This is a genomic window from Myxococcus qinghaiensis (genome assembly GCF_024198215.1).
GTDB lineage: Bacteria > Myxococcota > Myxococcia > Myxococcales > Myxococcaceae > Myxococcus > Myxococcus qinghaiensis.
Genome location: NZ_JAKCFA010000027.1, coordinates 1 through 57,671, shown reverse-complemented (window position 1 = coordinate 57,671; position 57,671 = coordinate 1). Strand labels below are relative to the sequence as shown.

General features: G+C 69.3%; 42 protein-coding genes. 24 read left to right on the top strand and 18 right to left on the bottom strand.

Translation table 11 applies throughout. The features are described 5' to 3' along the window. Nucleotides 1-393 precede the first annotated feature (393 nt). Together LZ199_RS37880 and LZ199_RS46535 are read right to left on the bottom strand one after the other, a co-directional pair. Entirely contained in the window at nt 394-2,328 is a 1,935-nt protein-coding gene (locus tag LZ199_RS37880; protein ID WP_253998666.1) for an FG-GAP-like repeat-containing protein, read from the bottom strand. Between the two features lie 93 nt (nt 2,329-2,421). Further along, entirely contained in the window at nt 2,422-3,714 is a 1,293-nt protein-coding gene (locus LZ199_RS46535) for an adenylate/guanylate cyclase domain-containing protein (protein WP_267145175.1), read from the bottom strand. Between the two features lie 636 nt (nt 3,715-4,350). Here LZ199_RS46535 and LZ199_RS37870 point away from each other — a divergent pair. From LZ199_RS37870 to LZ199_RS37860, 3 genes are read left to right on the top strand one after another with little or no spacing between them, the layout of a single operon-like run. After that, nucleotides 4,351-4,800: a hypothetical protein gene (locus LZ199_RS37870; protein ID WP_253998665.1), complete on the top strand. Its 450-nt coding sequence runs from the start codon at nt 4,351-4,353 to the stop codon at nt 4,798-4,800. Continuing rightward, a complete protein-coding gene (locus LZ199_RS37865) occupies nt 4,797-6,962 on the top strand; it encodes an ATPase domain-containing protein (RefSeq protein WP_253998664.1) in 2,166 nt (721 codons plus the stop codon). The genes LZ199_RS37870 and LZ199_RS37865 overlap by 4 nt, the downstream gene beginning before the upstream one ends. Beyond that, nucleotides 6,962-8,443, top strand: a complete 1,482-nt coding sequence (locus LZ199_RS37860; RefSeq protein WP_253998663.1) for a GAF domain-containing sensor histidine kinase — start codon at nt 6,962-6,964, stop codon at nt 8,441-8,443. Before LZ199_RS37865 ends, LZ199_RS37860 begins: the two co-directional genes overlap by 1 nt. Nucleotides 8,444-8,685: 242 nt before the next feature. Here the strand turns inward: LZ199_RS37860 and LZ199_RS37855 are convergent, their stop codons facing one another. Further along, nucleotides 8,686-10,218 carry a hypothetical protein gene (locus LZ199_RS37855; RefSeq protein WP_253998662.1) on the bottom strand — a complete coding sequence of 511 codons (1,533 nt, stop codon included), beginning with the start codon at nt 10,216-10,218 and terminating at the stop codon, nt 8,686-8,688. 1,179 nt (nt 10,219-11,397) lie between these two features. On the opposite strand from LZ199_RS37855, the gene LZ199_RS37850 reads away from it, so the two are divergent. Together LZ199_RS37850 and LZ199_RS37845 are read left to right on the top strand one after the other, a co-directional pair. Then, on the top strand, nt 11,398-12,105 hold the full coding sequence (locus LZ199_RS37850; protein WP_253998661.1) for a hypothetical protein: 708 nt from the start codon (nt 11,398-11,400) through the stop codon (nt 12,103-12,105). Between the two features lie 226 nt (nt 12,106-12,331). After that, a complete protein-coding gene (locus tag LZ199_RS37845) occupies nt 12,332-12,643 on the top strand; it encodes a DUF4215 domain-containing protein (RefSeq protein ID WP_253998660.1) in 312 nt (103 codons plus the stop codon). Between the two features lie 81 nt (nt 12,644-12,724). Here LZ199_RS37845 and LZ199_RS37840 read toward each other — a convergent pair whose 3' ends face one another. After that, nucleotides 12,725-14,038, bottom strand: coding sequence for a hypothetical protein (locus LZ199_RS37840; protein WP_253998659.1), 1,314 nt, complete (start codon nt 14,036-14,038; stop codon nt 12,725-12,727). A gap of 321 nt (nt 14,039-14,359) precedes the next feature. Between LZ199_RS37840 and LZ199_RS37835 the strand changes: the two genes are divergently transcribed. Both LZ199_RS37835 and LZ199_RS37830 read left to right on the top strand, forming a co-directional pair. Further along, complete coding sequence (locus LZ199_RS37835) at nt 14,360-15,142, top strand: zinc metalloprotease (RefSeq protein ID WP_253998658.1); 783 nt, start codon at nt 14,360-14,362, stop codon at nt 15,140-15,142. Nucleotides 15,143-15,585: 443 nt separating this feature from the next. Continuing rightward, on the top strand, nt 15,586-16,191 hold the full coding sequence (locus LZ199_RS37830; protein ID WP_253998657.1) for a hypothetical protein: 606 nt from the start codon (nt 15,586-15,588) through the stop codon (nt 16,189-16,191). 113 nt (nt 16,192-16,304) lie between these two features. On the opposite strand, the gene LZ199_RS46530 is transcribed toward LZ199_RS37830, so the two are convergent. Further along, the gene (locus tag LZ199_RS46530) at nt 16,305-17,354 is read right to left on the bottom strand and encodes a hypothetical protein (protein ID WP_267145174.1); all 1,050 of its coding nucleotides are present in this window, start codon (nt 17,352-17,354) and stop codon (nt 16,305-16,307) included. Between the two features lie 258 nt (nt 17,355-17,612). On the opposite strand from LZ199_RS46530, the gene LZ199_RS37820 reads away from it, so the two are divergent. From LZ199_RS37820 to LZ199_RS37805, 4 genes are all read left to right on the top strand, one after another. Further along, on the top strand, nt 17,613-18,542 hold the full coding sequence (locus tag LZ199_RS37820; protein ID WP_253998656.1) for an arginase family protein: 930 nt from the start codon (nt 17,613-17,615) through the stop codon (nt 18,540-18,542). Nucleotides 18,543-18,551: 9 nt separating this feature from the next. After that, nucleotides 18,552-19,106 (top strand): CGNR zinc finger domain-containing protein, encoded by a 555-nt coding sequence (locus LZ199_RS37815; RefSeq protein ID WP_253998655.1) that lies wholly within the window; start codon nt 18,552-18,554, stop codon nt 19,104-19,106. 197 nt (nt 19,107-19,303) lie between these two features. After that, a complete protein-coding gene (locus tag LZ199_RS37810; RefSeq protein WP_253998654.1) occupies nt 19,304-21,256 on the top strand; it encodes a hypothetical protein in 1,953 nt (650 codons plus the stop codon). Between the two features lie 162 nt (nt 21,257-21,418). Beyond that, a complete protein-coding gene (locus LZ199_RS37805) occupies nt 21,419-22,324 on the top strand; it encodes a Vgb family protein (protein WP_253998653.1) in 906 nt (301 codons plus the stop codon). 114 nt (nt 22,325-22,438) lie between these two features. Here LZ199_RS37805 and dusA read toward each other — a convergent pair whose 3' ends face one another. Next, nucleotides 22,439-23,434, bottom strand: a complete 996-nt coding sequence (gene dusA, locus LZ199_RS37800; RefSeq protein ID WP_253998652.1) for a tRNA dihydrouridine(20/20a) synthase DusA — start codon at nt 23,432-23,434, stop codon at nt 22,439-22,441. Between the two features lie 133 nt (nt 23,435-23,567). On the opposite strand from dusA, the gene LZ199_RS37795 reads away from it, so the two are divergent. From LZ199_RS37795 to thrA, 6 genes are all read left to right on the top strand, one after another. Beyond that, the gene (locus LZ199_RS37795; protein ID WP_253998651.1) at nt 23,568-24,473 is read left to right on the top strand and encodes a LysR family transcriptional regulator; all 906 of its coding nucleotides are present in this window, start codon (nt 23,568-23,570) and stop codon (nt 24,471-24,473) included. A 125-nt stretch (nt 24,474-24,598) separates the two neighbouring features. Beyond that, a complete protein-coding gene (gene trxA / locus LZ199_RS37790; protein ID WP_253998650.1) occupies nt 24,599-24,925 on the top strand; it encodes a thioredoxin in 327 nt (108 codons plus the stop codon). 257 nt (nt 24,926-25,182) lie between these two features. Beyond that, on the top strand, nt 25,183-25,809 hold the full coding sequence (locus LZ199_RS37785; protein WP_253998649.1) for a DUF47 domain-containing protein: 627 nt from the start codon (nt 25,183-25,185) through the stop codon (nt 25,807-25,809). 1 nt (nt 25,810) lies between these two features. Beyond that, nucleotides 25,811-26,836 carry an inorganic phosphate transporter gene (locus LZ199_RS37780; RefSeq protein WP_141643834.1) on the top strand — a complete coding sequence of 342 codons (1,026 nt, stop codon included), beginning with the start codon at nt 25,811-25,813 and terminating at the stop codon, nt 26,834-26,836. Nucleotides 26,837-26,914: 78 nt separating this feature from the next. Next, a complete protein-coding gene (locus LZ199_RS37775) occupies nt 26,915-28,489 on the top strand; it encodes an adenylate/guanylate cyclase domain-containing protein (protein ID WP_253998648.1) in 1,575 nt (524 codons plus the stop codon). 362 nt (nt 28,490-28,851) lie between these two features. Next, on the top strand, nt 28,852-31,305 hold the full coding sequence (gene thrA / locus LZ199_RS37770) for a bifunctional aspartate kinase/homoserine dehydrogenase I (RefSeq protein ID WP_253998647.1): 2,454 nt from the start codon (nt 28,852-28,854) through the stop codon (nt 31,303-31,305). Here the strand turns inward: thrA and LZ199_RS37765 are convergent. Beyond that, complete coding sequence (locus LZ199_RS37765; RefSeq protein ID WP_253998646.1) at nt 31,227-33,743, bottom strand: sensor histidine kinase; 2,517 nt, start codon at nt 33,741-33,743, stop codon at nt 31,227-31,229. The genes thrA and LZ199_RS37765 overlap by 79 nt on opposite strands. A gap of 297 nt (nt 33,744-34,040) precedes the next feature. On the opposite strand from LZ199_RS37765, the gene LZ199_RS37760 reads away from it, so the two are divergent. Together LZ199_RS37760 and LZ199_RS37755 are read left to right on the top strand one after the other, a co-directional pair. Further along, nucleotides 34,041-35,693 (top strand): hypothetical protein, encoded by a 1,653-nt coding sequence (locus LZ199_RS37760; protein ID WP_253998645.1) that lies wholly within the window; start codon nt 34,041-34,043, stop codon nt 35,691-35,693. 38 nt (nt 35,694-35,731) lie between these two features. Beyond that, nucleotides 35,732-36,262, top strand: a complete 531-nt coding sequence (locus LZ199_RS37755; protein ID WP_253998644.1) for a hypothetical protein — start codon at nt 35,732-35,734, stop codon at nt 36,260-36,262. Nucleotides 36,263-36,668: 406 nt separating this feature from the next. Here the strand turns inward: LZ199_RS37755 and rsgA are convergent, their stop codons facing one another. Then, the gene (gene rsgA / locus LZ199_RS37750; RefSeq protein ID WP_253998643.1) at nt 36,669-37,760 is read right to left on the bottom strand and encodes a ribosome small subunit-dependent GTPase A; all 1,092 of its coding nucleotides are present in this window, start codon (nt 37,758-37,760) and stop codon (nt 36,669-36,671) included. Nucleotides 37,761-38,095: 335 nt separating this feature from the next. Between rsgA and LZ199_RS37745 the strand changes: the two genes are divergently transcribed. Next, nucleotides 38,096-41,719, top strand: coding sequence for a serine/threonine-protein kinase (locus tag LZ199_RS37745; RefSeq protein ID WP_253998642.1), 3,624 nt, complete (start codon nt 38,096-38,098; stop codon nt 41,717-41,719). A 12-nt stretch (nt 41,720-41,731) separates the two neighbouring features. Here the strand turns inward: LZ199_RS37745 and LZ199_RS37740 are convergent, their stop codons facing one another. Both LZ199_RS37740 and LZ199_RS37735 read right to left on the bottom strand, forming a co-directional pair. Then, entirely contained in the window at nt 41,732-42,226 is a 495-nt protein-coding gene (locus LZ199_RS37740; RefSeq protein WP_253998641.1) for a hypothetical protein, read from the bottom strand. A gap of 126 nt (nt 42,227-42,352) precedes the next feature. After that, on the bottom strand, nt 42,353-43,933 hold the full coding sequence (locus tag LZ199_RS37735; protein ID WP_253998640.1) for a sigma-54-dependent transcriptional regulator: 1,581 nt from the start codon (nt 43,931-43,933) through the stop codon (nt 42,353-42,355). A 245-nt stretch (nt 43,934-44,178) separates the two neighbouring features. Here LZ199_RS37735 and LZ199_RS37730 point away from each other — a divergent pair, with 245 nt between their 5' ends. Then, complete coding sequence (locus LZ199_RS37730; RefSeq protein ID WP_253998639.1) at nt 44,179-44,850, top strand: RNA polymerase sigma factor; 672 nt, start codon at nt 44,179-44,181, stop codon at nt 44,848-44,850. Here the strand turns inward: LZ199_RS37730 and LZ199_RS37725 are convergent. Further along, nucleotides 44,786-46,147, bottom strand: a complete 1,362-nt coding sequence (locus LZ199_RS37725; protein WP_253998638.1) for a TAXI family TRAP transporter solute-binding subunit — start codon at nt 46,145-46,147, stop codon at nt 44,786-44,788. The genes LZ199_RS37730 and LZ199_RS37725 overlap by 65 nt on opposite strands. 63 nt (nt 46,148-46,210) lie before the next feature. Further along, the gene (locus tag LZ199_RS37720) at nt 46,211-47,713 is read right to left on the bottom strand and encodes a hypothetical protein (RefSeq protein WP_253998637.1); all 1,503 of its coding nucleotides are present in this window, start codon (nt 47,711-47,713) and stop codon (nt 46,211-46,213) included. A gap of 437 nt (nt 47,714-48,150) precedes the next feature. Here LZ199_RS37720 and LZ199_RS37715 point away from each other — a divergent pair, with 437 nt between their 5' ends. Next, nucleotides 48,151-48,918, top strand: coding sequence for a hypothetical protein (locus tag LZ199_RS37715; protein WP_253998636.1), 768 nt, complete (start codon nt 48,151-48,153; stop codon nt 48,916-48,918). Nucleotides 48,919-48,981: 63 nt separating this feature from the next. On the opposite strand, the gene LZ199_RS37710 is transcribed toward LZ199_RS37715, so the two are convergent. From LZ199_RS37710 to LZ199_RS37695, 4 genes are all read right to left on the bottom strand, one after another. Further along, the gene (locus LZ199_RS37710; protein ID WP_253998635.1) at nt 48,982-49,911 is read right to left on the bottom strand and encodes a TolB family protein; all 930 of its coding nucleotides are present in this window, start codon (nt 49,909-49,911) and stop codon (nt 48,982-48,984) included. Between the two features lie 146 nt (nt 49,912-50,057). Beyond that, nucleotides 50,058-50,876, bottom strand: coding sequence for a LytR/AlgR family response regulator transcription factor (locus LZ199_RS37705; RefSeq protein WP_253998634.1), 819 nt, complete (start codon nt 50,874-50,876; stop codon nt 50,058-50,060). Further along, nucleotides 50,873-52,003, bottom strand: coding sequence for a sensor histidine kinase (locus tag LZ199_RS37700; RefSeq protein ID WP_253998737.1), 1,131 nt, complete (start codon nt 52,001-52,003; stop codon nt 50,873-50,875). The genes LZ199_RS37705 and LZ199_RS37700 overlap by 4 nt, the downstream gene beginning before the upstream one ends. Before the next feature lie 96 nt (nt 52,004-52,099). Next, entirely contained in the window at nt 52,100-53,494 is a 1,395-nt protein-coding gene (locus LZ199_RS37695) for a HEAT repeat domain-containing protein (RefSeq protein WP_253998633.1), read from the bottom strand. Between the two features lie 163 nt (nt 53,495-53,657). Here LZ199_RS37695 and LZ199_RS37690 point away from each other — a divergent pair, with 163 nt between their 5' ends. Continuing rightward, complete coding sequence (locus LZ199_RS37690; protein WP_253998632.1) at nt 53,658-54,107, top strand: hypothetical protein; 450 nt, start codon at nt 53,658-53,660, stop codon at nt 54,105-54,107. A gap of 25 nt (nt 54,108-54,132) precedes the next feature. Here LZ199_RS37690 and LZ199_RS37685 read toward each other — a convergent pair whose 3' ends face one another. Beyond that, the gene (locus LZ199_RS37685; RefSeq protein WP_253998631.1) at nt 54,133-55,791 is read right to left on the bottom strand and encodes a M14 family metallopeptidase; all 1,659 of its coding nucleotides are present in this window, start codon (nt 55,789-55,791) and stop codon (nt 54,133-54,135) included. Between the two features lie 169 nt (nt 55,792-55,960). On the opposite strand from LZ199_RS37685, the gene LZ199_RS37680 reads away from it, so the two are divergent. Next, nucleotides 55,961-56,419, top strand: a complete 459-nt coding sequence (locus LZ199_RS37680; protein ID WP_253998630.1) for a YaiI/YqxD family protein — start codon at nt 55,961-55,963, stop codon at nt 56,417-56,419. Nucleotides 56,420-56,601: 182 nt separating this feature from the next. Here the strand turns inward: LZ199_RS37680 and LZ199_RS47035 are convergent, their stop codons facing one another. Then, a complete protein-coding gene (locus LZ199_RS47035) occupies nt 56,602-57,204 on the bottom strand; it encodes an MT-A70 family methyltransferase (RefSeq protein WP_407667295.1) in 603 nt (200 codons plus the stop codon). Nucleotides 57,205-57,671 lie beyond the last annotated feature (467 nt).

Here is a 57,671-nt window from a genome sequence, read left to right as displayed (position 1 = left end):
TTACACTCGTGACCGCGCACTCACGCGCGCTCCACCAGGAACGGCAGAATGAAACGAGCAGGCATGTGGTTGGCCGCAGTGACGGCGCTCGGTCTGATGGTTGGATGTGGAGCACCGCTGCCCGAGGAGTCGCAAGCCCCTGTGAGCGAACAACCCGCGGAGGCCGACTCGAACGTGAGCGCCCAGGCTTGCGAGGACAATCCGAGCTGCCTCTGCAATCGAATCTGTCGTCAGCGGTGCGGCACCAACAACCCGCCCTGTATGACCGAGTGCCTCGCGGACTGTCTGTAGGAGGTCTCCTTTCAACCAGACCGCGCAACACACGGAAGCAGTCCCAGGAGAGCGCATGCGGCCCGGAGTCGAACGACCTCCGGGCCGTGCTTCACACGTCCCTCAGTAGGGGGCGATGGCCGAGTCCGGGTAGAAGGCGCTGAACTGCCCGCTGGAGAGTGACTGCACCTGCCGGAAGTTGTCCGTGCGGTACAGATAGAGGTCGTCGCGGTCGTCGTTGTCGTGGTCGAGGACAACGACCTTGTCCTGGTGCTTGGAGACGTCGTAGGCCCACGTCCCCCCGATGCCCATTCCGCCGTAGGCGACGGAGAAGCCACCCGCGCCATTGCCCTGCAGGACGTACGAGGCATACATGCCGGGCCGGTAGAAGAAGAGGTCGTCGTAGCTGTCGTTGTTGAAGTCGAGCTTCACCGCCGTGTCCCAGCGCTCCAGGATGTCGTAGCCACCAATGCCCGTGGTGGCGGTGGTGAGCAGGAGGCCGGTGCTGGTCCCCCTCGCCAGGTACGCGGCCCCGGTGCCCGGGCGATACATCAGCAGGTCGTCACGGGTGTCACCGTTGTAGTCGAGCACCAACACCTCATCGAGGGGGTCCCCGAAGTCGTAGCCCAGGAAGCCAGAGCTCGGGGTGCCACCCACGAAGCCCGTCGTGGTGTTGTGAACCAGCCCCGTCCAGCCGCCGCCCGGACGGAAGAAGAAGAGGTCGTCGCGACCGTCACCGTCGTAGTCGAGCACGCGCACCTGGTCGCGGATGCTGTTGGGGAAATAGCCGCCGATTCCAATGGCGCCGTAGGCCTGGGAGAACGTCCCATCGCCGTTGCTGCGCGCCACCCAGGCCACGCTGCTGATGGGCCGGTAGAAGAAGAGGTCCTTGTTGCCGTCGTTGTCGTAGTCGAAGGCGAAGGCCCGGTCCTGCGGCTCGCCGAAGTCGAAGCCCGCGAAGTTGGACGCCGCCATGGTGGTGGTGAAGGTCCGGTTCGCGTTGCCCTGCATGGCGTACGCGGGGCCGCCCCCCGGGCGGTAGACGAACAGGTCATCCCGTCCGTCGTTGTTGAAGTCGAGCACCACCACGCGGTCATTGGGTGACCAGAAGTCGAAGCCCGCGCTCATGATGCTGGTGGAGCGCGTCCAGCTCCCGTACGAGTTGGAGTAGCCGACCCAGGCCTGACCGCTGCCAGGCCGGTAGGTGAGCACGTCATCCAGGTCGTTGCCGTCGAAGTCGCCCGCCACCGTCACCGGCCCGCGCTTGTACGTATCCGTCACGCCCCAGGCATCCCAGTTGCTGAGAATGAGCCCCGGCCCCGTGTAACCCGGGCAGATGTCGTAATGCATGATGGAGGTGGTGTCGTAGGGCGTGATGGCCCTCCAGTTGCTGTCCTCGTAACAGGTCCCGGAGACTCGGGTGTGCTCGTGTCGGAAGCCCAGCACGTGTCCCAGCTCGTGAGCGAGCACCCTGCCCAGCGCATGGGCGTCCAGGGCGGGGACCTGGTTCGGTTTGATGTAGAGGTTGCGACTGGCGCGAGCATCGTTCGGAAAGAAGGCCCGGGCGGCGTAGGGGGCATTGCTGGGGCCCGGGCGCACGTCGAAGAGGACGTTGGTGTTGGTGTTGGTGCAGTTGTTGTCCTGGGAGCCGTCGTGGATGAAGGCGACGTGGGCCTCCTTCTCCCAGACGAGGGCGGCGCGCTGCATGGCCTCGACCACCTTCGCGTGGTCGCTGAAGAGCGTGCTCACGCAGTAGGTGAGGTTGAGGGCCTGCGAGGCGCTCCACGCGGTGTCCGCGCCACCGCTCCGGTTGATGAGGAGCGCGCCCGCCTGGATGTTCTGGGCATAGAACTCCCGCAGCTTGTCTTCACCCACGACGGGGATGTCTCCGTCGACGATATAGATGCCGGTGTCCGGCTCCTGGTAGACAGACGCCTTGTACTGCTCGAAGGAAAGGCCCGAGGACAGCGCCTCCTCCGGAGCGGACATGGAAGGGCTCGACGAGCCCCCGCAGCCCGCCAGGAGCAGACCACCCAGTAGATAGGAACAGGTACGCATTGAGGTCTCCATGAAGTCCCGTCAGCGCACGAGATACGTGGAGACCTTCGAATCCTGGTCGTGGCGGGGCGTGGATTCCTGGGCGGAGGGAGCTCACCCGCGCGGGATGACGACTCGCGCACCGGGAAGCCCCGCTGGCGGCGCGAGGCCCGCGCCGGGCACGAAGGTGGCCACCGGCTCGCTCTTGCCCTTCACCGCCACTGGAGCCGCTGGGGACCAGGTGAAGGTCTCCCCCGCGTTGGCGCGCGTGGCCGCGGAGACGAGCAGCGGCGTCCCCACCTGCTTGGTGAGCCCTTCGATGCGGCTGGCCAGGTTCACCGCGTCGCCAATCACCGTGTACTCGCGCCGCTGCGCGCTGCCCACGTCCCCCACGACGACGCGGCCGGTGTGGATGCCAATGCCGATGCGCAGCGCCTCCTCGCCCCGCGCCACGCGCTCCGTGTTGAGCGTCGTCAGCGCGTCGAGCATCTCCAGCCCGCACGCCACCGCCGCGCGCGCATGGTCCGGGTGGTCCAGCGGCGCGCCGAAGTACGCGAGGATGCCGTCGCCGATGAACTTGTCGAGCGTCCCGCCATGGCGGAACACCACCTCCACCATGCGCGACAGGTACTCATTGAGCAGCGCCACCACCCGGGGACTGTCCATCCGCTCGGACATGGAGGTGAAGTCGCGGATGTCCGAGAACAGCAGCGTCACCTCGCGATGCTGGCCATTCGCCAGGCCCGTGCCCCGGTCGGCGATGTGGCGGGCCACCTCCGGGGAGAAGTAGCGCCCCAGCCGCTCCAGCCGGGACTGCTCGCGGGAGATGCCGTGCAGCAGACGCTGGATGCGGTGCGTGGCGTAGCCGAGCGCCAGGGCCGTGACGCCCAGGATGACGACGAGCGTTGGAGCGAGGTTCCACGCGCCGGGCGGGCCCACCTGCATCAGGGTGATGGTGAAGCCCATGCTCATCACCGCGCAGAGCGCCACGATGCCCACGTCCAGCGACAGCACCGACAGTGCGAGCAGCACGCAGTACACCCCGCAGGACAGGGGCCCCACCAGGTCGGTGGGCACTCCGGCCTGGAGGGTGAAGTATTGCTGGAGGAACACCATGGGCGCGTCCACCAGCGCCACGGCCATGCCCGCATACCGGCACCAGCGGACGACGCCCCCCGCCACCGCCCAGAGCGCGCCCGCGAGCACCAGGTAGCCGCCCAGCGCCACCGGGGACGCGGGCCACTCCAGGCTCACGCTCAGACAGAGCCAGGCGAGCACCCCCACGAAACGCAGCGCCCCCAGGCGCCGCGCCACGCGAATCTGTTCGTTGAGGAGGTTGCGCTCGAAGGCGATGGACAGGTCCGGCTCAGCCGGTTCGGGAAGAGGAGTCACGAGCTTCGATACCATGTGTTTTCACGTTATCAGAGGCCGCCCTGGGCTGTCCGGCCCGCCCTCACCAATCACAGACATGAAGTCTTCCGACATCAGCCTGGAGAGAGGGACAGTCAGGAGGTCCGCCCCTGCTCCGCACCTGGGGGAGCGCGGCCCGGGCAGGCTTGCTCCCTCCGAAGCCGCCGCGCGGCCTGCCGCCCACCGGCCGGCAGCATCGCCCGGCCGGCCCCTTCAGCGGCCCTCCCCTCCGCCCTCTCGCGCACGGCGCGGCGCTCAGCAGCGGAATATTCCTGAGGGGGGTCAGGCAGTGGAGCCCTCGTGACCCACCATGTCTTATCAACTGGCGCACGGATGGACGCACATTCCGCCTGTCAACCATTCATCAAAAGATAGTTGCCCCTATATTGCCCTGACGTATCAGCCATGCGCCTGAGTCGGTCTGACGCATTCTGTTCATCCACCAGGGCCGTAGCCGCTACAGCCCGGGCCATCGCGGCGGGACATCCAGAACAATGAGAGCGGGAAAGCATGCGATGGGCAGTCAGCGCACTTCGGCCCCCTCCTCCGCCACGCTGAGCACCTTGCCCCTTCAGGGCGGGGCCGACGCCCTTCCAGCACGGGTGCTGGTCGCTCAGTCGGATGGGGGAAGCCGTGCTTGACGAAGGTCAGCACGAGGCCTGCGTCGACGCCTGGCTCGACCGGGCCGCCAGGAATTTGTCGGCGGAGGCCTTTCTCCAGCTCTTCGAGATGGCACTCACGACGCTTTGGAAACAGACGCTGACCACGCTGGGAGAAGTGACTCTGACCGCCATCGCTGGACGCGTTCTGCACAATGCCTCCGAGCGGTTCCCGCTCTTCTCGTCCCTCAAGGTCGAACGGCTGAAGGGGCTCCAGTTCGCGGAGCTCCGGGAGCACGTCCGCGCAGGGCGCGACTCCGAACTGAGGGAAGGAAGTCGCTTCGTGCTCGTGGAGTTCCTCACCGTGCTCGGCAACCTGACCGCTGAAATCCTCACCCCGGAGCTGCATGCGGAGCTCTCCAAGGTCGCACTTCCGGAGGCGGTTCCTCCACGCGTCACCGCGAGAGAGGACACAACGTCATGACGAAGAGAATCGAAATCCCGCGCCTCCAGACTGGCATCCCCAACCTCGATGAGCTCTTCAAGGGCGGCCTGCCCAAGGGCTCCGTCACCGCCGTGTGCGGCCCGCCCGGCTCGGGCAAGACGACGCTCACCCAGCAGATCTGCTTCCACAACGCCTCGGCCGCCCGCCGCGTCCTCGCCTTCAACACCCTCTCGGAGCCGACCGCGAAGACGCTGCGGCACCTCCAGCAGTTCTCGTTCTTCGACCCGAAGAAGTTCGAGCAGGGCGTCCAGTTCGTGGACCTCGGCGCCATGCTGCGGCTGAGGAGCTTCGATGCGGCCCTCGCGCTCATCATGGACAACCTCAAGCAGGTCCAGCCCGACATCGTCGTCATCGACAGCTTCAAGGCCTTTGACGACCTGGCGACCTCCAAGGAGGAGCTCCGGATGTTCGGCTATGAGATAGCCGTGAACCTGATGGCCTGGGAGACCACCTCCCTGCTCCTCGGCGAGTACGGACCCGCCGACTACGAGAACAATCCCCTCTTCTCCATCGTCGACGGCCTCCTCGTCCTCTCTCAGCGCGTGTCCCAGGGCGAGCACCAGCGCTTCTTCCGAATCGTCAAGATGCGGGGGACGAACCACAGCCGGGACGAGCACCCCTTCCTCATCACCTCCAGCGGCCTGGAGATGTTCGCCCCGCGCGAGGCCATCAAACGCGAGTCGGTTCCGGAGGGGTCGCAGGAGCGCTGCGAGACGCACATCGCCAAGCTCGACGAACTTCTCGGGCCCGGCATCCCCTGGGGTTCGAGCCTCCTGCTCAGCGGCGTCGCGGGCACCGGAAAGACGGTCCTCTCCCTCGAGTTCATCTACCGGGGCGCCCTCGCGGGCGAGAAGGGCATCCTCTTCTCTTTCGAGGAGACCGCGGAGCGCCTCCGCGCCGCCGCGAAGGGCCTGGGCTGGGAGCTAGACCGGGAGATTGAGCGCGGCATGGTGGAAATCGTCTTCATCGCCCAGCCCGACATCATGGTGGAGGCCCACCTCCTGATGATTCGCGAGCGCATCAAGGCCATGAAGGCCCGGCGCGTGGTCATCGACTCCATCTCGGTGTTCCTGGACAAGGTGACGGACCCGCAGCTCAGCCGCGAGAAGGTCTTCCACCTCTGCAGCATCGTCCAGAACGCCCAGGCCGTCGGCTTCTTTCCCACCGACATCCCCTATGGCTCCCATCAGGTCAGCCGCAGGGGCGTCGAGGAGACCGTGGTGGACGGCGTCATCATCCTCAGCTCCACGGAGGAGGGCCTGGAGCGCGAGCGCTACATCGAGGTGTACAAGCTCCGCAACACCGCGCACCTCAAGGGCCGACACGCCATGGCCATTGGCGCCGGGGGTGTCTCCATCTTCCCGCGCTACGGGGAAGAGCTCCGCGTGGAGGCCCCTCCCCCCGCGCTGGAGGCGTCCTCCCGGCTGGGCTCTGGCATTCCCGGGCTCGACGGGTTGATGGGCGGTGGGTTGCTCAGGCGAAGCGCCACCCTCGTCTCTGGCAGCGCGGGCGTCGGCAAGAGCACCTTCGGAATCCAGTTCCTCCTGGAGGGCGCCAGGGCCGGGGAGCCGGGCCTCTATGTCTCGATGGAAGAGGGGCCCGAGCAGCTGCTCGCCAGCGCCGATGCCCTGGGCTTGCCGCTGCGCGCACAGCTCGACGCGGGCCGAATCCAGGTGCTCTACGTCTCCCGGGAGCACCTGCGCGCGGGGCAGTTCCTGACCGTGCTGTCGGACCGTATCAAGGCGCTGAAGGCCTCACGCGTCGTGCTCGACGCCGCGACGCAGCTGCTGACGGCCCACACGCCCATCGACGAGTTCCGTCACGTGCTCTACAAGCTGGTGGTCCGCTTCAAGACCCTCGGCATCACCAGCGTCCTCACGCTCGAGTCGTCCTCGCTCTTCTCCATGGAGCGAGTCACCGACCAGGGGCTCTCCCCCATCGCCGACAACCTGCTCATGCTGCGCTACGAGGAAGCAGCCGGCCGCCTGGCGCCTACGCTGACGGTCGTGAAGACTCGTGGCAGTGAGCATGACAGACGCACCTATTTCCTGACGGTCTCGCAAGGAGGGCTGCGAATCGGCTCGTCCGTGAGCGAGCTCCCGACGCCCCCCTGGGCCCTCCCCGAAGACACGAGGCGCTGATGAACTCTGGTCGGCGAAAGAAGGGCTCCCCCCCTGATTCACGAGAAGAGACCGGCGGGCAGCGCCCGCGGGACCCGCCCCCAACCGACCCCGCGTTCGAGAGCCTGGAGCAGGCCTACCGGCGGCTCGACCATCTGTATGAAATCAGCAAGCTCTTCGCGAGCTTCGAGAGCGTCACCGAGTCCTTCGACCCGGCGCTCGGCATCGTCGCGAAGTCGCTGCCCCTGCGCAGCGCGATCCTCATCCAGACGGAGAACGGACAATCACGGATGATCGTCTGGCCGTCCGAGCTTCAGGACTCCGAACGGCTGCGAGCGGTCAAGGAACACGCGGAGGCCTCCTACGCCTACCTCGTCGGGGCGAAGTCGACCGAGTCCCTCGGACTCAGTGAGCAGCCGGGCAAGACCCTGCTGCCCCCGCAGGAGCAGCTTGAGGGGGACGAGGAGAAGCGGTTCATCGTCATCCCGCTCGTGGTGGCCCAGCACTCGCTCTTCGGTGCCCTTCAGCTCGAAGGGGCCTTCTCCCTTGAAAAGAAGGACCTGGTCTTCGTCAACGCCATCGCCAATCAGCTCGCGATCGCGCTCGAACGCGACCGCGCGTGGCGCAAGGACATCACCCGACGCGAGGACGCCGAAGAGGAGCGTGCCCGGGCGGAGGCGCGAGGCGCCGTGGCTGACCGAGGGCGCCTTGTCGCCGAGAGTTCGAGCGAGAAATACGAGGCGCTCGCCAGGGAGAACGCCCAACTGTACAAACAGGCGCAGGTCGCGGTGAAAGAGCGTGAGCAGATCCTCCGGGTGGTGTCTCACGACCTGAAGAGTCCCCTCTCGACCATCCTCATGACCACCGGCGCGCTCGCACCGCCGGGAGCCGGCGGGAGGCGGCGGACCGAGCTTCCTGTTCCCAAGGGAATCGAGCGAATCCAACGCGCGGCCGAGCGCATGATGCGGCTCATCGAAGACCTGCTCGACTTCGCGAGCATCGAGCGCGGGCACCTCTCCATCAAGCGTCAGCCGAATGACGCGGCCTCGCTGGTCAACGAGACGCTGGCGAGCTTCGAGCGCGTCGCCCAGGAACAACGACTGAAGATGACCGCAGAGGTCGAGCCGAGCCTGCCGCCCATTTATTGCGACAAGGACCGCATCCTCCAGGTCCTCTCCAACCTGGTCGGCAACGCCACCAAAATCACCGCGGAGGGCGGGAGCATCACTCTCACGGTCGAAGCCCGCGCGCGCGAGTGCGTGTTCACCGTCACGGACACGGGGCCCGGGATTCGGAGGGAGGACCTCAAGCACCTGTTCGACCGGTACTGGCGCAGCGACGAGGCGCGGTACGAGGGGCTGGGCCTGGGGCTCGCCATCTCGAGCGGAATCATCGACGAACATGGTGGCCGCATCTGGGTGGAGAGCGAGCGGGGGCACGGCGCGACGTTCCGCTTCACCGTTCCCCTGGTCGGGGACGCCGGCACGGTCGCCACGCCGTGACGTCGCTCCCTGGCACGCCCCGGAGAGCAATCCTCGCGAAGCGCATCTCCTGAGCCCCGTCACGAGAGAGCAGCGTCATCCCCACAGGGCCTCCGCGTGGGCGCGCGCCATACCGGGCGATTCGAAATGCCCAGACAGGGTGCGGCCTGACTCGCGGCGGGCTTCCGCTGACACATGTCTCACGGCTGTGCACGCGGGTGCGCAATTGGCGCACGACAGGCCCCACCCGGCCCCATTCCTTCTCAACTCGCGCGTGAATTGACACACAGCCCGCGCTGAACACAGGGCGGCGCGTCTGGAATCACGAGAGAGGATTTGATAGCTCCAGCGTCGCTGAGCCACTGCAATCCATTGCGAGCGAGGAGCTGCCCATGGTGCGAAGGTCTCGTGAAGCCTGGAGGCTCGTGACGGGAGGCGCCTCGTGGCGGCTCCTGGTGGGTTTGTGGCTGGCCGCGCTCGCGAGCGGCGGCTGCGGCGTCACCCTCGAGGAAGAGCGCGAGCTGCTGGAGGGGAGCGACTCCTGGGCCGCCATGGCGGCGAGCGATGGAGGCCCGGCGTCGGACGCGGGTCGCGACGCGGGAGCGCCGGACGCGGGCTGTGGCGCCGACGCCGGGCGCGATGGAGGCTGTGGAGGCCTCGACGGTGGCTCCGCCCAGGACGGCGGGGGCCCGGGCGCGGATGGTGGCCCTCGAGATGGCGGCGCGGGCGGCGACGGCGATGGCGCTCACGCGCAGATAGTAGATGGAGGCCGGGTCCAGCATGTCGGGCGGCAGCCGCACCTGGGTGACGGAGCCGGGGACATAGAGGGAGCTGCGGAACACCGGCTGGTTCAAGTCCGGCTCGTACTCATAGACGAGCACCTGGTACGCCGAGGGAGCACCCACGCTCGGAGGACTCCACGCGAGGACCGGGTTGGTGGAGAGCACCTCGCGCACCGTGAACGCGGGCATCCCGTCCAGGGTCAGCGACAGCGGCGGCGTCATCTGGGGCACCAGCGGCCCCGCGCTGAGCTCCTCGACAGACACGTACGAGGTGAGAGCCCCCCGGACGTACACGGCGCGCCCCGAGCCATCTGGGACTGACTGCAGGCTGCGGAAGGGATAGCTCACCGCGGCGACGCCCCCCCAGTCCGAGGGGAACGGATTGCCAAACCGCAGGGGGGCCGAGAAGTCGAACGACGCGCCGAGGGGCAGATACAGGTTGAGCAGCTCGGCGGAGTACCCCACCCACCCGTTCGCGAGGCCGTGCGCCGCGGGCGAGATGGAGAGCACGGGCACGACCCCCCTGGCCCCGGGGAGCACCTCGTTCGCATGGCGGGTGTACTCGGGCAGCCGCCAGTCCACCGAGACCTCGCGCATCGCCAGCGGCTCCAGCACGCCCGTCAACGGCAGGTACCCGCCAGGGTAGGCGTCGAGCGCCTCCGTCTCCACGGAGCGCACCACCGCGGAGTATCCCAGCGGCCTGCCGTCAGGCAGCGTGCCCGCGCTGAGCTCGCCAAGCTGGTTGATGTAGACCTTGTCGCCCGCCGCTGCCTCGAACAGAGGCATCCTCCCGCCGTACACGGAGGCCCAGGCCAGGGCGGCGCGGATGGACGTCTGTCCCGCGAGAGGCTCGACGAAGAAATCTATCGGGCCGGCGGCGTCCACCTGGTTGGAGACGAACTGGAGGCTGGAGCCCGGCTGCTGGTTGCTCACCGGGGGCTGCCACGGCGCCAGATTCTCCACGTGGACCTCCGCGTACATGGAGGGGTCCTCCGACGAGTAGATGGCATCCATCCGCCCCAGTCTGTTGCCTCCGATATCCACCTCGCGCTCGCCCGTGAGGACGTAGCTCGTCCCCGTCCGCAGGAAATACGGCCGCGAGGGGCCCCCCCTGGAAGAACCACTCGCCTCTCAGCGCCGAGCCCTGGTTCCGGGTGAAGGTGGAGCCGTCCTCGCTGGGGATGAAGAGGGTGGGAGGGTCAACGGGCCAGCCCCCTTCCGCCTGCTCACCCTTCCCCACTGCCGTGAAGAACCGCGTGGTGCGCTTCACCGACACCGTGTCCGCCGCGCGGACCAGCGGGCCAGACACGGACTCCGGCTGGGAGGCGATGACACCTGCCCCGAGCTCCGCCGCCGCATCCACTCCGCCGCCCTGGCACGCCACCAGCAATCCGACACACGCCGAACCCCACGACACGAGCCTTGTCCGCACGAGAACCTCCCGGAAAATAGAGACATCCGAACTGCCCTCGGACAACCCCGGTCCCCCATCCGAGGCGCCAGGTGCCTCTCACGGCGCAAGCACCCGCCCGCTGATTGCGCAATCTCCTCCCCCCGGGTGTCTTGCCGCGCCCCTCTCGCGAGCCCCTCCCCCGGGCGGCGTCGGCATCTATCGACTCGAGATGGAGAGAGAGTCAGACACCTGTACTCCCCGACGAGCCGTCGGGGACATGGGCCCGCTGCGAGTCCTTGACATGCAAGACTTCCTCACCGTCTCCTTCTCCGACGCCACCGGAAGGACGTGCCCAACGAATGGCAGGGCAGCATCCTCCCGGACTGTCCGGACATCCAATACATGCGCTCCGCGGAACTCCTCCGTGCCGCCGACCCGACCGAGGTCCGGATGAAGGAGCGATACACAAACATGGGGAGTTGCCCGGAGCATCGCTATGACGGTGTGCCCACAAGCGATTGCGAGCGCTCGCTGCTGCTGAGGTACAGCCTCACTCAGAGGTGTGAGGCACCCTGCGCCATCCACCTCCTTTCCGACCCCAACAGCAGTTCGAGCACCTTCGTCTGCGAGTGCAAGTGAGCGTCTCCCAAGCATGCCTGAAGCCGAGAGGGTCTCGTTCGCGAGGTATGGCGAGACCCATGGATTCCCAATAAAACGAGACAGACTTGAGTTCGAAGCAGGTGAGGTATGGACGCGCTGGGCGCACCTGAGACAGCGCTCCACATCCAAGGAACCTCACCATGCTTCGTCATCTTTCGACCCTTCGCGCACTGACCGCGCTCACCACGCTCGCCACGCTGCCCCCCGCCGCCGCGGAGGAGCAGGCCCGGCTGGTGACCTCGATGCCTCCCAAGGCCGGCGTGGTCGTCTCCGAGAAGGCCCTGCCTCGCTCCGAGCCGACGACTTCCGAGGCGCGGGTGGAGAAGGTCGCCCGGACCGGCGCATCGACGCTCCTGGCCGGCAACCACTCCATCTCCATTCCGTCCATCACCTGCACGCCCCAGGACAACATCCCGGCGGGCAATCCGGACATCTGCATCAGCGGCGCCACGGTCCGCACGGACGGCGACCAGGACGTCCCCTGCATGGTGCGCGGCGGCACCACGCGCCGCACGTACGCCTGCGCCCTGAACCTGCCCGCGGGCGCCCAGCTCCAGGAGGTCATCGCCTATGGCATGGACTACTCGTCCCTGGGCTACTTCGAGGCGGCCATCTGGAGGACGCCGGACGCGGGCTTCGCGCCCGTCTACATCAGCACCTTCGGCGGCACGTGGCAGTCCTCGGGGATTGCATTCAACAGCGGCTACGTCAACTTCCCCATCTACCCCGCCACCCAGCCGCCCCACACCATCCTGGCCGGAGAGCGGTATGTGATTGGGTTCGCCACGCGTGACCCCAACGAGTTCACCTACATCGGCGGATTCAGCGTCAACTACTACCTGCCCTGACCCGTCGCCTCACGGCGCCCTCCCCTGCCTTCCTGCGCGGGGGCGGGCGCCTTCCGAGCCGGCCTCCCCTGCGAGCCTGACAGGCCGACAGGGACACACAACCCTCCAGCATATACAATCCAGACACTAAAGAAATCCGACTGAAGCGAGAGCCCAGCGCATGTCAGACGCAGGAAGCACACTGCCTCCCGGTTCACGTCTCACAGACCCTGGACTCTCAACGACAATGCAGACTCCCCTTCGACTGGCGAGCGTGCTGTTCGCCTCCCTCGTCCTCACGCTGGTCGCGTGTGGCCATGAAGATGACGCCCCTCTCTCCTCCACGGTGAAGGACCCCTGGCGGTCTCCCGCCATGGAGCTGGAGCCCGGCTGTGGAGAGCCCGATGCCGGCCCCGCCACCGACGCCGGGACGCCCCCTCCCGACGCTGGCCCCGCCTTGTGTGGTGACAGCGTCAAGCACCCCTCCGAGGAGTGCGACGACGGCAACCTGCGCGGCCAGGACGGCTGCAGCGCGTACTGCCAGCTCGAGCTTCCCTGAAGCCTGACGCCGCCGCTCCGAGGCACCTCGTCCTCGGAGCGGTGGCGCACGACGGCGGCTGGCGCGGGGTGAGGCCTCCCGCTACCAGGTGCCGAGGGTGCCCAGCAGGTTGCCTGTCTTCGCGTCGAAGACCTCCAGCCACATCCAGTGGGGCACATAGAGCCGGTCGCCATGCTTCCAGAGGCTGGAGGGGAGCGAACCATCCTTGGAGCGGGGAATGGGGACATCCCAGGTGGCGACGCCCGTCCTCGCATCCCGGCGGACGAGCTGCATGCCGCCAGCCTTCAACCGGTAGCCGACGTAGATGGCATCCTCGGACATCTCGATGACGTCTGGCGTGGTCTCGAAGACGTTCGCCGGGTCCATGTCGGCGACCGCGCCATGCCACAGGGGCTTCTTCGCCCCCGGCTCGAACACCGCGACCATGGGCACCCGCGTCCCAGGGTTCCTGGAGCCCACCACCAGCTCCAGGCCATGCGCCTTGTAGAGGAAGTCGCCCCTGAAGCCCGGGATGGGCGGAACCTGAAGGGCGCGGGTGCATGACAGCGAGGACTTCCTGAGCATGGCGGGCGAGCAGCTGCGCACGGTCGTCGCGGGGACCTGGCAGTTGGGAGGAGTCCGGGAGGCGGGCCGCGCGGTCGCCGTCTTCGTGTCGAGCAGGAGGTCCTGACCATCCACGACCGACACCCACACGGTGGAGGAGTCACCCTGGGGAATGCAGAGCCGGCCAGGCTTGTCCGACAGCGCCACGCGCCCCAGGGGCTTGCCGGTCGCCAGGTCCAGGAGGCTCACCGCCGTGGCCTCCCGCATCACCAGTCGATTGCCTTGATGCGCGTACCGCGCCCGGGAGACGAGGTCCGTGGGCGCGCCTTCAATGGGCGTCTCCCAGAGCTGCTCGAACGTCTTTCCATCGAACGCGGCCGCGAAGTAACGCTCGCGCCCCGCGCCGGGAGCCCCGGTGCCCTCGCGGCGAATGGTGCCGACGATGTCGTCCGTGCCGTCCCCGTTGAGGTCCATCACCGCGGGGGCGTTGTCGAGGTCCCATGCGAACCTGGGCGTAGGCGCCGGCGTGGGGACAACAGGGACAGGGGGGCGCTCGGCGATGGGCTCCGCGACCGAGGGCGGGGCCGGATAGGGCTCGCTCGAGCCTCCCTTGACCAGCAAGACCGCGCTGACCCCCAGCACCATGACGGCGAGCCCGGCGCCCAGGATGAGCGGGCCCTTGGCGGGCGGGGTCGTCGACGGGGCCTGGTAGAGAGGACGAGGCGCCTGCTCTCCCCTCGTGTCGATGGATGCGTTGCAGTAGTTGCAGGTGTAAAGCACCTGCTCCGGCAGCAGGGTGAACGGAGCATTGCACCGAGGACAGCGTGGCGATGTGGGACGTGAACGAGCCATCCCTTCTTCCTACCACTCCACCCTCCATGCCCCCATCCTGGAGGCGGCGCTCGCAGGGACATGATGCGAGACATCCTGACGACCCCGCTTGTCATGGGTCCCAGGAATCTTCCAGCGAGCTTGTCGTCGTCAGGCCGGTGGTTGGGAGGTGTCACAGCGGCTCGATAGCGTGAGGCTCCCATGCTCCCAGCCCACTCCATCGTTGTCTCCGTCCTGGCGCTCCTGTCTGGAGATGCCTTCTCCCTCCACTCCGACCGCTGTGTCGCTCCCGAGCCCGCTCCTTCTTTCCAGAGGGCGAGCTTCAGCCCTTCGGATTGCTCCATGGACCAGACCGTTCCGGGTCCGCTGTGGCAGCCCACGACGTTGCGGCGCATCCCCGTGGTGGTGCATGTCATCTCGGATGCGGCGTGCGTGAATGGCAACGTCACGGATGCCCTGGTCCACAGTCAGCTCACGGTCCTCAATGAAGACTTTCGCGCCGTGGCGGGCAGCCCGGGCGGGGCGGGAGTGGACAGCAAGATTGAGTTCTTCCTCGCCACCGTGGACCCGTCGGGCAATCCGACGACGGGCATCCGGCGCTATTGCAACACGACCTGGTATCAGGACCAGGGCAGCTACTGGCTCACCATCGCCTGGGATACGACGCGCTACCTGAATCTCTACACGAACAGCGCCGCCGGCTCGCGTGGATATGTGCCCTTCCTCCCCGCGGACCCGGCGGGCGCGGTGGGACAGCCTCAGGACAGGGTGGTCATCAACTGGCAGGCCTTCGGACGTGTCGGCCCGGTGGTGCCGTACCACAAGGGGAGGACCGTCACCCACGAGGTGGGCCACTACCTGGGCCTGTTCCACACGTACTACTCGGGCTGTGGCACCGCCACCGCGCCGGCCTGCTACACCACGGGCGACCGCATCTGTGACACCCCGCCCAATGCGACGTCACACAAGGGCTGCACGGCGAGCACGAGCTGCGGTGGTGTGCCGGTCCCCATCCAGAACTACATGGAGCTGACGGACGATGCCTGCATGACAGGCTTCAGCGCGGAGCAGGTACAGCGGATGCGGTGCACCCTCGCCTCCTTCCGCTCCACGCTGGCGCAGTAGTCCCCGGTCAACTCCCACACGGCTTCACCCGCCCACGGACGGTCCCTGACGCAGGCCGTTCTTCAGCTGCGCAGGGCGTCCGTGGGTGCGGCCCTGGACGTCCCGGAGGGTCCTGGCAGCGCGGGAAGCGCCGCCGCCACGACATCGGTCAGACAGGGATTGCGAGTCTTCGAATTCGTCCCTGGTGAAATTCAATTCATCCCTGGAACTCTTCGCTTCGTCCCCAGGCCTGGGACAGGCAGGAACGGCGCGCTTACCTTTGGCTCCGTGGCGGGGGGACCCCTGCATCCGCGCCCAGCGGAGCCCGTCATTCCCTCACCACATGGAAACAGGGTTGCGCAATTTCCGCCGCACAGGGGTTTCAAGAAGAAAGGCCTCGCGTTCTTCGCGGCGGCCCTGCTCATGGCGCGACCCGCGCCCTGAATCACCAGGAGGAAACAACAATGATGCGTTCATCTGGCTGGGTTGTGATTGGTTCCATTCTGCTCAGCGCGTGTGGTGTCGAGGAAGTCGCACCGGGCGCCGAGGTCTCGGAGAAGAGCGGCCTGAGTGAGCAGAAGACGGACAACCGGGACCGGGTCACAGGCGAATACTCCGTCACGGGGACGATGTACTTCACCGAGAATGGTCAGACGGAGCCGATGGAGACGGAAGACATCTTCATCGTCACTCCCGAGGGACCCTCACCCCAACTGGGAATCTCCTTCCTCTCCTTCGGCCCATGCACCACCCCGGCGGTGATGGTGGGCCCGCGCTCCTTCCTCACCCTGCCAGGCTCCTGCACGGCCAGCCCGGCTCCGGGCTGCTCGCTCACGATGAGCTACACCTTCGGATGGGGCTCCCTGGATGCGAATGCCGTCCTCGACCTCGGGATTCACTCAATCCTCACGGGAGAGTGCGGTGCCGGGCCGGTGGTCATCGATGTCTACTCGGAGCTCTCGGGCTCGCGACTGGAAGCCCCCGCCGCTTCGGCGCCACGCGCCCAGGCTGGCTCCTCGGAGACGGGGACCGCCGCGCTTCTCCGGCGCGTGATGGCTGGCAGTCGCTGAGTGGATGCGATGACTTTGCGTGGTTTTTGAGGGCCTCGGCGCGGCCCCGATGACAAGGTCATCTCCCCGGGCCCGGCTCACCGTGAGGCGAGCCGGGCCCGGGGTGACGGGCTCTATTGATAGACGTCGAGCGACGGGCAGTAGGTGGCGAACCCGTGCCCGACGAAAGTGCCTTCCTCGTAGGAGGCGTTCACATCGAAGGCCACGAAGTGTGACGCGGGAGGGGTGCCTTCCTTGGCGCAGGTGGGGCAGAGCGAGGCCGCCACGGGCGTGAAGGTGAGATTCGTACTGTGGACGAAGAACGCCATGCTGAGCACGCCCTCGAAGTCGACCAGCGTCGCCCTCGGCTCACCCGCGACCGTGCCGGTCTGCGGCGTCCCATCCACCGGCACCGTCACCGAATAGACGTTGATGAGCTGGGGCGGAACCTCCGAATCCGGAGAGGGGCAAACCCCCGGGGTGCCATTGTTGAGCTCGATCCACAGCGTCCACGGGTCGCTGGGGTCCGAGGGCTCCTCATAGCCAAAGTAGGCACTGGTCAGGACACGCTCGTTGCCATTCATCTGCACCGTGGCCTCGGTCTGCCGGCAGGCGCCTTCGCAGATGGTGAAGGGATCGGGCGGCGTCCCCGCATCGTGCGCGGTGCCAGCATCCTGTTCGCTTCCAGCATCAGTCTCTGTACCTGCATCAGACACCGTCCCAGCGTCGACCTCGGTGCCTGCGTCGACCTCGGTGCCTGCATCGAACTCGGTGCCTGCATCGAACTCAGTGCCTGCGTCGACCTCGGTGCCTGCATCGAACACGGTGCCGGCGTCGAACTCGGCGCCTGCGTCGAACACGGTGCCCGCGTCAAACTCGGTGCCCGCGTCGAACTCAGTGCCCGCGTCGAACTCAGTGCCTGCGTCGAACTCAGTTCCCGCGTCGAACTCAGTACCCGCGTCGAACTCGGCGCCCGCGTCGAACTCGGTGCCCGCATCGGACTCGGTACCAGCGTCGGACCCCGTGCCAGCGTCGGCGGGCTCCATACCCGCGTCCGGCCGGATACCCGCATCAAGGCCCCCGTCCGGCGTCGGAGTGCCGTCATCGGAGCCACAGCCAGAAAGTGCGGGAACAATCGCGAGGGAGACCACCAACAAGAAGAGGATCGAATGTCGCAGGTGCATGCCGGGGATTGTTACGGGTTCCACACGGCGATGCGACCCTCCGCGTCATGGATGTGACGCGTTCGGCTGTCACTGGCCGGGGCCGTCCCATGGAATCCCACGATTTCCAGAGAAACACCCTTCCGGCCCCATCCCTCCCATCGGCCCCACGTAACCATCCATTCATCTTTAGCGGTTGCAACCGCTCGACACCGGGCCTACCTTCACAGAAACCACCCACTCAATAACAGTGGTTACCCACTGGTTCGAGGAGTGCTCATGCCATCGCCCATCGCCCTCATCGCCGCGCCCTCCGGTCTGGGACTGAGTCGCCCTGACAGCCGGACTCCCCGGGTGGACCTGCTGCCGGAGGCCCTGCTGGAAGCCGGCCTGGGACGCCGACTCCAGGCCCAGGTCGAGCACACCGTGAAGCCCGGTCCCTACGTCCCCCAGCGCGACAAGGAGACCCGGGTCCTCAACCCGCGCGGAATCGCGGAGTTCAGCTCACGGCTCGCCGACGTGGTGGAGGGTGTCGCGCGAGACAAGCGCTTCCCGCTGGTGCTCGGGGGCGACTGCAGCATCCTGCTCGGCTGCCTCCTCGGACTGAAGCGCACGGGCGCCCAGCACGGCCTCGCCTTCATGGACGGGCACACCGACTTCTGGCCCCCCGAGGCCTCCGAGCTCGGCGGCGTGGCCGGCATGGACCTCTGGTTCTCCTCCGGACGCGGCCCCTCGGTGCTGTCCAATCTGGAGGGACGTGGACCCCTGGTGCGGGATGCGGACGTGGCCGTGCTCGGCGTCAGGGATTTGGAGCACTGGGGCGCGCAGGTCTCCGCCGAGCACGTGCGCGACACCGCCATGGGCTGGCTGGACCTGGACACCCTGCGCCAGGAGGGCATCGCCGCCAGCGTGGCGCGGGTCGTCGCGCGATTTCGCGCCTCCGGTGTCAGCGGCTTCTGGATGCACCTGGATGCCGACGTCATGGACGACGACGTCATGCCCGCCGTCGACTCCCGCCAACCCGACGGCCTGAGCGTGGAGGAGCTGGGCGAGCTGGTGGCCCACCTGGTCGCCTCCGGACTCGCGGTGGGAATGGACGTCACCATCTACGACCCCAGTCTGGACCCGGAGCGCCACGCGGCCCGCGCGCTGGTGGACAGCCTTGCCACCGGGCTGGGGGCCCTGGTGCCTACGCCCAGGACGCGATAGGCCCCGGCCATGGCCGATGCGCAAAGCCCCGGGCTTCCGACAGATGTCGTGCTGCTGCTCGACTTCGTCAACACGCTGGACGTGGAGAAGCTCGTCGACGCGGTGCCGTCCTCGGACGCACTCGCCACCTGGTGCCGTGCGCGCGGCCTCCTGTCCCCGGCAGAGACCTTCTCCCCCGAGTCCTTCAAGGCCGCCATCGAGGCCCGCGAGGCCCTGCGCGCCGTGCTGCTCTCCCACACCGGAGAGCCCCTGCCCCCTTCCGAGCTGCGCACCCTGGACCGCGTGGCCGCCGCCAGTCCCCTCACCCTGGGCTTCGGCCCCGACGGCGTGCGGCTGCGTGCCGCCGGCACCGGAGGCTGGAAGGCGTTGGGCGGACTCTTCGCCGCCATCGTCTCCACCCAGCAGGACGGTCACTGGCCCCGGATGAAGGTCTGCGCGGCTGGCGCCTGCCAGGAGGCCTTCTTCGACACCTCCAAGAATCGCTCCGGGCGCTGGTGCTCCATGGCCGTCTGCGGCAACCGCACCAAGCTCCAGCGCTTCCGCGCCAGCCCCTCCAAGCGCTGATCCACCGCCCCGACGTGGCGTGAGCACGCCAGCCGCACGGCCAGTGACTCCCCACGCCCCGGGTACGGGCACGGCCCTGCTTTCTCACTCCGTGACAGGGCTCCCAGGGGAAACCCCTCGAATTTCCAGCCGGGACGCAACCGCCGGCCCCAGCTCCCGAGAATTGGGAAATCCGTACGACTTCGAGGAGACACACCATGGGTGCCGAGCGCATTGGTGACGGTGGAGCCGCCGCGGCGGCACGTCAGGCGGCGGAAGCGGCTCGCAGGGCAGCGGAAGCGGCGGCGCGTCAGGCGGCGGAGGCAGCGCGCAAGGCGGCGGAGGCAGCGGCGAAGCAGGCCGCGGCGGCGGCTCGCAAGGTGGCGGAGGGACTGAAGAACCAGTCGTCCTTCGAGCCCGCGGGCGCCAAGAACAAGCTGAAGCTGGACGGCCAGGGCGGCCCCTCGTCGACGCTGTTCAATGAGAACAACAAGGACAGCAAGGTCAACTGCCTGGACAAGGCGGCGGACTTCGTCAGCAAGTCCTCGCCGGAGCTGCAGAGCCGCTCGGACCTGGTGTTCCTCAAGGACTCGCGCCCGGGCGCCGAGGGCCAGTCGGGCCACGTCGTCGTTCGCCAGGGCGAGCGCGTGTTGGACCCGAGCAACGGCAAGAGCTACGAGGACATGCCGGCGTACCTGAAGGACCAGCCGCACTACAGCGAGGCGGGCACCCTCTCCGGCACGTCCGCCGCGAAGATCTTCTCCACCGAGGCCGGCTCGCCCGAGCGCGCCCAGGCGCTGGCGGACGCGAACGTGTCCCCCGAGCTGCAGAAGATGATGGTCGCCGACTCCCCGGCGGACATCGGCCCGGCGCCCAACCCCGCCACCACCGAGCCGCACGAAATCAAGATTCCGGGCCAGGCCGGCCCCGTGTCCGTCGAGTTCAGTGACACGCTCGAGAAGGACGTGAAGAAGGAGGACGGGTACGTCACCGTCTCCATCACCGCCGAGACGTCGGTGTCCGCGTCCGGGTCGGTGGAGTTCAGCAAGGCCAAGGTCGGCGTGGGCGCCTCCGTGGAGGGGAGCGTCGAGGCCGGCAAGACGCTGACGTACGAAGTGAAGATGAAGGAGGCGGACTACGAGAAGCTGAAGGCGGGCGAAATCGCGCCTCCGCATCCGCTCAACGCCGAGACGATTCCGGACGGCGCCTCCGTGAAGATGGAGCAGAGCCAGTTCGCGGGCTACGGCCTGGACGTGGGCCTGTCCTACCACGCGGCCGAGCTGGGCATCTCCGGCGACGTGAAGTCCGGCAAGGGCATGTCCATCGAGGTGAGCCGCAACGGCGACAAGCTGTCGATGACGGCGGGCCCCACGGAGTTCATCGAGAACAACGGCAAGGTGAGCCTGGGCGTGGGCCCGGTGTCCGTGAGCATGGGCCGCTCGGACACGCTGAAGGAGTACAAGCTGCGCACCGCCGAGTTCGACCTGTCCAACCCGGACGGGAAGAAGGCCTACGACGCCTTCGCGAAGGACGGCCGGATGCCGGAGAAGGAGGGCCCGGGCGTGGCCAACACGCTGCGCTTCGACAAGATCAACTACGAGTCGACGGGCGGCAAGGTCGGCATCGACGTGGGTCCCTTCAGCATCGAGTCGGACGGCACGACGAACACGGGCGAGTACCTGATTACGCACCACCCGGATGGGACGAAGTCGATGACGTCCGACATCACCTACGGTGGCGACCACCCGGACATCACCATCGAGCAGAAGTACGGCACCGACGGCAAGCTCATCCCCGGCTCCGAGAAGTTCGCGATGAAGTTCGACACCACGGACGACAACGCGCGCGAGCTGCTGGTGTACTCGTACACGGGTGACGAGGCGGCGGCGAAGGCCGCCCGTGAGCACGACCGGCCCATCACGCTCAACATGACCGCGGACGACGTCAAGGAGCTGCAGCGCCGCTCCGGCATCCAGGCGGAGAACGGCGGGCACATGGGCATCAACATGATTCTCACCGACTACGACGGCAAGCCGACGGACCCGTTGTGGGCGGTGCGCACCATGGCGTGCTCGCCGGCGTACAACGAGTACAAGCTGGCGGAGAGCTACTTCGGCTTGTTCATGGACGGCGGCAAGCAGCCGCTGCCCGGCGAGCTGGTCGTCGGCTGAGCCGGACCGCTTCGCCCAAGGCCCGGGTCCCCGCGAGGAGGCCCGGGCTTTGTCATGTCTTGAGGGGAACACGCGCGCGACAGGTGCCGCTCCGCGCTGGACGTCGGTGACATCGCAAGAGAGGGTTCGGCGGTCACTTCACGTTCGCCCTGGAGACATCCGATGCCGCAGGCCCCTGGCTCCGAGCATGGCCAGTTCGTCGAGTACCCCCTCGCGTCCGCAGCCACGGGCCCCTACGGAATCGTCGGGGGAGCGGACGGGGCGCTGTGGTTCACCGAGGTTCACGCGGGCCGTATCGGACGTGTCGATGTCCAGGGCCGGGTGACGAGCTTCCCGCTCCCGCCCCCCGAAGCCGGGCCGTCCATCATCACCGCCGGGCCCGATGGCGCGCTCTGGTTCACCGAGCAGAAGGCGAACCGCGTGGGCCGCGTGACGGTGAGCGGAGCGGTGACGGAGTTCACGTTGCCGACGCCGCAAGCCGGTCCATTCGGCATCTGCGCCGGACCCGATGGTGCGCTCTGGTTCACGGAGATGACCGTGCATCGGATTGGGCGCATCAACCTGGAAGGTGACGTCACCGAGTTCGCGCTCCAGGCCGGTTGCTATCCCTCGTTCATCACCCCGGGGCCGGATGGCGCGCTCTGGTTCACGGAGAATCAGGGCAACCGCATCGGGCGCATCACCGTGGATGGACAGGTCTCCGGCTACGACTTGCCCACGGCCAAGGCGGGGCCCGTGGGAATCACGTGCGGGCCGGATGGCGCGCTCTGGTTCGTCGAGATTCTCGCGGACCGGATTGGCCGAATCACGCCGGAGGGGCGCATCACCGAGTACTCCTTGCTCCGCGCGGGAGCGCGTCCCCACGCCATCGTCACGGGGGCCGACGGGGCCCTGTGGTTCACGCAGTGGGGCAGCAATCACCTCGGACGGATGACGACGTCCGGAGTCGTCACGGAGTACGCCATTCCCACGGAGAAGGCGGAGCCCCACGGCATCACCGTCGGGCCGGATGGAGCCCTGTGGTTCGCGGAGGAGGCAGGACGCATCGGGCGCTTCTCGCTCCCTTGAGGGCAGCCGCGCTCGCGTCGACAGCACGACGTGGCGTTCAGGCGGCGGCGACGGCATCCGGCTCAGGCGGCGGTGACCGCGCTACGGGCGCAGGCCACGACGTCCGCCTCCGGCTCAGGCCGCGACGTCCGCTTCGGGCTCACGCCGTACCTTCGCGAGCGCGGCCACCACCACTTCCGGCCCAGCGCCCGGCTTGTGTGCGTTCTCGCTCAGGTGCCGGCGCCACGCGCGCGCACCGGGCAGCCCCTGGAACAGGCCGAGCATGTGCCGCGTGACGGCGCCAAGCGGCGCGCCCCGCTGACGGCTCCGCTCGATGTACGGGAGCATGGCCTCCACCACTTCGTGCCGCTCTCGCGGAGCCTCCTCGGCGCCGAAGAAGCGACGGTCCGCCTCCGCGAGCAGGTAGGGATTCTCGTAGACGGCGCGGCCAATCATCACCCCATCCACGTGCGCGAGATGCTCGGCGGCGGCGTCCAGCGTCTTGATGCCGCCGTTGATGCTGATGTCCAGGTGGGGCAGCTCCTGCTTGAGCCGGTGGACCAGGTCGTAGCGCAACGGCGGCACATCCCGGTTCTCCTTGGGGCTCAAGCCCTGGAGCCACGCCTTGCGCGCATGGACGATGAACCGCGTGCAGCCCTCAGCGGACACCAGACGCACGAAGCGCTCCAGCGTGGGCCACTCCTCCATCTCGTCGATGGCGATGCGCGACTTCACCGTCACCGGGATTTTCACCGCCGCGCGCATGGCGCCCACCAGCCGCGCCACCAGCTCCGGCTCCGCCATCAGACACGCGCCGAAGCGGCCGGACTGCACCCTGTCGCTGGGGCAGCCCACGTTGAGGTTCACCTCGGCATAGCCCCACGCCTCGGCGATGCGCGCGGATTCGGCCAGGGCCTCCGGCTCCGAGCCTCCGAGCTGGATGGCCACCGGGTGCTCGGCCGCCTCGTAGCCCAGCAGCCGCTCGCGGTCGCCATGGAGCACGGCGCCCGTGGTCAGCATCTCCGTGTACAGCAGCGTGTGCCTGCTGATTTGACGGTGGAAGTACCGGCAGTTCCGGTCCGTCCAGTCCATCATCGGCGCGACGCACAAGGGCATGAGTCGGGAAGGCATCGGGCTTCATCTACCCGGCTTTCCCTCCCCTGCCCACCCCCCAGTGAGGCCCGGGGGCCCGAAGGGAGAGGAGCCGGACAACCGTCCCGGCTAGGCTGCCCCCGTGCCCCCGAGCCCGCCCCTCCTGGATGACATGCTCCTCTTCTCGGAGGTGGTGACCGCGGGCGGCATCACCGCAGCCTCCACACGCCTGGGCCTGCGCAAGTCCACCGTCAGCCGCCGGCTCTCCGCGCTGGAGGAGCGCCTGGGGGTGCGCCTGCTGGAGCGCAACGCCCGCCACCTCCGCCTCACCGAGGCCGGGCGCGACTACCACGCCCACTGCGCGCGGCTGGTCGCCGAGGCCCGCGAGGTGAACCGCGCGCTGGGGGAGTCCCGCGCCACGCCCCAGGGCACCCTGCGCATCGCCACCCTCTCCCTCCTGGGCGAGCTGCTCACGCCCGTCATCGCCGAGCTGCTCCTGCGCCACCCGCTCCTGCGCGTGGAGGTCTCGCTCGCCGAGGCCCACGTGGACCTCATCGCGGAGGAGTACGACCTGGCGCTGCGCACCGGGCCGCTCGCGGACTCGTCGCTGGTGGCGCGCAAGCTGGGGCGCCTGCGCACCGGCTACTACGCCAGCGCCGCCTACCTCTCCCGGCAGGGCACTCCGAAAACTCCCGCCGAACTCCAGAGTCACTCCTGCGTCGTGCTGGCCGAGCCCGGCACCGACGAGGTCTGGTTCTTCGGCGAGGGCCGCACCGCCCGGAGCGTCCCGGTCACCGGGCGACTGCGAGTGCCCAGCGTGCGCGCGGGCCAGGCGGCGGCTCGCGCGGGACTGGGCGTGGTGCGGCTGCCCGCGTCGCTCGTCGTCGACGACGTGAGGAACGGACTGCTCGTCCCCGTCCTGGAGGAAGCCACGCCTCCGGGCATCCCCATCTTCGCCGTCTACCCCAGCAGCCGGCAGCTTCCGCCCAAGGTCCGCGCCTTCCTGACGCTCCTGGGAGAGCGCGGCGCCGCGCTGCCCTGGGAAGAAGAGGCCACCTCCCCCACCCGCGCGCGATAGGGGCGCTTCCCGCAACCCAGCGTTCCGCCAGGGGCTCTCGTCCCCGTGCCGCCCGGCCACTACACCTTGCCTCCACACGCACGGCGCGGCCCCAAGGGCCGTGGCCTCACGAGGAGGACAGGAACATGGCGACGGAGGTCATCGAGCTGGGAGACGCGGAGTTCGACCGGGAGGTGCTGGAGGCGAAGGGGCCGGTGCTGGTGGACTTCACCGCCACGTGGTGTCCCCCGTGCCGCTTCATCGCTCCCATCCTGGACGCGCTCGCCGTCGAGTACCGGGGCCGGCTCAAGGTGACGAAAATCGACGTGGACACCCACCAGCAGACGGCGCAGCGCTACGGCATCCGCGCCTTGCCCTGCCTGCTCGTGTTCAAGGAGGGCAAGGTGGTCCGCCAGCTCGTGGGCGCGATGCCCCGGGCCCGGTTGGAGCAGGAGCTGCTCGCTCAGCTCTGAGACGCGCCGTCTCGCGCGGCCCGTGAAGGCCGGCTCCTGGAGGGAGACAGAGGAGGGCCAGGACGACAGCAGCCCACCCCGGGTGAGCCTGGCCTGTAGCACCGGCCGTGAGTACGGCCGCCCTCTGAGGTGACCGGCTTTCAGTTGCAAGTCAAAAAGGAAGGCTGGCGATTATCCCCAGGTGAGGTAGTCACGGGCGCGCCACGGGAGCGTCACACGCAGGTGACATCCCGGGTGTGCCCAACCGGGAGGTAGCCATGCTCGAAAGGCTGATGCCCAAGTCGGATGAGTTCTTCGACGACTTCGACAAGCAGTGCGCCGCGACAGTTCAAGGCGCGAAGATGCTGTACGAACTGCTGAGCGACTATCGCGATGTGCCCGCACGGGTCCGCGCGCTCAAGGACGTGGAGCACGAGGGCGACGAAGTCACCCACACCGCCTTCAACCGTCTGCACAAGCAGTTCATCACCCCGTTCGACCGCACGCAGATCCACTCGCTACTGTCGCGCATCGACGACGTGCTGGACCTGGCGAACGCGGCCGCGTCCCGGCTGCACTACTACGAAATCCAGAGCAGCCTGCCCGACGCGACGGAGCTGGCGCGCCTGCTGGTGATGTCCGCGGAGAAGGTGCAGGAGGTGGTGGCGGCGCTGCGGCTCATCAAGAAGCCGGACCAGATTCTGGCGGGCTGCAAGGAAATCAAGCGGCTGGAGACGCAGGCGGACGAGGTGCTGCGCTCCGGGCTGGGCCGGCTCTTCAAGAGCGGCGTGGACACCCTGACCATCATCAAGTGGAAGGAGATCTACGACCTCATCGAGACCGCCACGGACAAGTGTCAGGGCGTGGCGAACGTCATCGAGGGCGTGGTGCTGGAGCACTCCTGAGATGCTACTCGCGGCCGTCATCCTGATAGTTGGAGTCGCCCTCATCTTCGACTTCATCAACGGCTTCCACGACGCGGCGAACTCCATCGCCACGGTGGTGTCCACCCGGGTGTTGTCACCGAACCTGGCCGTGGCGTGGGCCGCTTTCTTCAACTTCATTGCCGCCTTCAGCGGCGGTGTCCATGTCGCCAACACCATGGGCAAGGGCATCATCAACTTCGACATGCTGCGCGGCGCGGGCCCCTCGGCCGTGCTGTCGGTCATCTTCGCCGCGCTCATGGGCGCCATCGCCTGGAACCTGCTGACGTGGTGGTGGGGCCTGCCCTCCTCCTCGTCGCACGCGCTCGCGGGTGGAATGATTGGCGCGACGGTGCCGGTGCTGGGCTTCAAGGGGCTGATGGGCGCGGGCATCGCGAAGATCGCCGCCTTCATCGTGCTCTCCCCGCTCATCGGCACGTTCCTGGGCATGACGCTGATGCTCATCAGCACCTGGGTGGTGCACAAGCAGACGCCCACCTATGTGGACCGGTGGTTCCGTCGGCTCCAGCTCGTGTCGTCCGCCATCTTCTCGTACAGCCATGGCACCAACGACGCGCAGAAGGTGATGGGCATCATCGCCGTGGTGCTCTTCGGCACCATCTGGAAGGACCGCCCGTTCCACATCGACTGGTGGATGATCATCTCCTGTCACGCGGCGATTGCGTTGGGCACGTTCTTCGGCGGCTGGCGCATCATCCGCACCATGGGCCACAGCCTCACGAAGCTGGCGCCTATCGGCGGCTTCAGCGCGGAGACCGGTGGCGGCGTCACCATCATCGCCCTGGCGGAGCTGGGCATCCCCGTGTCCACCACCCACACCATCACCGGCGCCATCGTCGGCGTGGGCTCCACGCGCGGCTGGCGCGCGGTGAAGTGGGGCGTGGCCGGTCGCATCATCTGGGCCTGGGTGTTCACCATCCCCGCCGCCGCGCTCATGGCGCTGCTCGTCTACGGGCTTACCCAGGTTGTCGTCCGGCTGGTGGGCTGAAGCCCCGGCCACTTCGCCCGCCCGCGCTGGCCACTTCCTTCGGGAGGCCCGCGGGCGGGTGTTAGCATCCCCCGCTCCATGCGCCTCATCCTCAACCCCGGGCGGGAGGGAGAGCAGGAGCTCCTGCTCCCCGAGGGCACCACCACCATCGGCAGGACGGACGAGAGCTCCGTCTGCGTGCTCCACAAGAGCCTCTCGCGGCGCCATGCGCGGCTGGAGCGCCAGGGCTCGCGCGTGGTGCTGGTGGACCAGGGCAGCAAGAACGGCACCTTCCTGGGCGAGGTCCGCGTCGAGCGCCACGTCCTCCAGGAGGGAGACGCCTTCCGCTGCGGCGAGGTGTGGTTCCAGCTGCTCGCGGGCGACCCGGAGCCCGAGGAGGCGCTGAGCCCGCTGCACACGCGCACGCTGGACACGCGCTTCACCCTGTCTCCATTGGAGACGCTGCTGGACGCGGACGCGCCCCGGCTGCGGGTGCGGCCGGAGCCCGCGGGCGACCTCACCCGGGAGCGGCTCCAGGTGCTGCTCGCGGTGGCGCAACTGCTCTCCTCTCCTGGCGCCCTCGACACGCTGTTGGAGCGCATCCTCCAGCTCGTCTTCCGCATCCTCGGCGTGGACCGCGCGGCGCTCCTGCTGGTGGACGAGGCCACCGGTGAGCTGCGCCCCCGCGTCACACGCGCGGCCAATGGCGAGTCGCCGCCGGAGCGCTTCTACAGCCAGCGCATTGTCGACTTCGTCCGGGAGCATGGGCTGGCGTCGCTGTTCGCCAACGCCCAGGGCGACCTGCGCCTGGACAGCTCCGCCTCCATCCGCGCGCAGGCCATCCTCTCCGCCATGTGCGTGCCCCTGCGGCCCCGCGACACCTGGCTGGGCGTGCTCTACGTGGACAACCGCTCGCAGGGCGGGCTCTTCACCGAGGAGGACCTGGAGTTCCTCACCGCCTTCGCCAACCAGGCGGCGGTCGCCATCGACAACGCGCGGCTTTCGCGGCGGTTGGAAGAGGAGGCCGTGCTGCGCAACACGTACCTGCGCTTCTTCCCGCCCGCCGTCGTGCGCAGACTCAACGCGTCCCCGGGCGCCATGCTGGAGGTGGTGGAGACGGAGGTGACGGTGCTCTTCGCCGACATCTCCGACTTCACGCCGCTGTCGGAGTCGCTGCGTCCGCGAGAAGTCGTCGACATGCTCAACGACTACTTCCCGGTGATGGCGGACGCCGTCTTCCGCCACGAGGGGACGCTGGAGAAGTACATCGGCGACGCGCTGATGGCCGTCTGGGGCGCGCCCTTCTCCCGCGAGGACGACGCGGACCGGGCCCTGCGCGCCGCGGTGGACATGCAGCGCGCGCTGGTGGCGCTCAACGCGCGCTTTCGCGCCAAGGGCCATCCGGAGCTGCGCATCCACGTGGGCCTCAACAGCGGGCCCGCCGCCGCGGGCAACATCGGCTCCGAGCGCTATCTCCAGTACGCCACCCTGGGCGACGTCACCAACGTGGCCAGTCGCGTGTGCGGCGTGGCGAAGGCGGGAGAGGTCGTCGTCTCGGACGCCACGCGCGTCCGCCTGCGCGACGCCACCTGGCGCCTGACGCCGCTGCCGCCCACCCGGGTCAAGGGCAAGCAGGACGCGCTGACGCTCCACCAGGTGGCCTGGGACGACTGAGGCGACATGGCCCTCGCCTGCCTGGCTGGGAGGGCGGCTTGACTCGCACCAGGGTCATCGGTCAGCGTTCCACTTCGTGAACGGCATGCGCTCCGACTTCGCGTGGACCCCGGGACAGACGTCCTCGTCCTTCGCGCGCGCGGCGACCGCTCCCTCCACGACGACGACGACCACGACTCTCCGCGGAGCGCGGGAGGTCTAGCTCGGAACTGGAAGTCCTTCCGACCTGGCCCCGCGCTCCCCCGCGCGGGGCTTTTTTCGTTTCCCTCCACACCCTCACGGAACCCCATGCAGACCCAGACCCCGACGACGCCCCGACAGTCCGCCGCCTCGCGCCCCTCCGCCCGCCGCCTGGTGCCGTCATGCGGGTGATGAAATTCGGGGGGACGAGCGTGGGCGGCACCGCGCAGATTCGGCGCGTGGTGGACCTGGTGGAGCAGGCGCGCAGGGAGACGCGGGTGTGTGTGGTGGCCTCGGCCGTCACCGGCATCACCAACCTCCTGGTGGACACGGCGCGGGTGGCCCAGGAGGGCGGCGCGGTGGACACGGCGCTCTCCCGCTTCGAGCAGACCCACCTCTCCATTGCCCGGGAGCTGGGAAGCGAGCTGGAGGCGCTCGCGCCGCTGGAGCTGGGGCTCGCGGCCATCTCCACCGAGCTGCGCGGGCTGCTCCAGGGCGTGAGCCTCTTGCGTGAGTGCTCTCCCTCGGTGCTCGCCCACCTGTCCGGCCTGGGTGAGCGCGCCTCCTGTCTGCTGCTGGAGGCCTTGATGTCGGCGCGCAAGCTTTCGCCCCACGCGGTGGACCCGCGGCACACCCTCATCTGCGCTGGGGACCCGCTGCAGGCCACGCCCCGCATGGACGAGATTCGCGTGCGCTTCGCCTCGCTGCGCGACGCGCAGGGCCCGGGGCTCCTGCTGATGCCGGGCTTCTTCGGCGGCGACGGGCGCGGCAAGACGATGTCGCTGGGCCGGGGAGGCTCGGACTACTCGGCGGCGCTGGCCGCGGCGGCGCTGGATGCGAAGCTGCTGGAAATCTGGACGGACGTGGACGGCATCTTCAGCGCCGACCCGCGCATGGTGCCCGAGGCCTTCCCGCTGGCGGAGGTCAGCTTCGAGGAGGCGATGGAGCTGGCGTACTTCGGCGCCAAGGTGCTCCACCCCAAGACGATTGCCCCCGCCCGCGAGCGCGGCATCCCCGTGCGCGTGTGCAACAGCTTCCGCCCCGAACACCCCGGCACCCTGGTGACGGACTCCGCCGCCCCGCCGGACCACCCCGTGCGCGGCCTGTCCTTCCTGCGCGACGTGGCGCTCATCAACATCGCCGGCGCGGGCCTCAAGGGCGTCCCCGGCACCGCCGCGCGCGTCTTCGCGGCCATGGCCCGCACCCACATCTCCGTCGTCCTCATCACCCAGGGATCCAGCGAGTGCTCCATCAGCTTCTGCGTGCAGCAGGCGGAGTCCGAGGCCGCCGTGCGCGCGCTGGAGTCCGAGTTCGAGGTGGAGCGCGAGGCCGGCAAGGTGGACACGATTGAGCGACAGGGGCAGCTGGCGGTGCTCAGCATCGTCGGCGACGGCATGCGCCACCGCGTGGGCGTGGCCGGCACCTTCTTCAGCGGCCTGGCGGACGTGGGGTGCAGCATCGCCGCCATCGCCCAGGGCTCCAGCGAGCGCAGCATCTCCGCCGTCATCACCGAGGCGGACGGGCCCCGCGCCATGGCGCACGTGCACCACCGCTACTTCGGCACCACGGAGGTGGTGGAGCTGCTGGTGGCCGGCGTGGGCAGCGTGGGCGGAGAGCTGATGCGGCAGATTCGCCAGCAGGCCCCCCAACTGCGCGCGCAGGGGGTGGAGCTGCGCGTGTGCGCCATCGCCAACAGCCGCAAGGGTGTCATCGAGCCCGCGGGCATCCCCCTGGAGCAGTGGAAGGAGAGGCTGGAGGCGGGAAACGTGTCAGCGTCGCTGGACGCCTTCCGTGAGCAGGCTCGAGAGAAGCGCCCGGGCCGCCCCATCTTCGTGGACTGCACCAGCAGCGAGGACGTGGCGCTCGCCTACCCGTCCCTTCTGGCCTCGGGGCTCCACGTCGTCACCGCCAACAAGAAGGCCAACGCGGGCCGCATGGCCCACTATCGCGCCATCCGCGAGACAGCCTCCCGCCACCAGCGCCGCTTCCTCTACGAGACGAACGTGGGCGCGGCCCTGCCCGTCATCGACACGCTGAAGAACATGCTGCGCACCGGAGACCAGGTGCGTCGGATTGAGGGCATCCTCTCCGGCTCCCTGTCCTTCATCCTCGGCCTCACCGAGCAGGGCGTGCCGCTGTCCCAGGCGGTGGGCACCGCCATGGAGAAGCGCTTCACGGAGCCGGACCCTCGCGACGATTTGCAGGGCACCGACGTGGCGCGCAAGGTGCTCATCCTCGCCCGGGAGCTGGGCCGCACCGTCGAGCTGGAGCAGGTGGCCCTGGAGTCGCTTTTGCCCGCGGACTTCGACGCGACGGGCCCGCTCGACGCGTTCCTCGCGCGCCTGCCGGGCATCGACGCGGACTTCCAGCGCCGCGTGGAGCGCCTGCGCGACGAGGGGAAGGTGCTGCGGTACGTGGGCAGCGTCGGAGAGGAGGGCTGCGCGGTGGGCCTCAAGGCCGTGCCGCTGGAGAACCCGCTGGCGGCGGTGAAGGGCGGAGAGAACGCGCTCAGCTTCCTCTCCGAGCGCTACAGCCCCACGCCGCTGGTCATCCGGGGCTACGGCGCGGGCGCGGCGGTGACGGCGTCCGGCGTGCTGGCGGACGTGCTGCGGCTGGTGGAAGGCCCGTTGACGTGAGTCCACTGGGGCAGCTCGACGACGAAGCGGGCGCCCCGCCCCGGCTCGCTCTCCACCCACACCCGGCCGCCGTGGGCTTCGACAATCTGCCGGGTGATGAAGAGGCCCAGGCCCAGCCCGCCGTAGTTGGGTGAGGCGGCGCGCTCGAAGCGCTCGAAGATGCGCGCCTGGGCCTCCCGGGGGATGCCCATCCCCCGGTCCTCCACGCTCAGCCACACCCGCTCGTCGTGGGAGGCCAGTCGCAACCAGATGGGCTGGCCCGCGCCGTACTTCACCGCGTTCGTCAGCAGGTTCATCATCACCTGCTCCAGCCGCAGCCGGTCCCACCGACCCGGCAGCGACTCCGGCGCCTCCAGCACCAGCTCGCAGCCCGCCTTCTCCAACTGCTCCCGCAGGTGGCCCACCACGTCGCGCGCGACGACGGCCAGGTCCACCTCCTCCAGGCGCAGCGCGAGCCGCGACTCGTGGATGCGGGAGACATCCAGCAGGTGCTCCACCAGGCGCGACAGCCGGGAGAGCTGGCTCTCGCAGACGAGCAGCATGGCGGACAGGCGCGCGGCGAGCGTCGAGTCGGGCCGGGGCCGCGACAGGAGCGCTCCCATCTGCTGCATGCGCAGCTTCATGGAGGTCAGCGGCGTCTTCAGCTCATGCGAGGCGATGGAGAGGAACTCATCGCGGACGCGGATGGCCTCCTGGGACTTGCGGTAGAGCTGCGCGTTGTCGATGGCGAAGGCCGCGCGGCGTCCCAGCTCCTCCACCAGCGCCACCTCGTCCTCGCTGAAGGCGCGCGCGGACCGCGACGCCGCCAGGAGCGTCAGCACCCCCAGGCTCCGGCCGCGCGCCTGGAGCGGCACGCTGAGGGAGGGCCGCCCGCCCAGCTCCCGCACACGGCGCCACTGCTTTTCATCCAGCCGCCCGCCCTGGTCGTCCAGGATGCCCCCCGGCAACCGCGAGCACTCCGAGCGCCCCGTCGCCATCACCGCCACCGGGCCTCGTGTCGCGTCCGGGAGCAGCGGGTGCGCCGCGAGCAACTCCCGCACGTCCTCCACCTGGCCGGGCTGATGGGCCGCCACCGCCACCGGTCTCAGTCCCGCGCCCTCCTCCGGAATGAAGACGACGCACACGTCCGCCAGCCGGGGCACCGCCAGCTCCGCGACGTGCTGGAGCGTCGTCTCGTAGTCCAGCGACGTGCCCAGCTCCCGACTCGCCTCGGCGAGGAACCGCTGCGCCTCCTCCATCCGCTTGCGCTCGGAGATGTCCGTGGAGATGCCGCAGACGGCATAGGGCACTCCCGAGGCATCCATGAGCGGGAACTTCTGGGTGATGTGCGTGTGCATGCCGTCTTCGTGGGGGATGAGCTCCTCCTGGACCCGGGGCGCGCGGAGCTGGAGCACCGACTCGGTCATCGACTGGAAGCCGGCCGCGCTGTCGGGCGGGAAGATGTCGTGGACCGTCTTGCCCGTGACGTCCTCGCGCGTGCGGTGGAACAGCCGCTCCCACTGCCGGTTCACGAAGATGTAGCGACCCTGGGTGTCGAGCAGGACGAAGATGGAGGTGGCGTTGTCCAGGATGGCGCGCAGTTGCCGCTCGCTCTGCTGGAGGGCATCCTCCGCGCGCTTGCGCTCCGTCACGTCGAGCAGCACGGCGAGCGAGCGGACCCACCTGCCCTGGGGGTCGCGCTCGGCGATGGCGGACAGCAGCACGTCCAGGCGCTCGCCGTTCTTCTTCACGAGCTGGTACGGCACGTCCTTGCAGGTGCCCTTCTTGAAGAAGGCGGGGAGGACCGTCTGCCGGGCGTGCCTGGCGGACTCCTCCGTCAGGAACTCCACCGAGTCGCGGCCCAGCACCTCCTCGCGCGAGTAGCCCAGCGTGGCCAGCCAGCAGTCGCTGACACTCACCAGCCGCCCGTCGCGGTCGATGGAGTGCATCATCACCGGCGTGCTGTTGTAGAGCGTCCGGTACTTCTGCTCGCTCTCGAGCAAGGCCTGCTCGGCCTGCTTGAACTCGGTGACGTCGTTGAAGACGGCGACCCCGCCCCGGAGAGCGCCCCGCGCGTCCCACACCGGCCGGCAGCTCACCAGCAGCCAGACTCCCTGGGGCCTGGCGGGGTTGCGCAGGAAGACCTCCACCTGGCTCAGCGACTCGCCACGGATGGCGCGCGCCAGGGGCAGGTCCTCTGGGGGATAGGGCGTGCGCTGGTCCGGAAGGAAGAGCCCGTAGTGCTCGGACCACTGGGAGAGGTCCGTGTCCGCGACGCTCACGCCCAGCAACCGCTCCGCGGTGGGGTTGATGAAGACGAACCGGCCGAGCTCGTCCACCACCGTCACGCCCTCCGCCATGCTGGCGACGACGGCCTCGAAGAGGCACTCCGCCCCCTCGCCGGACGCACCCTTCCCGACGTGGAGGGGCGGGCTCGAGCTGTCGGTCGAAGAGGGCATGGCGAGCAGACGGTGCGTCGGCAGGTCGCTCGCCCCCCGCGCGCGACGCCTGGGACAACGATGCGCGCGCGCTGCTCCACCGCCAACCCACACCCCGGTCCCAGGCCCGGGCCAACCCGCCCGGCGAGCCACGAAGGCAGGTCCGACCGCCAGGACGCCCTTGCCGCCAGGGTGCCCATCCTTCCCCGACAATTCGCGTCCCAGGAGGATTTGTCGCGTCGGGGCGTTTGATGTTCCGGAGGGACCCGCCGAGAATGCCCACCACCCATCGAAAGCGAAAGGAAGGGGGAGGACGGAATGTACGTGTCTCGCAAATCGGTCTGGGGCCGCACCAGCGCGATTCTGGCGCTCGCGCTCAGTCTCACCGTGTTCGGCTGTCCCGGGGATGACAATGACGACGACGACGACAAGCCCGACGCGGGAGGGCAGCCCGATGCGGGGCCCGAGCCCGATGCGGGCCCGCCAGTCACCGCCACCCTCAGCGGCCGGGTGACGTACGACTTCGTCCCGGCCACCTTCACGACCACGCCCACCCGCGGCGGCACGCTGGCCTTCCAGCAGACGAGCGTGAGGCCCGTGCGCAACGCCACCGTCCAGGTGATGCGGGGCGCCGTCGTGCTCGGCACGGCGTTGACGGGAGAGGACGGTCGCTACCAGCTCACCTACACCGCGGGCACCGGCGCCAACCTGACGCTGGCGACCCTGGCGAAGACGACGACGCCTTCCATCCAGGTGGAGGACAACACGTCGGGCAACGCCATCTGGGCCGTGTCCGCCACCATCACCGGCGGCACCACGAGCAGGGATTTGCACGCGGGCCACGGCTGGACGGGCTCCTCCTACAACGCGGCCCAGCGCGTCGCCGCGCCCTTCGCCATCCTGGACACCCTGTACACCTCGTCGCGGGCCTTCCTCGCCGTGCGCACGGTCCCCTTTCCGCCGCTCAAGGTGAACTGGAGCCCGAACAACGTCCCGGAGCGCGGCAACACCGCCAGCGGGCAGATTGGCACCTCGCACTTCTCTCCCACGGAGAATGAAGTCTACGTGCTGGGCAAGGAGAACGTGGACACCGACGAGTTCGACAACCACGTCATCGCCCACGAGTGGGGGCACTTCTTCGAGGCCAACCTCTCCCGCGCGGACAACCCGGGCGGACCGCACACCAGCGGCGACGTGCTGGACCCGCGCATCGCCTTCGGCGAGGGCTACGGCAACGCGCTCTCCGCCATCCTCCTGCCGGACCCCGTCTACGCGGACACCTACTGGCAGGGAGGCCGGCTGAACTCCTTCGGCTTCGACATGGAGACGGCCCCCTCGCCCACGGATGACCCGGCGCCGAGCGTCTTCTCCGAGTTCAGCGTCATGCGGCTGCTCTACGACATCTTCGACGGGCCGACCGCGGCCGAGTCCTCGTATGACCAGGTGTCCGTCGGCATCGGCACGCTGTACGACGTGCTGGTGGGACCGCAGAAGACGACGCCCGCGCTGACGACCATCGGCTCCTTCATCCACGGGCTCAAGGCGCAGCCGGGCGTCAACGCGGCGGCCCTGGACACGCTGGCGGCCCACTATCAAATCGGCTCGATTCGCTCCGCCTTCGGCGAGGGCGACACCCGGCTGGCGGCCATGTACACGAACGTGGCGTCGCTGCCGTTCAACACCAGCGGCACCCTCACGGGCGGCGAGGAGTCCAACAAGCAGCAGCAGAACCGGTACTACGTCTTCAACGGCACGGGCAGGACGGTGAACATCTCCGCCAACTCCACCGAGGACGTGGCCATCCTGGCCCTGCAGCAGGGCACCGAAGCGGGCTTCGCCGACAAGTTCCTCAGCGGCACGGAGTCCTTCAGCTTCTCCAGCCAGGCGGACCGTCAATACGTGCTGATTGTGACGGGCTTCAAGGAAAGCACGGGCACCTACAACTACTCCGTCTCCATCACCAGCCCATGAACGGACCTCGCCTCTTTCAGTCTCCCCCAGGAGTTCTCATGAATCGCATCGCACCCGCGGTCCTCTCCGGCCTCCTCGCGCTCCTGGCGCCGGTGGCCTGCACCTCTCCGGCGAAGAGCACCCCCGCGGGGAGTGGCACGGCGGACACCTCGTCGCACGCGAACGGGGCCGTCACGGCCAAGCTCAGCGCGCCGGTGGAGGTGGGCGCCAAGGTGGCCGGCGACAAGGCCACCATCACCCTGCGCTTCCAGGGCCCCGCCAGCGACGTCCAGGTGAACCTCTCCGGCGTGGACGGGCTGCGCGTGACGAGCGACTCCACGCCCCTGCGGGGCGCGCGCTTCGAGCAGCCCACCACCACCACGCTGGACGTGGACTTCGCTCCCGGCGACGGGCGCTCGCACCTCGTTGTCACCGTCAGCGGCAACTTCCGAGGCGCTCCGCTGACGAAGGTGGCCAGCTTCTCCGTGGGCGAGCCCAGCGTGGAGCAGCAGAAGACCCAGGGTGACGTGGTGACGGGGGACGACGGCCAGCCCATCAAGCTGATGCCCTCGTCCGACTCCGCGCGGTAGCTCACGCGCGGCGGGCCTCAGGGCCCTGAAAAGAACCGCGGGGAGCGCGCCCCCTCGACGCGCTCCCCGCCGTATGGACTGCTCAAAGTCGAACTTCCGGTCCAACGTCGGGCACGCCCCTCGGCATGCCCTCCGGAAGCCACGCCCCTCCCCAGGGGCGCCCCCTCACAAGGTCAGAGGCGAGCCCCCCGGCGCGCCTCATCCCCCCTCGAACGCGGTGCGTTCGAAAACTCGAGTGCCGGCAAGCCGCCCGGACACTCCCCCCACCCGCCATTCAGACGCTCTGCGTCTGAGCCCCTTGGACACCCCGGCTCTGCCCGGATGTCCCCACCTTTCGAAATATCCAAACGCGACGCGCGGAAATCCTTGAGCGGGACATTTCCGCGGAGATTTTTCTCCTCGGCGCTCAGTCCTTGCGGCGCTTGGTGCGAGAGACTTCCCACCCCATCACCGTGCGGCCCTTCTCCAGCTTGCGCTGCTCGCGCTGCGCGGCGGGGCTCGTCTGACGCGACTGGAAGGCCTTCTCGCGCTGCAGCTTCTCGAAGTTCGAGAGCCGCTCGGGGGGGAGCGTTCCGGCCTGGAGGGCGGCGCGCACGGCGCAGCCCGGCTCGTTCTGGTGCGTGCAGTCGCGGAAGCGGCAGCTGTCGGCCAGCTCGAGGATGTCGGCGAAGGTCTGCTCCAGCGCCTCCTCCTCGTCCCCCATCAGCCCCAGCTCGCGCATCCCGGGGCCGTCGATGAGCAGTCCGCCATGGGGCAGGAGGAACAGCTCCCGGTGCGTCGTCGTGTGACGCCCCTTGTCATCCTCCACGCGGACCGCCTGGGTGGCCAGGCGCTCTTCACCCAAGAGCCGGTTGACGAGGGTGGACTTGCCCACGCCGGAGGAGCCGAGCAGCGCGCCCGTCTTGCCGGGGGGCATGAGCGCCCGCACCGCGTCGAGCCCCTCGCCCGTCCACGAGCTCATCGCGAGCACGGGGACGCCGGGGGCGAGCGCCTCCACCTCCTGGACGAGCGCCGTCGCGTCGTCATGGAGGTCCACCTTGGTGAGCAGCACCGCGGGGGCGGCGCCGCTGCTCCAGGCCAGGGTGAGCGCGCGTTCGATGCGGCGGGCGTTGAAGTTCCCATCCAGCCCGGAGACGAGCAGCACGACGTCCAGGTTGGCGGCGATGAGCTGGCCCGCGCCCTTCTGGCCGCCGACCTCGCGGCGCACGAGCACGCTGCGGCGAGGCAGGACGGCGTGCAGCATGCCCTCCCCTTTGCCGGGGGGCAGTTGGATGGCGACCCAGTCCCCCACGGTGGGCAGTGACTCGGCGCCGGGGGCCTGGTGGAGCAGCTTTCCCGCGGTGCGCGCCAGCAGGGTGCGCTCGCCGGTCTGGACTGTGACGAGCCCGCGCTCCTGGCGCACCACGCGGCCGGGGACGAGGGGAAGCGGGGACGACTCGACGACGGTGGAGAACGACTGGGCCAGCTCGGGCCCCCAACCAAAGGTTTCAAGTGACACGTGGAAGGACTCCGGACAAAGCGGTGCCTGCGGCGCACCTCGGTTCTTCAGGGGCACCCGGAGACGTGGACCGCGCTGTGACGGGCCTGCACGCCGGCCTTACCAGGCCCGCGTCCTCCGGGTGAACAGGACTCCCACCGCGGCAAGATGAATGTCGGCGTGCATGGAGCCTCCAGGGGACAGGTGGGACGACGACGCTCGCCGTCCGGCGCTCCCTGCATATCAACGCCTCGCGCCCCGTGCACGGGGGATATGGCGCCGGGACGGGTGCTAGAACCCTTCCCCTCGACGTCTCGGGAACGAAGGCCCGGGGGGCAGGAGCCAGGGAACGGGCGATGCGCGAGGACCATGAGGCGCAGCTGCGGGCAGTGCTCCTCGAGGGCCTGCTCTCCGACGACGAGGTGGAGGCGCTGCGGGCGGAGGCCCTGCGCCGACAGGCCGCCCCCCTGGAGCTGCTGAGGGAGCGGGGGCGACTGTCCGAGGACACGCTCGCCTCGCTGCGCGGCGCGGTCCTCCTCCAGGCCGGCGCACTGGTGGGCGCGCCCACGGCCACCGCCCACGTCGGCCCACCCAGGACGCTGGAGTCGCAGCCTTCGGGAGCGGAGCCGTCATTCCCCGTCCCGGGCTGGGAGCGCTACGCGCCCATCCGCTTCCTGGGCCAGGGCGGCATGGGGCGCGTCTTCCTGGTGCGGGACACGGTGCTGCGGCGTCACGTGGCGCTCAAGTTCGTGCGGGACGACGACTCCGGGCGAGCGCGGCACTTCGTCGCCGAGGCGCAGGCCCAGGCGCGGGTGGACCATGAGCGCGTGTGCAAGGTGTACGAGGTGGGCCAGGTCCAGGGCCGCGCCTATATCGCCATGCAGTACGTGGACGGGAAGCCGCTGCACGAGCTCGCGGAGGTGCTCACGCTGGAGCAGAAGGCGCTGATACTGGCCCAGGCCTCTGAAGGCGTGCACGCCGCCCACCGCGCGGGCCTCATCCACCGGGACCTCAAGCCCTCCAACATCCTGGTGGAGCGCACGGCCGACGGACAGTGGAAGCCCTACGTCATGGACTTCGGCCTCGCCAGGGACCCGGGCGAGGGGGCCACCGCCACGGGCTCCATCCTCGGCACGCCGCACTACATGGCGCCCGAGCAGGCGCGCGGCGAGGTGAACCGGTTGGACCGGCGCGCGGACGTCTACGCCCTGGGCGCCACGCTCTACGCGCTGCTGGTGGGCCAGCCGCCCATCCCCGGGGGCAACGCGCTGGAGGTGCTCAGCCGCATCCCCACCGAGGACCCGAAGCCCCCTCGCGAGCTCGCGCCAGAAGTGCCCGCGGACCTGGAGGCCATCGTCCTCAAGTGCCTGGAGAAGGAGCGCGCGGCCCGCTACGACTCGGCTCGCGCGCTCGCGGAGGACCTGCAGCGCTTCCTCGACGGAGAGCCGGTGCTCGCGCGCGCGGTGGGCACGGCGTACCGGCTGTCGCGGCTGACGCGCAAGCACTGGCGCGGGCTGCTGCTCGCGGCGGTGGCCGGCCTGCTGGTGCTGCTGGCCGGAGCGCAGGCGGTGCTGGCCCGACGCGAAGCCGACACGCGAGAGCACCTGGCGCGCCGCTTCTCCGAGCTGGCCGAGCATGTGGAGTCCCGCGCGCGCTACACCGCGCTGACGCGGCTGCACGACACCCGCCAGGAGCGTCAGGTGCTGGAGACGCGGCTGGCGGACATCGCCGGGGAGATGCGCGGGGGCGGCGAGCACGCGCTCGGACCGGGGAATGAAGCGCTGGGACGGGGCTGGCTCGCGCTGGGAGAGCCGGCGCGCGCGCGGGGACACCTGGAGGCCGCGTGGAGCCACGGCACCCGCACGCCGCGCGTCGCGTGCGCGCTGGCGCTCGCGTTGGGACAGCTCTACCAGGAGCGGCTGCGCGCCTCCGAGCACCTGCCCGCCAAGGAGCGACAGGCGCGGCGGAACGAGCTGGTGGCGCTCTACCGGGAGCCCGCGCTCGCGTGGCTGCGGCAGGGGGGCGGCGCAGACCTGCCTCCCGCCGAGTACGTCGCGGCCCTGCTCGCCTACCACGAGGAGCGCTACGAGGACGCGCTGGAGCGGCTGGATGCGCTGGGGGACCGGCTGCCGTGGCTCTTCGAGGCCCCCCTGCTGCGTGGCGACGTGCTGGTGGCCCGCGCCACCCGTCACTCGGACGCGGGACGTCGCGAGCGCGCGCAGGAGGACCTGGACGCGGCGAGGAAGGCCCACGCCCGCGCGGCCGCCCTCGCGGAGAGCCTGCCGGAGGCGCACCTGGCCCTGGCCAGCGTCGAGCAACTGGCCCTGCGCATGGGCCTCTATGGCCAGGGTGACGTGACGCCGCACCTGGAGCGGGCGCTGGAGGCGCTGGGGCGCGCGCTCACCGCGTCGCCCCGCCACGTGCCGTCGCTGGTGAAGAAGGCCCACCTGCACCGCAGGCTCGCCGAGTTCCGGAGCCGACAGGGCGGCGATGCGGCGGCGGCGCTGGAGGAGGCGCTGAAGGCGGCCCGGGCCGCGGCCGAAGTCACCCCCACCAGCAGCGACGTCCGCCACGCGCTGGGGCTCGTGCTCTGGCAGGGCGCGCGGATTCAGCAGGCGCGCAGCGAAGACCCCCGGCCCATGCTGCGACAGGCCATTGAAGCCTTCGAGGGCGTGGCGCCCGAGGAGCGCGGCTACGACTACCACTCCAACCTGGGCCTCATCTTCAAGGTGTGGGCGGACCACGAGGACGCCGTGGGCGAGGACTCGCTCGGCCACCGCGCGCGCGCCATCGACGCGTACCTCACCGCCATCCGCATCGACGAGGCGCTGCCGGACGCGTGGATCAACCTGGGCAGCGCCTGGTTCAAGCGCGCGTCCCATCCGCGCAACCCGGACGCGGACGCGGACCTGGAGCGCGCGCGCGAGGCCCTGGAGAAGGCGCGCACCCTCAACCCCCGCAACCTGGTCAGCCACTTCTACGAAGCCCAGGTCCACGCGCTGCGCGCCGCGCGCCTGCGCGACGGCGGAGGGGATGCGCGCCCGTCGTTGGACACCGCGCTCGCGTCGTACAGGAACGCGCTGGCCCTCAACGCGGACGTGCCGCAACTCCATGGCGGCGTGGGGCTGGTGCACCTGGAGCGCGCGCGGGACGCGTGGCAGCGCGGCGAGGACCCCTTCCCCGCCCTGGACGAGGCCCGCGCGTCCTTCACCCGCGCCCTGGCCCTGGCCCCGAAGCAGGGCCTGCCGCCCAGCAACCTGTCGGAAGCCCACGTCGCCCGCGCGGCCCTGCGACTGGCCCGGGGCGAAGACCCGCGAGACGACGCGCGCGCGGCGCAGCGCGAGGCCCGCACGGCGCTCACGCTCCAGCCGGACCTGTCGGCGGCCTGGGCCAACCTGGGACAGTCCCACCGCGTGCTCGCCGCCTTCGCACTGGAGCGGGGCACGGACGCGAAGCCGGAGCTGGACGCCACCGAGCAGGCCCTGAGCGAAGCCCTGCGACGCAACCCCCGCGACGAGGAGGCGCTGCGCTGCGCCGCGGAGGTCCGCTCCCTGGCCGCCGCCTGGAGCGTGCGCACGACGAAGGATGGGGAGGCCGCCTTCCTCCGCGCCGAGCAGGCCCACCAGGCCGCGCTCACCGTCAGCTCCCGGCCGCACGATGACCGCCGCGCGCTGGCACGACTCCACCTGGACTGGGCCCTGGCCCGTCGGCGCGCCGGCCAGGACGCGCGTGACGTGCTGGAGCGCGGCCTGTCGGAAGTGGCCACCGTGCTGAAGGCGCGCCCCGAGGACCCGGAGGCCCGCGCGCTGCACGCGGCGCTCGAACTCACCCAGGTCCGGGCCTTCCCTGAGGCCCACCCCGGCCAGCAGGCACGGGCGCGCGAGGCGCTGGCGAAAGCGCTCACCGCCCGTCCCCTGCTCGCGCGGACCTGGGGACCCCTGCTCACGCAGACGCCCAAGGAGCCCCCGGCGTCACCGTGAACGCCTGGAGCGTCAGTCCTCCTCGCCCGGGTCCCTGACCACTTCCAGCTCCCCTGGCTGGCCCGCGCCCGTATCGGTGGTGACGGTGAAGTAATGGCCCCCCGGGAAGACCTTGTGGCGAAGCATTCCGCACCACTTCGAGTCGCGCCCCGCCATCAGCGCGATGTCCATCCTGTCGTAGTCCACGAAGAGGGCGTCGGCATCAGGTCCGAAGAACTTGAGCGTGGCCGCGTTGACGCCGGGCGCGAGCTGGAACTTGACCGGTTGCTTGCGCCGGAGGCAGCTCCTCGCGGGCGACACGGGCAGGGCTCCCCTGGAGATGGTGATGACACACAGCATGTTGTGGTCGAGCGGGGGGCAATACCCGCCGCCCTGGGCGGGACAGGGAGCCTCCAAGAGCTTGGGGCAGGCGGTGCCGTCGTATTCCGCCAGGGATTGAACGCCCGGCGTGGACGCCTCGTCGACCGCGGACGGGTCCGGCGCGCAGCCCCACCCCAACGACAACATGACGACGCCTGGCCAACGCTTCCAATGCCCTTGCATGGTGCACGCCTCCCCGCCACGTCGCCCGGGCGCACGGGCCAGGCCCGGCCCGGAGATGGCGGCGCCTGAAGCTTGCCACGACCCACGACTTCACGACGTGGGGGGCTCCAGACCCAGCTCCCTGACGCGACGCTGGAGCGCGCGCCGGGACACCTCCAGCTGGCGCACCATGGCGTCCAGGTCTCCACCACAAGCCTTGAAGCAGCGGGTGATTTCCTCCGCGCTCACGTCCTTCACCGTGCGGATGTGGGGACTGCGGTCCACCAGGTTGTAGAGCGACGCCCGGGTGATGCCGAGCTTCTCCGCGGTGCCCTTCAAGTCCCATGAGCACTCGCGCAGCGCGTCCAGCAGCTCCCGCTCCGTCACTTCGGAGGGCTTGCGCCGCGCCACCAGCGTGGGCTCCCCCTCCTCGTCGCCCGGGGAGCCCGGCCCCAGCTCCGCCTCCAGCGCCGCGTCCATCTGGAGTCGGGGCTGCCCCCGGCCGCTGATGACGAGCTGGCGGGCCACGTTGCGCAGCTGCCGGACGTTGCCGGGCCAGTCGTGCCGCAGCAGCCGTGACGCCAGGGCCGCCGGCAGCCAGGGCTCCGCGTAGGGGTCCTGGGGCTCCAGGCGCCAGCCCTCCCCCAACCGCTCCAGCTCCAGCCGCGCGAAGTGGTGGAAGAGCAGGGAGATATCCTCGCGCCGCTCCCTCAGCGGAGGCATGTGGATGGAGTAACCGGAGAGCCGATGCAACAGGGGTGCGCGAAAGCGGCCCTGCTCAATCAGGTCCTCCAGGGGCGCGTCCGTCGCGGCCACCAGTCGCACGTCCGTGACGACGGGGGTGTGCGCGCCCACCGGGTACATCTCCCCCGTCTCCAGCACGCGCAGGAGCGCCACCTGCACCTCGGCGGGCGCCTCTCCCACCTCGTCCAGGAACAACGTGCCGCCGTGCGCGGCGCGGAAGAAACCCTCGCGGCGCTGGGAGGCGCCGGTGTAGGCGCCCCGCTGCGCGCCGAACAACTCCGCCGCGGCCAGCTCGCGGGCCAGCGTGCCCAGGTTGACGCTGACGAAGGGCCCCTTGCTCCGAGGGCCGCGCTGGTGGAGCGCACGGGCGATGAGCTCCTTGCCCGTGCCCGTCTCGCCCCGGATGAGCACGGGCACGTCCAGGTCCGCCACCTGGCGGACGCGGGTGCGCACCCGTGCCAGCGCCGCGCTCTGCCCCACCATTCCCAACGTGTCCGCGGAGCGCTCCTCTTCCAGCGCCACGAGGTGCAGCAGCACCACCACCCGCCCGGCCAGCTCGAGCGTCACCCCCGCCGCGAGCGCCTCCGGCCGGAAATCCCAGCTCACGCCCGGCACCCCACCCGCCACCACCTGGGTACCTTCCGCCTCGCCCTCCAGCCGGATGCCGCCCTCCGGGCGCGGCAGGAAGCGCAGCGCGCGCCGGCTCACGAACGGGTCCGCCAGCGGCCGGCCCACGACTTCATCCACGCGGGTGAACAGCGGCTCGTTGCGAGAGAGCGCCACCGGCCGGCCGCGCGGCAGGGATTCCATCACGAACCGCTCCCCCACCCGTGAGGCCAGGGGGTGGGAGACCAGCGTCAGCGCCGGCAGGAGGACAGCGGGCCGCGAGTCACCGCCATGCCGCTTTGGGCTCGCGGTGGAGACATCATCGAGGAGTCTCTGCTTCATGAGGGGGACGCTCGGAGCCAGGGCCCGGGTTCGCCTCCAGGCTACACGAGCCCAGCGCCCCGCGGACCGAGGCGGCCTGCCGGCTGGCACACGCTGACATGTCAGCCGGTGACGCTGACATGCCAGCCGGGCACCGCGCCCGACGACCAGGCGGTCTCCTCCGAGGGGACGAGAGCCGGCACAGCGGTTGCTCTGGGGGAGCGCCACGGAGGGGATGGCCACCTGTGAGCGTCCTCATGGAAGTGATGTCGACCGGATTCTGGGAGCTGTGGCTGTGCCACCACTCGCGGCTGCTCGCGAAGAGCCTGCGCCACCTCGGTGGCCACCAGGCCGACGCGGAGGACGCCCTGGGCACCGCGATGCTGCGAGCCGCCGAGGCCTGGCCCCGGGAAGTCCGACGGCTGCGAAACCCGGAGGCGTGGCTGACGCGCATCGTCTACAACTCGTGCGTGGACCTTCACCGCACCCGGGCCCGGCGCGCGGACGAGGACCCTGGGGAGGAGGACGAAGTCGCTTCGGCGCGAGAGCCCCTGGCGCACGTCCCCTCGCCGGAGCAGCTCCTCCTGGAGCAGGAGCAGTCACGGCTCCTGTGGCGCCACGTCCACCGCCTGCCGGAGCCGCTGCGGCAGGCCTGCCTGCTGCGCTTCGAACGGGAGCTGGACGGCCGGACGATGGCGGAGGAGCTGGGCATCACCCACGTGAACACCCGCCGCCGGCTGCTGCGGGCCTATCAGGTGCTGCGCGGGGCGCTCGGCCCCTCCGCGCGAGGCCCGGAGCCCGAGCCACCCACACGCGGGGGAGTGGAGCAGACCTCCCCTCCCCACCGGGCACCGCGCGCGCGACGGGAGCCGACTACGCGCTGGCGGAGTGAGCGTGCATGTCAGCCCCGTCACGCCCACCGCCGAGCCGGCGGATGAGGCGACGGCGGACGACCTCGATGTGCTCGCGGAAGAAGTAGAGGTTCTCCGCGTAGGCCAGCGGCATGGGGATGCGGTTGACCTCGCGCTCGGCCTCTTCCAGCCGCTTGAGCATGTCCTCGAGCATCTCCCGGCCAGGGTTCTCGTCGAGCTGGATTTCAATCTCCTTCAGCCGCGCGTACCAGCGGACGATGCGCTGGCGGATGCGCCACTGGTAGAGCGCGGGGACGGCGCGGAACAGCGGCACCACCACGGCGATGATGGGCACCAGCATCACCCACAGCCGGTCCACCAGGTTCGCCGCCCAGAACGGCAGGTAGCGCTGGAGCAAGGGGATTCCCGCCTCGTAGTAGCGCTGGGCCTCGCTGCTGAGCGCGAAGCCCGTCTCGCGCGGCGCGGGGAACTCGTTGGGGCCGTCGAGCAGGCCCGCGCTGCCGTGGACTTCGCTGGCCGCGCGCATGAGGAGATAGGAGAGCGCGGGGTGCAGCGAGTCGCGCGCCACGAGGTTCGCCGTCGGCGCGAGCACCACCACGTCTTTCGCGGGGACATCCGAGGCGAGGTTGAACACGCCCCGAGGCAGCACCAGCCGCGTCAGATACGGGAAGCGGCGTGCATACGCCTCTCCGCGCGCGAAGCTGAGCAGATTCACCCCGGGCACCGCCGCCAGCTTCTGGATGGCGGGCGACTCCGCGGGCGAGATGAGGAACGCCGCGTCGAGGTGCCCCTGCTTGAGCTGCTCGGTGGCGGCCTCGCGCTCCAGCGGCAGCAGCTCCGTGGGCGCCTCGTCGATGCCGTTGGCCTTCAGCAGCGTGACGGCGAGCGCGCGCGTGCCGCTGCCCTCCGGCCCCACCGCGATGCGCCGCCCCTTCAACTGGCGCACGTCCTCCAGGGGCTCGCCCCGGTAGAAGACCCAGAGGGGGACGTAGGAGACGCTGCCCAGGGATACGACGCTCGTGGCCTTCTCACCGCCCACGGTGCCGCTCTGCACGAAGGCCACGTCGACGCCGGAGGCCGCGTCCGCGAGCAGCTCCACGTTCTCGATGGAGCCCTTCGTCGTGCGCAGCTCCAGGGTGACGCCGTGCTTCTTGAGGACGTCCTGGTACTTCCGCGCGTAGTAGCGGAAGCCGCCCTCGTCGGGCGACAGGGCCAGCACCAGCTTCTTCGGGGGTGCGGGCTCGATGAAATAGAAAGCAGCGGCGAACGCGAGGCCGATGAGGAGCACCGCGGGCGCGAGCGTGAGCCAGAGGTCTCGCCGCAGCGTGCGCCGCAGTTGTTGCTTGAGGGAGTCCGCCGTCATGGTGGGCGCGGAGTATACGCACCTCTCCGCGCCCACTCCCATGACTGCCTGCCTGGAGGACGGCTAGCAGTCAGCCGGGCAGGAGGCGGGCGTCTCCCACGGCTGGCAGATGGCATCCCCGCACGAGGCGTTGAGGAACGTCTCCAGGACGGCCTTGCGGTGCGGCAGGAAGACGGCGTTCAGCGCGGGGGAGATGCGGAAGCGCGGGCCGAAGGGGCCGGGCACCGGGTCGAACTGCTCACCCACATGGACGAAGCCGGCGGAAGGCGGCCAGACAAGGCCACCGCCCAGGTTGGCCCCGTTGCTCAGCTCGTGGCAGCCCGCGCAGGACAGCGCCAGCGAACGCTCCACGATGTCCTGGGGCAGCAGCGGGCTGCCGAGCAGGAACAGCTCGTTCTGGATGTTGGTGCGCAAGACGCTGGGGCCGGGGGTGAACTGGAAGCGGTAGTCGTTCTCCGGGCCCTGCGCGTCGCTCTGGCCGCTGTTGAAGGGGTTGGGAATGGTGTTGTTGAACAGGTTGATGTCGTTGACGGCCAGCGCGGGCACCTCCGCAGGGAACACCGTGTTCTGGAACGGCGCCGCCAGCGGGTGCGGGGAGCCGGGAGCGAACAGGATGCCACCCGGGTTGACCTTCACCGTCACCGGCCGGAAGTTCAACTGGCAGGGCGTGGCGCCACACATCGTGCGCCGCACGCTGAACTCCCGCAGCGTCCACGGCGGCTGGATGAACTGGTTGGTGCGCACCTGCCCCGTCGGCACGCCCGTGGTCCGGTTGCCGTAGTTGTCCATGTGGACCACCGGCATGAAGCCCGGCAGACCGTTGAAGTAGAAGTTCTGCAGCCCGGCGATGCGGGTGGTCAGCGCCGCGCCCGTCAGCGAGGCCCAGAAGGTGGCCACCGGCATGCAGCCATTGAGGCCCGCCGTCGGATTGGGGTTGGGCAGCACCGCCTCGAAGATGAGGAGGTTGCGATTGCCACCCCCGGGGATGCCGGAGCGCTTGCCGTAGATGATGCGGTACTCACCGCAGTCCACGCCCGACGCCGGCGCCAGGTCGAAGCGGTTGACGAGCGCCAGCGGGACGTACTCGTCGGGATTCGTGCCCGGGCTGACGAAGGGATTGACGAAGGACTGGTTGCCCTCGACACGCGGACACAGATACGGGAAGCCGTTGAACGTCGGCCCACAGTTGGGCGGCAGCGCGGTGCGCCACCAGTCCTGGAAGAGCGCCAGCGGCGTCAGCCCCGCGACACCGGACTGCGTCACCAGCTGGGACATCACCCGCAGCAGCGGGAAGTTCCTCACGATGGCGTCATCGGTGATGAGCAGCGACGAGCGGGGGTCCAGCGGAACGGCCATCGCCGACGGACCCGAGGGTGGCAGCGCCATGGCACCAATGCCGCGGCGCTCCGGATGCCGCGTCGGGTCCACCTGCACCGGCTCCGCCAGGTCCAGCTCCGGGGGCCGGGTCTCAAGTTCCGTGTTGTCACAGCCGGCCGCCAGGGCGACCACCGCGCACACGAGCACCCTTCGCCAGTCAAGCTGGCGCTTCTCCACCATGAATTGCATTCGAGTTCTCACACCCGCGCGGATGGCCGCGCCCCCCTGCCAGGAATGAGCACTCCGGCGACACGCCGGATTCACGGGCTGGCAAGTACTCCCATGATTTCGCGTTTATACATTGTTCAGTGACACAAAATCCACAAAGAGTCTGAGTCAAATGCAAACATCGAAGGTGCGCAGCCGACGTCGGGGATTGGGTCCTGATACACCCTTGGTACGGACCTGAACGAAAGGCCTGCCCTCTCGCGCCGTCCCATCCCAGACGTGTGGCCCATGGCGAGTGTTACTCCCCCACCGCCCAGGGCCTGAAAAATCACGGAGCCCGACGACAGGGCAGACGCCTGCGTCCCAGCGGGCAGGATGCGCCCGGGGTGCTGGGGACACCAGCCCCTCGTGACGAGGGGGACTCGTCACGTCTGTGTCTGGAGTGGGGGGCTATTCGAATGGAACCGTCTCTTCGCGCCGCGTTCGCCGGCACGAGCATCCACCTGGTCATCCTGGGAGCAGCCCTCGCGGCGGAGCCCCAGCCTGTCCAACGGGCGTATCAGGACTATTACACCGTGGCCCTGACACCTGGAGGCGTCACGGGCAGCCGCCAGCTCAGCCGAGGCACCGTCTTCGTGCCCATCCTCCAGCCTGTCACCCACGCGCCGAAGCGGGGTTTGGATGGCTCACCGCTGCGCTACACGTGTGGCGTCACCTTCATCTCTCCGCGCAGGGCCATCACCGCCGCGCACTGCGTGGACGGCACCAGCGTCTGGGACCCGGAGAACCAGCCGCTCGAGGTGCGCATGTATGACCCGATGATTGCCGCGGACGTGGACTGGGAGGCCACCGCGGAGAGCCTGTCGGGCACCTTCCCCGGCTATCAGCGGCGTCCCCTGGGCCCGGGCTACAGCACGTCGTCATACCAGTGCCGGGTGATTGCGCGCTGCGGCGACTCGTTCGGCGACTACCAGTGCCCCGCGTCCATGCCTCGCGCCGACACGGCGCTGCTGGACTGTGGCGACACGAGCCCCGGCTGCCGCTACGACTACCTCGACGTGGCCGAGTCGGAGGGCGTGGGCGTCCCCGTGTCCATGGCCTGGACCCACGAGGTCTACTCGATTCCGGACGACCGGAGCGCCGCGCAGCCTGTCGCCTTCTTCATCGACCTCCCCGTCGGCCAGCCCGACCTCGCGCTGGACGACCTCCGCCTCTCGACTCGCTGAGCGAATACCTCGCGCCTCCGCCCGGAAGCGCCATGGCACCGGGCGGGGGCACGCGGTGGGTCCTCAGTTCCGCACGTCGCAGGAGCCGGCGTCGGAGAGCAGCCGGCCGACGTTGACGTGGAACAGCTCACTCGGGAGGAACGGCTCGTACTGGTGCCGCACGAAGTAGAGCGTGCGGTGGTCCGGCGAGAGCGTCGGGTGGTACTCGTCCAGGTCCGTGTTCACCGTCGGCCCCAGGTTGCGGGCCGGCTGCCAGCCGCGCCACGTGCGCGAGGCCACGTAGAGGTCGCCGTAGCCGTAGCCGTCCGGACGGCCGATGGAGGCGAACAGCAGCGTGTCGCCGTCGGGGAGGATGCTCGGGTTGAACTCCCACAGCTCTGTGTTGATGGCGGGCCCCAGGTTCTCCGCGGGCCCATACGTCCCATCCGAGCGGAGCCGCGAGCGCCAGATGTCCCAGCCGCCGAAGCCGCCCTCACGGTCCGAGCCGAAGTACAGCGTGCCGTCCTCGTCCACGCTGGGGTACAGCTCGTCGGCGAGGCTGTGCACCGCGGCGCCCAGGTGCCGAGGCTCGCTCCAGCCGCCGTCCCTGCGGCGCTCGACGACCCACATCTCCACGTCCTCGCGAGGCGCGCCGTTGACGGGACGGATGGAGGAGAAGAACAGGCGGCGCCCATCCGGCGAGACGAACGGGTCGATGTCCGAGTACACGCCGGAGAACGGCGCCGGACGAGGCTGCGTCCAGCGGCCGTTGCGCAGCTCGGAGTAGACGATGGTGGCCTGGCGCGTCTCGGGGAAGAACCCCGGGCTCACGCCCCAGAAGGCGGTGCGGCCATCCGGCGTGAAGGCGATGCGCCACTCCTCCTGCTCGGGCAGGGAGACAAAGCCAGGAGCGAACACCTCGGGCGTGCGAGGCGCGGAGGCCACGGCGGACGTGGCGACACCCAGCGACAGCGCCGCGAGCACCAGCGGGAGACGACGGAAGGACGATGACATGACGGATTCCTCTCGGGATGTGGCGGGAGGAGTGGAAGTCCTTCCCGCCATGGCCGAAGAGGTACGCGTGTCGCGCGGCGCTGTCCGAGAAGCGGGGATGAAGCGAGAGGCGCGAGGGATGGATGGGAGCGGACCGGGGACGCGCCTCAGCGCGTGCCTTCCGAACCGGACCCGGAACCCAGCCCAAGCGCGGACTCCACGCGAGCGCGATGGCTGCGCCCGGTGCGCACGGCGGTGCCCCCGGGGCCGAGGACGAGCAGGTATTCGCCCTGGGAGAGCGGCTCCATCTCCCGCACCTGGTCCAGGTTGATGAGCACGGAGCGGTGCACACGCAGGAACCGACGCGGATCCAACCGCTCCTCCAGATGCGTCAGTGTCTCGCGCAGCACGTGCTGCTCGCCGCCCACGTGGACGCGCACGTAGTTGGCCTCCGACTCCACGTGGGTGATGGCGGAGCAGTCCACGAAGCGGATGCGCCCGTCGACCTTGACGGGCAGGCGGCGCAACGGAGCCTCCGCCAGCGCCAACCCGGACAAGAGGGCCTCCTGACGGGCCACGGCCTCGCTGCGCCGCATCAGCCGCACCTGCTCGCGGGCCCGGACGAGCGCGGCCCGGAAGCGCTCCTTGTCATAGGGCTTGAGCAGGAAGTCCAGCGCCTGGGCCTCGAAGGCGCGCACGGCGTGGTGCTGCCACGCGGTGACGAAGACGACCACCGGGACGGACTCCGGAGGCAGCGCGCGGAGGACCTCGAAGCCGTCGCCCGCGGGCATCTCGACGTCCAGCAACAGCACGTCCGGTGACGCGTGGAGCACCGCGCGCACCGCCTCCGCGCCGCTCGTCGCCTCGGCCACGAGCTCCACGTTCGGCTCCGCCGCCAGCAGGGCGCGCAGGCGGGAGCGGGCCAGGGGCTCGTCATCCGCGAGCGCCACGCGCAGGAGCCCCGACTCCACGGCTTCGGTGCTCATGCCGCCACCCTCGTCCCCTCCGGCTCCGCGTCAAGCGGCACGCGAAGCTCCACCACCGTGCCCCGAGGCGTCCCCGGCCGAAGCTCCAGCCCGGCGCGGCCTCCGTAGAGCGTCGCCAGTCGCGCTCGCAGGTTGGACAGGCCCACGCCGCCACCTCGCGCCGGGCCTCCCACGGGCGGCCCCATGCCGTCGTCCCGCACGAGCAGCCGCAGCACCTCCCCTTCCCGCTCGGCGGAGATTTCAATCCGCCCCGGCTCCGCGCGCGGGGCCAGGCCGTGGCGGATGGCGTTCTCCACCAGGGGTTGCAGCGCCAGATAGGGCACGCGCGCCTCCAGGACCTCGGGCGCCAGCCTCCAGGCCACCTCCAGTCGGGGGCCGAAGCGGATCTGCTCGATGTCCAGGTAGGGCGCGAGCGCCGCCTGCTCCTCGCGCAGCGTCACCTCCTGTCGCCCGTGGGACTCCAGGCTGTGGCGCAGGAGGTCTCCCAATCGCGCCAGCATGCGCTCCGCGGCGTCCGGGTCCACGTGCACCAGCGAGGCCACGGCGTTGAGCGCGTTGAACAGGAAGTGCGGCCGGAGCTGCGACGCGAGCGCCTGGAGTCGTGCCTCCGCGAGCTGCGCCTGGAGCTGGTCCGCGCGGCGCTGGCGCACGTGGGCCCTGCGAGCGAGGCCCAGGGCATGGGCGCCCGCCGTCAGCAGCACGAAGGGCAGCAGGTTGTTGACGACGCTCTGGGCCAGCACGTAGGGCACGTGCGGCTCGCGCTCGTACCAGCCGATGAGGTCCTGGGTGAGCACGACGAAGGTCGCCCTCCCCAGCACGACGAGGAGCAACGCGCCCAGGTGGAAGCCCAGGGCGGGGAGCAGGCGCCGGCGCGTGAGGGGGACGCGCTCGGACAGTCGCAGACACATCACGGTGAAGGGCACCCACAAGAGGGAGCTGGCCAGGGACATGCGCCACAGCTCGGCCTCGACGACCTTCGCCTCGCCGATGCGCTGGAGGAGCTGGACCTGGCTCACGGAGATGAGCGCATCCGCGAGCCACCAGCCCAGGGCGCCCAGCCACACGGCCCAGGACGGCAGGGGGGCCACTTCTCCGGCCCGGAGTCTCTCCGTCTCCTCGTCACGCATGGTGGGCAAGGGTAGCGGGCCCCGGGGATGGCTTCCATGGCGCCAGGGACGAACCGCTCGCGTGCGGGGATGAATGGAGCGTCCCCCGGCAGGCGCTCATTCCCCCTGGCGTGACAGCCACTGCTTCCACTGCTCGGGGCGTTCGTAGTCCTCGCCGGAGAGCAGCCGGAGCACCTTCACCGCGGGCTCGCGGTTGATGGGCTGCTGGTAGGCCGCCATGTCCACGAGCAAGGGGCCGACCTTCCGGAGCACCTCCGCGCGGCGAGCCTTCAGCTCATCGGGGGTGAGCTTCACGAGCACCATCTCCAGCAGGTAGGTGCCCTTGTTCCGGTCCGTCACGTCCGGCATCGCCATCGCATCGAAGACCACGGGCAGGTCGACGACAGGCCGGTCCAGTCCATCCTGGAAGGCCAGCACCGAGCGGACGACGTTGTTGCGCACACCGGAGTCCGGGTCCTTGAAGAAGGGCACGAGCCACCCGATGACCTGCTCCGGAGTACCGGCATAACCCAACACATAGGGGACCGCCGAGCGGCGGTTCGCATCGGCATCCTCTCGCAGCATGCGCAGCAACGCCTCCCGAGCGGCGGGCGCCTTCGCGACGAAGCGCGGCTCATAGGGCGCGAGCTCGGGGTGGGCGAAGCCGAAGAAGCAGTGAGCGACTCGGCAGGACGGTGGTTCCTCGGGGTTCATCGCTCCGCTGCGCAGCAGGCGCACCACCTTGTCCTCGTACTCCAACCATTGAGCGACGAGCCCTTCCGGGTCCTCCACGTGTCCCGTGGGCGCGGGCAGGAAGCTCAAGCGGTGCGAGTCCTCGGCATCCACCAGGTCCACGCTGGCGAAGGCCTGTCCCTTCGACTCCTCCGCGAAGAACGCGATGATGCCCACGTGGGCATAGGCCAGGTTGAAGCGCTGACGCAGCGCCTCCTCGCGCTTCTTCAGCAGGTGGCGACTGCCGATGACGGGCTTTCCCACCTCCAGGCCGAGCATCTGGATGACCGAGGCCGCATCGGCGCGACGAGAGCGTGACACGTCGATGGTCGCGAGCACGGGGATGGGCATGGGCGGAGTGCCCGCCTTGTCCAGGTTGGTCTGGACGCCCGCCACCACCTCCTCCCACCCCGGCAGCGAGCGGAGCGAGGCCAGCTCCGGGTCGAACTGGAGCCGATCCACCAAGAGGAAGCCGCTGTCCGCCGAGCGCTTCAGGAAGGCAAGCGCATCATCGGGGCGACCGGCGAGGGCCGCGCATCTCGCGGCGGAGTAGTACGCGTCCGCGCGCAGGTCGACATCCGTCACGGCCTCCGCGGACTGGCGGCGCAGGTCGGCGCAGGTGGCGAAGTCCTCGGCGTCGTAGGCCTTCTCCGCGCGCAGGGACAGCTCCTGGGAGGCCATGGCGCCCACGGTGGAGACCACGTCCTTCGGCTTCCCCGACGAATGCGCGCAGCCCACGCCCCACATCAACAACAGACTCAGTCCGGCCGACTTCCTCACAGGCACCTCCCCTTCGAACCCTGGACTGTGGCTCGGCACTGACCCCGGATTCAATTCCTCACGGACTCTGACGCAACGCTCCAAGGGCCCCAGGCTTGAGTTCCGGAGCCTAGCCTGGGCAATTGCAACTCAGTGGATTCCGTTATCCGGAGGCGCTCAGGACATGTCCAGCCACGTGCTCTCGAAGAAGCTGCAGTCCGCGGTGTTTGGTATTTCCACGCTCGCCCTGCTCGGGGCGTGTGGTGGAACCCCTTCCGACCAGGGAGGGCTCGCGGAGGAGGACACCGCCACGGTGGAGTCAGCTCTCGCCGCATCGGTCTCCGTGGCTTGCAGCGGCAACTCCACCACGACTGGAGAGCTGTGGTGCACCGGAACCGTATCCGGCGGCGCGCCCCCGTTCGTCTATCAGTGGCAGGTTGTCGATGACTTCGGCCAGGGCAACCAGAGCACCTTCTGGAGCACCGGGTCGACGACGCACGACGACTGGTGCTTCTTCAAGCTCTCCACCACGGGGACCCACTGGAGGAAGTGGGTCCGCTTCCGGGTGACGGATGCGACCGGCGCCGTGTCCAACGTCGCGGAGACCAGCCGCCCGTGCTGGAGCCCCAACTGAGGTCAGGGCTCCGGTGATTCCCGCTTCACTCCGCCTTCTTGGGAGCCGGAGCGGGACGCACCACCCGGTGCACGGGGTAGATACCGCCCACCTCCAGCAGCTTGTCCAGGAACTGCCACCGGCAGAAGCCATCGTCCGAGTGCGGCTCCAGCAGGTACACGGCCAGCGTGCCCGCGCGCTGCGCCGTGGGCACGTAGAGCGTCCCTTCCGCGAACTCGCGCGTCGTCCGCTCGGGCGACACCGTCAGCACCGTCTCGAAGCGCACCGGCTTGGGCTTCTGGCTCAGCGGCACCTCCGCCTCACCGAGCGCGGGCACGTTCGCCGCCACGTCGGGGCTGAAGGTCTCCTCGCGCCGGGCGATGCGATAGCTGTCCACCAGGAAGTGGCGCGGCTTCGGGAGCACCTCGAACCGGATGCCGTGCCCCTCCAGTCGGGGCGCCAGCTCCGCGGGCACGAGGTACGCCTCCGGCGTGCTCACCGCCTGCGTCGGGATGAACGTCCGCTGGTGCGGCACGCGGTAGACGCGGCGCTTCTTCCCGGGGAACCGGTGCTCCGCGATGCTCTTCTCGTCGAACGCCTGGATGCGCGCCAGGTCCCCGTCCTTCGCATACGCCGGGTAGTCGAACGTCAGCGCGCCCTGCGCATCCCGCGTGGCGACGCCGTAGTTGATTCCCACCTGCGTCTGGAGGTCCGGCGTCGTCCCCCGCGCGATGATGGCCTGCTGCTGGCTCTCCGTGACGGAGCGGAACGCCTTCGCGCTCCGGGCCGCCTCGCGGAACAGCTCCAGCAGCCACGCCCGCGTCACCGCGCAGCGGCGCGGGAAGTCGATGTAGCTGTACGTCTCCAGCAGCACGTCGAGCCGACCGAGCAGCCCCCGGTAGTGGCTGCCGAAGCGGGGCAGCGCCGGGTACGTGTGCCAGCCCGAGGCGGGGACGTCCTCCTCGCGGTAGTTGCCGTACCAGAAGCTCTCGAACCCGTGGCGCTTGCTCACCGCCTCGGAGACGCGCTCCAGCATGGCCCGGTTGTAGTCGCGCAGCTCCTGGAACAGCGGCTCGTTCGAGTGCGACGTGTCGTACGTCAAATCGAAGGCGTGGATGCTGCCGTCCGTGGTGTGGCAGTCGATGAACAGCTCCGGCCACCACGTCTGGTGCAGCTTGGCCATGGCGCGCGTCTCCGGCGCCTCCTGCTTGGTGCTGTCGCGGTTGAGGTTCCACCCCTCGCCCGTGTAGCGCGTGCCCACGCCGCCCTCGGGGTTGACCTGCCCCTCCAGGCTCTTGAGGTTGAGCTTGCGGTTGTTGGGGCTGATGCGGTCATTGCCGTCCGGGTTGAAGTTGGGGACCAGGACCAGGCACAGCCTGTCCAGCAACTTCGCGCCCAGCTTCGTCAGCGTCAAATCCCGCGCGAGCGCGAGCACGGCCTCCTTGCCCTCCACCTCGCCGGAGTGGATGTTGGCCTCCACCAGCACGACGACCTTCTTCTGCTTGCGCGCCAGCTCCGGCGTGAAGCAGTTGCGGTCACTCACGATGAGCGCCACCAGGGGCTGGCCCTCGCCGCTCGTGCCGAAGTCCACCCGTCGGGCGAGCTTCGTGCGGCGGCAGAGCTCGTCGATGAAGGCGAGCACGTGTGAATGACGCGAGGTTTCGGCGTAATTCGACGATTCAGCGCGGGTGAGCAGCTGGGACATGGGCGCGCATCCGAGCGCCGCACTCCCGCGTCGTCAAGCACTTCGTCCACGACGACACACCGCGACGGTGCTCACCCCGTCCGCCAGTGAGCGCTCGTCGCAGCAGTGACGTGCCGTGTCGACGATTCCAGCGCACCGTCCGGGAGATTCACGCGAGGATGCCGCCTGAATGAGAATCTGGGTCGATGCCGATGCCTGTCCGGGCCCCGTCCGGGAAATCCTCCTGCGCGCCTCGCAGCGCCTCAAGGTGCCCCTCGTGTTCGTCGCCAACCGGTCGATGAACCTGCCGCGCGCGGAGTTCGTCTCCACCGTGCAGGTGGGGGCCGGGCTCGACGTGGCGGACCAGCACATCGCCACCTCGGCGCAGAAGGGCGACCTGGCCGTCACGCAGGACATCCCGCTCGCGGCGCTGCTGGTGCCTCGGGGCGTGGTGACGTTGGACCCGCGCGGCGAGCTGTTCTCCGAGGAGAACATCGCCGAGCGGCTCTCCGTGCGAAACTTCATGCAGGAGCTGCGGGAGAGCGGCGTCGTCACGGGCGGCCCGAGCGGCTTCAATGCCCAGGACCGCCAGCGCTTCGCCGCCGCGTTGGATCGCGAGCTGTCCCGACTGCTCCCGAAGCGCGGATAGGTAGCGCCCCGAAATAATTCTTGCAGGACCGCACCAAAATTCGCCCCCAGGCTTGTACGACGCTCTCGCAGACAGGGGTTGCTTCGAGGCGACTTGGCTCAGCTTGATAGCCAGTCAAGACAGAGCGAGTAGTTGATGCGTGGAATGTGCGATGGGGCGAGGAGCGTTCAAAGGCGTCTGGGTCAGGAGGGGACCTGCAAAGGGGCCTCGTCACCCCAGCAGTCCCACCCCTTACGGCTCGAACGCGCGAAGAGTTCTATGTAGGGGCCAGGGCTCACCCGCTCGGCCCATTCATGTATGATGGCTGGCTTTTCGGAGTGCCGTGCCTTCAGGTGGGCAAACCATGCGCCGTCCCGTTCAAGCTGCCTCACGACCGTTTCGTGGGGGGTCGAGAAGCCAGTCTTGCCCTGTGCTCTCTTTCCAGAGGCAAGCTGTCGGTATGGGGGCCGCCCTCTCCGGGCGAAAAGGACGTGTTCCGTCGTGCCTCGGAAATACTGCCCAAGGCCTATCCGCTCCTTCTCCCATGTGATGCAGGTGATGTACGAGAAGCCCCACGCTGGAAGGATCTCTGCTCCCGCTCTGATAAGGTAGTTGTTCGTTGTCCAGAGATAAAGGTGACAAGCAGGAGCCGCGATGGCCTGGATGTCTGGCCCCAATGCCGCGATGTCCTTCAAAGTCATCAACGGATAGTGACGATCCGCGCCACGCTTGATTTGTCCCCCGCCCTGCTCAGGCCACGGAGGGTCCGCGATGATGGTGCCGTAGAGTTTACTAGGAAGGAGCACTGGAGCGCCGGAGCGAAGTGAAGAGAACTGAAGCGGTGCGAAGCTAAAGGAATTCTCGTAGCTATTTCCAGTGGAGATATACCCTTGCTCCCTCAATGAAGTGAGGCTCGCACGTTTTTTGGCTCCTGCCTTCCCTTAGCAAGAGGGTCGGATAGGACTACGACAGCCGCTGTGCGGCATTTTTGCTGTCCCTCGCTTGGCAACGACAGAAAAGCCAATCTAGACTGCAAAGGCCGTTCTAAGCTGTCGAAAGCGGAGAGCTGCAACATGGGCGACGATGTGACGGATGCGGTTCTGCAAGTCCTGAACTCAACGGGCGCGGCACTGACCACAGACCAAGTCTCAGAGCCTGTTGAAATGGAGCGAGCCAGCCAGGGCGTTGAAGAAACAAGATGCCGGACCTCCCAATGCCCTCGCGCACGCCGTATCCGAGCGACCTGACGGACGAGCAGTGGGCCCTTATCGAG

What these genes read in the sequence shown, in the direction of transcription:
- thrA (WP_253998647.1), top strand. Translation starts at nt 28,852, where the DNA reads ATGCGGGTGATGAAATTCGGGGGGACGAGCGTGGGCGGCACCGCGCAG.
- LZ199_RS37735 (WP_253998640.1), bottom strand. Translation starts at nt 43,933, where the DNA reads ATGAAGCAGAGACTCCTCGATGATGTCTCCACCGCGAGCCCAAAGCGG.
- LZ199_RS37865 (WP_253998664.1), top strand. Translation starts at nt 4,797, where the DNA reads ATGACGAAGAGAATCGAAATCCCGCGCCTCCAGACTGGCATCCCCAAC.
- LZ199_RS37840 (WP_253998659.1), bottom strand. Translation starts at nt 14,038, where the DNA reads ATGGCTCGTTCACGTCCCACATCGCCACGCTGTCCTCGGTGCAATGCT.
- LZ199_RS37795 (WP_253998651.1), top strand. Translation starts at nt 23,568, where the DNA reads ATGCTCCTCTTCTCGGAGGTGGTGACCGCGGGCGGCATCACCGCAGCC.
- LZ199_RS37805 (WP_253998653.1), top strand. Translation starts at nt 21,419, where the DNA reads ATGCCGCAGGCCCCTGGCTCCGAGCATGGCCAGTTCGTCGAGTACCCC.
- LZ199_RS37725 (WP_253998638.1), bottom strand. Translation starts at nt 46,147, where the DNA reads ATGACGGCGGACTCCCTCAAGCAACAACTGCGGCGCACGCTGCGGCGA.
- LZ199_RS37815 (WP_253998655.1), top strand. Translation starts at nt 18,552, where the DNA reads ATGGCCGATGCGCAAAGCCCCGGGCTTCCGACAGATGTCGTGCTGCTG.
- LZ199_RS37845 (WP_253998660.1), top strand. Translation starts at nt 12,332, where the DNA reads ATGCAGACTCCCCTTCGACTGGCGAGCGTGCTGTTCGCCTCCCTCGTC.
- trxA (WP_253998650.1), top strand. Translation starts at nt 24,599, where the DNA reads ATGGCGACGGAGGTCATCGAGCTGGGAGACGCGGAGTTCGACCGGGAG.
- LZ199_RS37880 (WP_253998666.1), bottom strand. Translation starts at nt 2,328, where the DNA reads ATGCGTACCTGTTCCTATCTACTGGGTGGTCTGCTCCTGGCGGGCTGC.
- LZ199_RS37785 (WP_253998649.1), top strand. Translation starts at nt 25,183, where the DNA reads ATGCTCGAAAGGCTGATGCCCAAGTCGGATGAGTTCTTCGACGACTTC.
- LZ199_RS37830 (WP_253998657.1), top strand. Translation starts at nt 15,586, where the DNA reads ATGATGCGTTCATCTGGCTGGGTTGTGATTGGTTCCATTCTGCTCAGC.
- LZ199_RS46530 (WP_267145174.1), bottom strand. Translation starts at nt 17,354, where the DNA reads ATGCACCTGCGACATTCGATCCTCTTCTTGTTGGTGGTCTCCCTCGCG.
- LZ199_RS37810 (WP_253998654.1), top strand. Translation starts at nt 19,304, where the DNA reads ATGGGTGCCGAGCGCATTGGTGACGGTGGAGCCGCCGCGGCGGCACGT.
- dusA (WP_253998652.1), bottom strand. Translation starts at nt 23,434, where the DNA reads ATGCCTTCCCGACTCATGCCCTTGTGCGTCGCGCCGATGATGGACTGG.
- LZ199_RS37700 (WP_253998737.1), bottom strand. Translation starts at nt 52,003, where the DNA reads ATGCGTGACGAGGAGACGGAGAGACTCCGGGCCGGAGAAGTGGCCCCC.
- LZ199_RS37740 (WP_253998641.1), bottom strand. Translation starts at nt 42,226, where the DNA reads ATGTTGTCGTTGGGGTGGGGCTGCGCGCCGGACCCGTCCGCGGTCGAC.
- LZ199_RS37775 (WP_253998648.1), top strand. Translation starts at nt 26,915, where the DNA reads ATGCGCCTCATCCTCAACCCCGGGCGGGAGGGAGAGCAGGAGCTCCTG.
- LZ199_RS37680 (WP_253998630.1), top strand. Translation starts at nt 55,961, where the DNA reads ATGAGAATCTGGGTCGATGCCGATGCCTGTCCGGGCCCCGTCCGGGAA.
- LZ199_RS37835 (WP_253998658.1), top strand. Translation starts at nt 14,360, where the DNA reads ATGGACCAGACCGTTCCGGGTCCGCTGTGGCAGCCCACGACGTTGCGG.
- LZ199_RS37765 (WP_253998646.1), bottom strand. Translation starts at nt 33,743, where the DNA reads ATGCCCTCTTCGACCGACAGCTCGAGCCCGCCCCTCCACGTCGGGAAG.
- LZ199_RS37710 (WP_253998635.1), bottom strand. Translation starts at nt 49,911, where the DNA reads ATGTCATCGTCCTTCCGTCGTCTCCCGCTGGTGCTCGCGGCGCTGTCG.
- LZ199_RS37820 (WP_253998656.1), top strand. Translation starts at nt 17,613, where the DNA reads ATGCCATCGCCCATCGCCCTCATCGCCGCGCCCTCCGGTCTGGGACTG.
- LZ199_RS37720 (WP_253998637.1), bottom strand. Translation starts at nt 47,713, where the DNA reads ATGCAATTCATGGTGGAGAAGCGCCAGCTTGACTGGCGAAGGGTGCTC.
- LZ199_RS46535 (WP_267145175.1), bottom strand. Translation starts at nt 3,714, where the DNA reads ATGGTATCGAAGCTCGTGACTCCTCTTCCCGAACCGGCTGAGCCGGAC.
- LZ199_RS37760 (WP_253998645.1), top strand. Translation starts at nt 34,041, where the DNA reads ATGTACGTGTCTCGCAAATCGGTCTGGGGCCGCACCAGCGCGATTCTG.
- LZ199_RS37850 (WP_253998661.1), top strand. Translation starts at nt 11,398, where the DNA reads ATGCTTCGTCATCTTTCGACCCTTCGCGCACTGACCGCGCTCACCACG.
- LZ199_RS37860 (WP_253998663.1), top strand. Translation starts at nt 6,962, where the DNA reads ATGAACTCTGGTCGGCGAAAGAAGGGCTCCCCCCCTGATTCACGAGAA.
- LZ199_RS37705 (WP_253998634.1), bottom strand. Translation starts at nt 50,876, where the DNA reads ATGAGCACCGAAGCCGTGGAGTCGGGGCTCCTGCGCGTGGCGCTCGCG.
- LZ199_RS37685 (WP_253998631.1), bottom strand. Translation starts at nt 55,791, where the DNA reads ATGTCCCAGCTGCTCACCCGCGCTGAATCGTCGAATTACGCCGAAACC.
- LZ199_RS37755 (WP_253998644.1), top strand. Translation starts at nt 35,732, where the DNA reads ATGAATCGCATCGCACCCGCGGTCCTCTCCGGCCTCCTCGCGCTCCTG.
- LZ199_RS37690 (WP_253998632.1), top strand. Translation starts at nt 53,658, where the DNA reads ATGTCCAGCCACGTGCTCTCGAAGAAGCTGCAGTCCGCGGTGTTTGGT.
- LZ199_RS37715 (WP_253998636.1), top strand. Translation starts at nt 48,151, where the DNA reads ATGGAACCGTCTCTTCGCGCCGCGTTCGCCGGCACGAGCATCCACCTG.
- LZ199_RS37745 (WP_253998642.1), top strand. Translation starts at nt 38,096, where the DNA reads ATGCGCGAGGACCATGAGGCGCAGCTGCGGGCAGTGCTCCTCGAGGGC.
- LZ199_RS37855 (WP_253998662.1), bottom strand. Translation starts at nt 10,218, where the DNA reads ATGGATGCCATCTACTCGTCGGAGGACCCCTCCATGTACGCGGAGGTC.
- LZ199_RS37780 (WP_141643834.1), top strand. Translation starts at nt 25,811, where the DNA reads ATGCTACTCGCGGCCGTCATCCTGATAGTTGGAGTCGCCCTCATCTTC.
- LZ199_RS37730 (WP_253998639.1), top strand. Translation starts at nt 44,179, where the DNA reads ATGTCGACCGGATTCTGGGAGCTGTGGCTGTGCCACCACTCGCGGCTG.